The 57,520-nt window shown below is 42.9% G+C and carries 55 protein-coding genes, 2 tRNA genes and 7 pseudogenes; 32 read left to right on the top strand and 32 right to left on the bottom strand.

Annotated features, from left to right (window positions below; genetic code table 11):
• Positions 1–75: 75 nt before the first annotated feature.
• Positions 76–432, bottom strand: coding sequence for a hypothetical protein (locus REG_RS04310; protein WP_006704611.1), 357 nt, complete (start codon positions 430–432; stop codon positions 76–78).
• Between the two features lie 96 nt (positions 433–528).
• Here REG_RS04310 and REG_RS04305 point away from each other — a divergent pair, with 96 nt between their 5' ends.
• Positions 529–828, top strand: a complete 300-nt coding sequence (locus REG_RS04305) for a helix-turn-helix domain-containing protein (protein ID WP_039907279.1) — start codon at positions 529–531, stop codon at positions 826–828.
• A gap of 1,023 nt (positions 829–1,851) precedes the next feature.
• Here REG_RS04305 and REG_RS13145 read toward each other — a convergent pair.
• From REG_RS13145 to REG_RS04285, 6 genes are all read right to left on the bottom strand, one after another.
• On the bottom strand, positions 1,852–2,007 hold the full coding sequence (locus REG_RS13145; protein WP_006704612.1) for a derepression protein: 156 nt from the start codon (positions 2,005–2,007) through the stop codon (positions 1,852–1,854).
• A gap of 55 nt (positions 2,008–2,062) precedes the next feature.
• Positions 2,063–2,272, bottom strand: coding sequence for a helix-turn-helix transcriptional regulator (locus REG_RS04300; RefSeq protein WP_311317243.1), 210 nt, complete (start codon positions 2,270–2,272; stop codon positions 2,063–2,065).
• A 134-nt stretch (positions 2,273–2,406) separates the two neighbouring features.
• On the bottom strand, positions 2,407–2,778 hold the full coding sequence (locus REG_RS04295; protein WP_039907278.1) for a hypothetical protein: 372 nt from the start codon (positions 2,776–2,778) through the stop codon (positions 2,407–2,409).
• A gap of 327 nt (positions 2,779–3,105) precedes the next feature.
• A complete protein-coding gene (locus tag REG_RS14590) occupies positions 3,106–3,366 on the bottom strand; it encodes a tyrosine-type recombinase/integrase (RefSeq protein ID WP_407078944.1) in 261 nt (86 codons plus the stop codon).
• A complete protein-coding gene (locus tag REG_RS04290; RefSeq protein ID WP_050749316.1) occupies positions 3,296–4,252 on the bottom strand; it encodes an integrase arm-type DNA-binding domain-containing protein in 957 nt (318 codons plus the stop codon). The genes REG_RS14590 and REG_RS04290 overlap by 71 nt, the downstream gene beginning before the upstream one ends.
• A 197-nt stretch (positions 4,253–4,449) precedes the next feature.
• Positions 4,450–4,525 (bottom strand) — tRNA-Phe (locus REG_RS04285).
• A 91-nt stretch (positions 4,526–4,616) separates the two neighbouring features.
• On the opposite strand from REG_RS04285, the gene REG_RS13695 reads away from it, so the two are divergent.
• Genes REG_RS13695 through REG_RS04275 form a run of 3 tightly spaced genes read left to right on the top strand, consistent with a single transcriptional unit; the run spans position 4,617 to position 9,161 of the window.
• The gene (locus tag REG_RS13695) at positions 4,617–4,778 is read left to right on the top strand and encodes a hypothetical protein (RefSeq protein WP_218015662.1); all 162 of its coding nucleotides are present in this window, start codon (positions 4,617–4,619) and stop codon (positions 4,776–4,778) included.
• A 48-nt stretch (positions 4,779–4,826) separates the two neighbouring features.
• On the top strand, positions 4,827–7,082 hold the full coding sequence (gene parC, locus REG_RS04280; protein ID WP_006704605.1) for a DNA topoisomerase IV subunit A: 2,256 nt from the start codon (positions 4,827–4,829) through the stop codon (positions 7,080–7,082).
• A 24-nt stretch (positions 7,083–7,106) separates the two neighbouring features.
• Positions 7,107–9,161: a tRNA(Met) cytidine acetyltransferase TmcA gene (locus REG_RS04275; protein WP_006704604.1), complete on the top strand. Its 2,055-nt coding sequence runs from the start codon at positions 7,107–7,109 to the stop codon at positions 9,159–9,161.
• Positions 9,162–9,327: 166 nt separating this feature from the next.
• Here REG_RS04275 and REG_RS04270 read toward each other — a convergent pair whose 3' ends face one another.
• The gene (locus REG_RS04270) at positions 9,328–9,798 is read right to left on the bottom strand and encodes a hypothetical protein (RefSeq protein ID WP_006704603.1); all 471 of its coding nucleotides are present in this window, start codon (positions 9,796–9,798) and stop codon (positions 9,328–9,330) included.
• A 604-nt stretch (positions 9,799–10,402) separates the two neighbouring features.
• Here REG_RS04270 and REG_RS04265 point away from each other — a divergent pair.
• The gene (locus REG_RS04265; RefSeq protein ID WP_006704601.1) at positions 10,403–11,200 is read left to right on the top strand and encodes an antitermination protein Q; all 798 of its coding nucleotides are present in this window, start codon (positions 10,403–10,405) and stop codon (positions 11,198–11,200) included.
• A gap of 206 nt (positions 11,201–11,406) precedes the next feature.
• On the opposite strand, the gene uvrB is transcribed toward REG_RS04265, so the two are convergent.
• From uvrB to lptD, 6 genes are all read right to left on the bottom strand, one after another.
• Complete coding sequence (gene uvrB, locus REG_RS04260) at positions 11,407–13,422, bottom strand: excinuclease ABC subunit UvrB (RefSeq protein WP_039907276.1); 2,016 nt, start codon at positions 13,420–13,422, stop codon at positions 11,407–11,409.
• Between the two features lie 10 nt (positions 13,423–13,432).
• Positions 13,433–14,251, bottom strand: coding sequence for a bis(5'-nucleosyl)-tetraphosphatase (symmetrical) ApaH (apaH, locus tag REG_RS04255; protein WP_006704599.1), 819 nt, complete (start codon positions 14,249–14,251; stop codon positions 13,433–13,435).
• 148 nt (positions 14,252–14,399) lie between these two features.
• On the bottom strand, positions 14,400–15,218 hold the full coding sequence (rsmA, locus tag REG_RS04250; protein ID WP_039907274.1) for a 16S rRNA (adenine(1518)-N(6)/adenine(1519)-N(6))-dimethyltransferase RsmA: 819 nt from the start codon (positions 15,216–15,218) through the stop codon (positions 14,400–14,402).
• A 125-nt stretch (positions 15,219–15,343) separates the two neighbouring features.
• A complete protein-coding gene (gene pdxA, locus REG_RS04245; protein ID WP_039907272.1) occupies positions 15,344–16,366 on the bottom strand; it encodes a 4-hydroxythreonine-4-phosphate dehydrogenase PdxA in 1,023 nt (340 codons plus the stop codon).
• A complete protein-coding gene (surA, locus tag REG_RS04240; RefSeq protein WP_006704596.1) occupies positions 16,353–17,657 on the bottom strand; it encodes a peptidylprolyl isomerase SurA in 1,305 nt (434 codons plus the stop codon). Before surA ends, pdxA begins: the two co-directional genes overlap by 14 nt.
• 189 nt (positions 17,658–17,846) lie before the next feature.
• Complete coding sequence (lptD, locus tag REG_RS04235) at positions 17,847–20,171, bottom strand: LPS assembly protein LptD (RefSeq protein WP_006704595.1); 2,325 nt, start codon at positions 20,169–20,171, stop codon at positions 17,847–17,849.
• Between the two features lie 33 nt (positions 20,172–20,204).
• Between lptD and REG_RS14115 the strand changes: the two genes are divergently transcribed.
• The 5 genes and pseudogenes from REG_RS14115 to REG_RS11135 all read left to right on the top strand — a co-directional run.
• Positions 20,205–20,339, top strand: coding sequence for a hypothetical protein (locus REG_RS14115; RefSeq protein WP_260200195.1), 135 nt, complete (start codon positions 20,205–20,207; stop codon positions 20,337–20,339).
• A gap of 68 nt (positions 20,340–20,407) precedes the next feature.
• On the top strand, positions 20,408–21,250 hold the full coding sequence (gene djlA / locus REG_RS04230) for a co-chaperone DjlA (RefSeq protein WP_006704594.1): 843 nt from the start codon (positions 20,408–20,410) through the stop codon (positions 21,248–21,250).
• A 105-nt stretch (positions 21,251–21,355) separates the two neighbouring features.
• Entirely contained in the window at positions 21,356–22,750 is a 1,395-nt protein-coding gene (gene radA, locus REG_RS04225) for a DNA repair protein RadA (protein WP_006704593.1), read from the top strand.
• Between the two features lie 159 nt (positions 22,751–22,909).
• Positions 22,910–24,973 carry a polyphosphate kinase 1 gene (ppk1, locus tag REG_RS04220; RefSeq protein WP_006704592.1) on the top strand — a complete coding sequence of 688 codons (2,064 nt, stop codon included), beginning with the start codon at positions 22,910–22,912 and terminating at the stop codon, positions 24,971–24,973.
• A gap of 103 nt (positions 24,974–25,076) precedes the next feature.
• Positions 25,077–25,220: pseudogene (locus REG_RS11135) on the top strand (cytochrome ubiquinol oxidase subunit I); the annotation flags it as partial.
• A 9-nt stretch (positions 25,221–25,229) separates the two neighbouring features.
• Here REG_RS11135 and REG_RS11970 read toward each other — a convergent pair.
• Positions 25,230–25,993, bottom strand: a protein-coding gene (locus REG_RS11970) for an IS5 family transposase (protein WP_407078952.1) whose coding sequence is annotated in 2 segments (ribosomal slippage) — positions 25,230–25,633 and positions 25,633–25,993 — 765 coding nt in all. Because the reading frame shifts where the segments join, the coding sequence is not laid out codon by codon here.
• Positions 25,994–26,078: 85 nt separating this feature from the next.
• Between REG_RS11970 and REG_RS04205 the strand changes: the two are divergent.
• The 3 genes and pseudogenes from REG_RS04205 to REG_RS11965 all read left to right on the top strand — a co-directional run.
• A pseudogene (locus REG_RS04205) lies at positions 26,079–27,505 on the top strand (cytochrome ubiquinol oxidase subunit I); the annotation flags it as partial.
• A 34-nt stretch (positions 27,506–27,539) separates the two neighbouring features.
• A pseudogene (cydB, locus tag REG_RS04200) lies at positions 27,540–28,271 on the top strand (cytochrome d ubiquinol oxidase subunit II); the annotation flags it as partial.
• A 65-nt stretch (positions 28,272–28,336) separates the two neighbouring features.
• Positions 28,337–29,160, top strand: a protein-coding gene (locus REG_RS11965) for an IS5-like element ISRein1 family transposase (RefSeq protein WP_260200023.1) whose coding sequence is annotated in 2 segments (ribosomal slippage) — positions 28,337–28,724 and positions 28,724–29,160 — 825 coding nt in all. Because the reading frame shifts where the segments join, the coding sequence is not laid out codon by codon here.
• Here REG_RS11965 and REG_RS13140 read toward each other — a convergent pair.
• From REG_RS13140 to REG_RS04170, 5 genes and pseudogenes are all read right to left on the bottom strand, one after another.
• A complete protein-coding gene (locus REG_RS13140) occupies positions 29,153–29,305 on the bottom strand; it encodes a hypothetical protein (protein WP_176603423.1) in 153 nt (50 codons plus the stop codon). The genes REG_RS11965 and REG_RS13140 overlap by 8 nt on opposite strands.
• Positions 29,306–29,319: 14 nt before the next feature.
• Positions 29,320–30,375, bottom strand: coding sequence for a F390 synthetase-related protein (locus REG_RS04185; protein ID WP_087943376.1), 1,056 nt, complete (start codon positions 30,373–30,375; stop codon positions 29,320–29,322).
• An 8-nt stretch (positions 30,376–30,383) separates the two neighbouring features.
• Positions 30,384–31,190, bottom strand: coding sequence for an MBL fold metallo-hydrolase (locus tag REG_RS04180; RefSeq protein ID WP_006704588.1), 807 nt, complete (start codon positions 31,188–31,190; stop codon positions 30,384–30,386).
• Positions 31,168–32,190, bottom strand: a complete 1,023-nt coding sequence (locus REG_RS04175) for an NAD-dependent epimerase/dehydratase family protein (protein ID WP_006704587.1) — start codon at positions 32,188–32,190, stop codon at positions 31,168–31,170. The genes REG_RS04180 and REG_RS04175 overlap by 23 nt, the downstream gene beginning before the upstream one ends.
• A gap of 53 nt (positions 32,191–32,243) precedes the next feature.
• Positions 32,244–32,450: pseudogene (locus tag REG_RS04170) on the bottom strand (integrase core domain-containing protein); the annotation flags it as partial.
• An 84-nt stretch (positions 32,451–32,534) separates the two neighbouring features.
• Between REG_RS04170 and REG_RS04165 the strand changes: the two are divergent.
• The 5 genes and pseudogenes from REG_RS04165 to REG_RS04150 all read left to right on the top strand — a co-directional run.
• Positions 32,535–32,795: pseudogene (locus tag REG_RS04165) on the top strand (transposase family protein); the annotation flags it as partial.
• Between the two features lie 73 nt (positions 32,796–32,868).
• Positions 32,869–33,162, top strand: coding sequence for a hypothetical protein (locus tag REG_RS11960; RefSeq protein WP_006704759.1), 294 nt, complete (start codon positions 32,869–32,871; stop codon positions 33,160–33,162).
• A complete protein-coding gene (locus REG_RS04160; protein WP_039907267.1) occupies positions 33,116–34,180 on the top strand; it encodes an IS3 family transposase in 1,065 nt (354 codons plus the stop codon). The genes REG_RS11960 and REG_RS04160 overlap by 47 nt, the downstream gene beginning before the upstream one ends.
• Positions 34,181–34,407: 227 nt before the next feature.
• Positions 34,408–34,632 carry a hypothetical protein gene (locus REG_RS04155; RefSeq protein WP_039907266.1) on the top strand — a complete coding sequence of 75 codons (225 nt, stop codon included), beginning with the start codon at positions 34,408–34,410 and terminating at the stop codon, positions 34,630–34,632.
• Positions 34,633–35,076 (top strand): TA system VapC family ribonuclease toxin, encoded by a 444-nt coding sequence (locus REG_RS04150; protein ID WP_006704584.1) that lies wholly within the window; start codon positions 34,633–34,635, stop codon positions 35,074–35,076.
• Positions 35,077–35,088: 12 nt separating this feature from the next.
• Here REG_RS04150 and REG_RS04145 read toward each other — a convergent pair whose 3' ends face one another.
• Together REG_RS04145 and REG_RS11955 are read right to left on the bottom strand one after the other, a co-directional pair.
• Positions 35,089–35,544 (bottom strand): phage virion morphogenesis protein, encoded by a 456-nt coding sequence (locus REG_RS04145; RefSeq protein WP_006704583.1) that lies wholly within the window; start codon positions 35,542–35,544, stop codon positions 35,089–35,091.
• Positions 35,541–35,735 (bottom strand): annotated as a pseudogene (locus REG_RS11955) (phage tail protein); the annotation flags it as partial. The gene REG_RS04145 and the pseudogene REG_RS11955, both read right to left, overlap by 4 nt.
• 76 nt (positions 35,736–35,811) lie before the next feature.
• On the opposite strand from REG_RS11955, the gene REG_RS04140 reads away from it, so the two are divergent.
• The 5 genes from REG_RS04140 (at position 35,812) to REG_RS04120 (ending at position 38,465) form a co-directional block, all read left to right on the top strand.
• The gene (locus tag REG_RS04140; protein WP_006704355.1) at positions 35,812–36,165 is read left to right on the top strand and encodes an IS630 transposase-related protein; all 354 of its coding nucleotides are present in this window, start codon (positions 35,812–35,814) and stop codon (positions 36,163–36,165) included.
• Positions 36,166–36,179: 14 nt separating this feature from the next.
• A complete protein-coding gene (locus REG_RS14110; RefSeq protein WP_260200036.1) occupies positions 36,180–36,428 on the top strand; it encodes a transposase in 249 nt (82 codons plus the stop codon).
• Positions 36,421–36,612, top strand: a complete 192-nt coding sequence (locus REG_RS14105; protein ID WP_260200071.1) for a transposase — start codon at positions 36,421–36,423, stop codon at positions 36,610–36,612. Before REG_RS14110 ends, REG_RS14105 begins: the two co-directional genes overlap by 8 nt.
• A 132-nt stretch (positions 36,613–36,744) precedes the next feature.
• Positions 36,745–37,568 (top strand): IS5-like element ISRein1 family transposase gene (locus tag REG_RS11950; RefSeq protein WP_260200193.1). Its coding sequence is split into 2 segments (ribosomal slippage): positions 36,745–37,132 and positions 37,132–37,568, totalling 825 coding nucleotides; the frame shifts between segments, so codons are not numbered across the junction.
• 165 nt (positions 37,569–37,733) lie between these two features.
• Complete coding sequence (locus tag REG_RS04120) at positions 37,734–38,465, top strand: 4'-phosphopantetheinyl transferase family protein (RefSeq protein WP_050749314.1); 732 nt, start codon at positions 37,734–37,736, stop codon at positions 38,463–38,465.
• Here REG_RS04120 and pgl read toward each other — a convergent pair.
• From pgl to REG_RS04085, 6 genes are all read right to left on the bottom strand, one after another.
• On the bottom strand, positions 38,462–39,457 hold the full coding sequence (pgl, locus tag REG_RS04115; RefSeq protein ID WP_039907264.1) for a 6-phosphogluconolactonase: 996 nt from the start codon (positions 39,455–39,457) through the stop codon (positions 38,462–38,464). The two genes, REG_RS04120 and pgl, sit on opposite strands and share 4 nt — an antisense overlap.
• 64 nt (positions 39,458–39,521) lie before the next feature.
• On the bottom strand, positions 39,522–40,301 hold the full coding sequence (gene modA / locus REG_RS04110) for a molybdate ABC transporter substrate-binding protein (protein ID WP_039907262.1): 780 nt from the start codon (positions 40,299–40,301) through the stop codon (positions 39,522–39,524).
• A gap of 119 nt (positions 40,302–40,420) precedes the next feature.
• Positions 40,421–41,244 (bottom strand): IS5-like element ISRein1 family transposase gene (locus REG_RS11945; RefSeq protein WP_260200023.1). Its coding sequence is split into 2 segments (ribosomal slippage): positions 40,421–40,857 and positions 40,857–41,244, totalling 825 coding nucleotides; the frame shifts between segments, so codons are not numbered across the junction.
• Between the two features lie 36 nt (positions 41,245–41,280).
• Positions 41,281–41,781: a hypothetical protein gene (locus REG_RS04095; protein ID WP_006704578.1), complete on the bottom strand. Its 501-nt coding sequence runs from the start codon at positions 41,779–41,781 to the stop codon at positions 41,281–41,283.
• Between the two features lie 271 nt (positions 41,782–42,052).
• Positions 42,053–42,460: a hypothetical protein gene (locus REG_RS04090; protein WP_039907260.1), complete on the bottom strand. Its 408-nt coding sequence runs from the start codon at positions 42,458–42,460 to the stop codon at positions 42,053–42,055.
• A gap of 357 nt (positions 42,461–42,817) precedes the next feature.
• Positions 42,818–43,663 (bottom strand): hypothetical protein, encoded by an 846-nt coding sequence (locus REG_RS04085; RefSeq protein WP_006704576.1) that lies wholly within the window; start codon positions 43,661–43,663, stop codon positions 42,818–42,820.
• A gap of 716 nt (positions 43,664–44,379) precedes the next feature.
• Here REG_RS04085 and REG_RS04080 point away from each other — a divergent pair.
• A pseudogene (locus REG_RS04080) lies at positions 44,380–45,920 on the top strand (YifB family Mg chelatase-like AAA ATPase).
• A 361-nt stretch (positions 45,921–46,281) separates the two neighbouring features.
• Here the strand turns inward: REG_RS04080 and REG_RS14100 are convergent.
• From REG_RS14100 to REG_RS11935, 4 genes are all read right to left on the bottom strand, one after another.
• Positions 46,282–46,716: a phage integrase central domain-containing protein gene (locus tag REG_RS14100; RefSeq protein WP_407078943.1), complete on the bottom strand. Its 435-nt coding sequence runs from the start codon at positions 46,714–46,716 to the stop codon at positions 46,282–46,284.
• Positions 46,599–47,033: an integrase arm-type DNA-binding domain-containing protein gene (locus REG_RS14095; protein WP_039907257.1), complete on the bottom strand. Its 435-nt coding sequence runs from the start codon at positions 47,031–47,033 to the stop codon at positions 46,599–46,601. Before REG_RS14095 ends, REG_RS14100 begins: the two co-directional genes overlap by 118 nt.
• A gap of 197 nt (positions 47,034–47,230) precedes the next feature.
• Positions 47,231–47,306, bottom strand: a tRNA-Ala gene (locus REG_RS04065).
• A 116-nt stretch (positions 47,307–47,422) separates the two neighbouring features.
• Positions 47,423–48,246, bottom strand: a protein-coding gene (locus REG_RS11935; RefSeq protein ID WP_260200023.1) for an IS5-like element ISRein1 family transposase whose coding sequence is annotated in 2 segments (ribosomal slippage) — positions 47,423–47,859 and positions 47,859–48,246 — 825 coding nt in all. Because the reading frame shifts where the segments join, the coding sequence is not laid out codon by codon here.
• 239 nt (positions 48,247–48,485) lie between these two features.
• Here REG_RS11935 and miaB point away from each other — a divergent pair.
• The 8 genes from miaB to REG_RS04010 all read left to right on the top strand — a co-directional run bounded on the left by miaB (position 48,486) and on the right by REG_RS04010 (position 57,520).
• Positions 48,486–49,913: a tRNA (N6-isopentenyl adenosine(37)-C2)-methylthiotransferase MiaB gene (gene miaB / locus REG_RS04050; protein WP_006704574.1), complete on the top strand. Its 1,428-nt coding sequence runs from the start codon at positions 48,486–48,488 to the stop codon at positions 49,911–49,913.
• 236 nt (positions 49,914–50,149) lie between these two features.
• Positions 50,150–50,973 (top strand): IS5-like element ISRein1 family transposase gene (locus tag REG_RS11930; RefSeq protein WP_260200192.1). Its coding sequence is split into 2 segments (ribosomal slippage): positions 50,150–50,537 and positions 50,537–50,973, totalling 825 coding nucleotides; the frame shifts between segments, so codons are not numbered across the junction.
• 143 nt (positions 50,974–51,116) lie between these two features.
• Positions 51,117–53,111, top strand: coding sequence for a fimbria/pilus outer membrane usher protein (locus REG_RS04035; RefSeq protein ID WP_141553614.1), 1,995 nt, complete (start codon positions 51,117–51,119; stop codon positions 53,109–53,111).
• Between the two features lie 90 nt (positions 53,112–53,201).
• Positions 53,202–53,633, top strand: a complete 432-nt coding sequence (locus REG_RS04030; RefSeq protein ID WP_141553613.1) for a hypothetical protein — start codon at positions 53,202–53,204, stop codon at positions 53,631–53,633.
• A gap of 88 nt (positions 53,634–53,721) precedes the next feature.
• On the top strand, positions 53,722–55,020 hold the full coding sequence (gene tyrS / locus REG_RS04025; RefSeq protein WP_006704570.1) for a tyrosine--tRNA ligase: 1,299 nt from the start codon (positions 53,722–53,724) through the stop codon (positions 55,018–55,020).
• Positions 55,021–55,032: 12 nt separating this feature from the next.
• Positions 55,033–56,316 carry an O-antigen ligase family protein gene (locus REG_RS04020; RefSeq protein WP_006704569.1) on the top strand — a complete coding sequence of 428 codons (1,284 nt, stop codon included), beginning with the start codon at positions 55,033–55,035 and terminating at the stop codon, positions 56,314–56,316.
• A 157-nt stretch (positions 56,317–56,473) separates the two neighbouring features.
• Positions 56,474–56,890 (top strand): type III secretion system chaperone, encoded by a 417-nt coding sequence (locus REG_RS04015; RefSeq protein ID WP_006704568.1) that lies wholly within the window; start codon positions 56,474–56,476, stop codon positions 56,888–56,890.
• Positions 56,891–56,983: 93 nt separating this feature from the next.
• A complete protein-coding gene (locus REG_RS04010) occupies positions 56,984–57,520 on the top strand; it encodes a DUF2203 family protein (protein WP_006704567.1) in 537 nt (178 codons plus the stop codon).

The raw sequence follows: 57,520 nt of genomic DNA, 5'->3' as shown, positions 1-57,520 counted from the left end.
AGTAGGTAATGGTAAACCCACGGTATGCTTTGGAATGACGACTTATGGAAGTAGGGGGGTGTGTCATATATTCCCTCAAACGCGCTTTTCGATGGTATCAAAACACTCGATAACAGGGATTGCATAAAGAGCTACCATATTGATACGTTTTAATTCTCTTCGATTGTTTATCGTGCGTTTCAATAATGGGAGGTAGTTACGCTCAGCATCACTTTGAACTTGTCTTAATTCCATGCCAGTAAACTTTGCATACTCACTAAGTGTCATGCTTGGCCTGATATTATTTGCTGTTAAATAAGAAAGAGATAACTCCATAGCACTAGCGATGGAAGGATGCGGATTCCTTTGCGTCAATGAAACAATACCTTCTTTTGATTTTGGAGCGCGGATCAATTCACTTTCCAATGGTCTATTTTGTTGCACTGCTTCCATGAGTTATCCTTACTGGATTGGTTTAAAATTATTTAGATTACTTCTAAAAATCCTCTTTTGAAGATGTTTGTAGATAATAATCCTCAGGAGAAGATCATGTCAAGCCATTATGGGGAAAAATTAAAAAAAATTCGTACTGTTGAAGGTTTAACCCAGCCACAATTTGCAAGTGAAACTGGTGTGAGCCTTGGAGCAATAAGAAACTACGAAACTGGCCAAAGAGATGTTGGAATTAGTGTTATTGATAAAATAGTTAATCATGTCCGCTTTAAAAAATATGCGTTATGGTTGATAACTAATTCTATCGCTCCAGAATCAGGACAAATCGCCCCGGCTCTTGCACACTATAAGCAAGAAGAGGAAAAGTTTAGCGATCCCGACAGAAAAATGGATTAGTTTTTCATGTTCATCTTACTAAAATAAATAGATTTTTTGCCGAGCGTATTGCACAACTGGAATAGCTACAACGCAGGTAAATTATGAGAAAAATGCTCGACACCCGGTGCAATGTACTTAAAAAAAGCGGCCTTGGCTGGATGAGGCGGCACGCTTAAAAGTACAGGCGGTTGGCGCTGCGTTCACGAAATCGGAGCCTGTAAAAAAAGCTAATTAGTTTGATATTCTTTTAGCATGGAGGTTGTATTTCATCATTAAGCAGAATGATGAAAGACTGACCTTTTTTAAGGTCAGTGACGGTTGAAAAACGGCCAAAAGTTACCGTGGTATATTTCCCGAGAAGAATATTAATAGCAATCAGTAAGTATAAAAATACTAGCTTGAATCGTTGAATTAAGGATGAGGCACTACAGAAGATGAGCCGCATAAAAATGATTACCCGATTACCCTTTACGCTAAACCTAATTGTAACAATGATCTCGTATCTGAGCTGGAAAAACAAGGGATTAAAATAGATACAATAATGCGTTTTTCTGAAGGGCAGGACGATAAAAAGAGCATCACATTCAAAATTAATGAGTTAAATTTGAATGTGATGCAATAGCTGGTTTTTTAGGCAAGAATGAGAAAACTGAGATTAATATGTATTAAAATGACCAGCAAAAAATTACAGTTTCTTCGACATATAAGGTCAATGACTTACTTAAAGTACTAGATAAGACTGAAGCTATCGTGACTCGTGCATTAGGTAAACAAAAATAATGGCAGTTGGTAAATGACCTTCCGGTAAATGGATCGACGAGCGCTACTCCAATGAGGGTATCCTGTACGAAAGCAGTTTTCAACACGTGGTGAAGCCCTATCTTTTGAGATAAAGTTACAACCGAATGAGTCAGCGAATGGAACAGCCAAGCAGTTTGTGTTTCAACAGCGACCTACTCAGTCTGACCTCAATAGAAAACGGTATCAATAACCCGCTGCCATTCGGCTCAGTCTGAGCAGGTAAAAGAACCTCAATAATTTTTACTTTTTGAGAACGTGATCACAAAAACCTTGCTGTTTTAATTCACTCAGTACCCAACAGAGATCATCGGCGATATAACTTACGATAGGGGGAAGAACAAATTGCTGCATTCCATTGATGTCTTTTTGTATCAGATCCAAATGCAAAAAGTGCAATAGATTTTAGCCCGATTTAATTTGTGATAACTTTCAATGCTGATTTGTGACTGTTTCATGACGCGATCTCCCTGGATAAACGCTCTTCATCACGCCCCCTTAGCCAGCCTTCCATCTCATCGGCATACCACCCTATACGACGAATGCCAATGCGGATTGGATTAGGGAAATCATGTTTTTTCCACATTTCATCTAAAGCGCTGTCGGAGGCAATACGCAGAATGGACTTCACTTCCTTTCTCAATAAAATTTTACGATTTAACATTGACATTGCTCTTTTTTCCTTGAGTAAACGGGATGCCCCGCAGAGGAAAAGATGATTGATCTTTTTTTAACAGATAGAAAGAAATGGGGGGCTAATTTAGCCCCCTCGTCTCTTAATTAGCGGTCAGACATTTTTTATAGGTTGTCTTTGACGGCTTCGTACCAGTTTTTAAGCGTGTCTTTATTGAATTTGTGATTACAGCCCGCTTCAAGCGCATAAGCTGACAAGATGTTGGCCGCTTGCGTATAATTGGCTGAAATCTTTCCATGTGTTTTTTCGTACAGCGTAATAATGGCTATTTTGCAAGCGAGAGAGAGTCGACCGTTGTGGCTATTTTTGGTTATGAGGGCGTTAGGAACCGGCTTGCCGGTCGTTTTGAGTCGATGGATTAACGCCTGTCGCTGTAAATAGAAGAGAGTAAAGTTGTATTCGGTATTACAAACAGCAGCCTTTCGCAATGCTTGTATAACCGAGGCGGTTTCGAGGGGGCAGTGCTTGATAGTCATCAAAAGGTAGGGGATTGAGAGGCTTACGATAGATTTTTATCGGGGAGAGAGACCCGTGCTGCCGTTAAGGAGGCGGCACAGGTAGGAATGCGCTTCACAATGGTTTAAATAATCTTCAGTGATAAAAGTGTTTAACACAGCATGCAAATCCATATAAGCAAACTCGGCGTATTCGTCAAGAAATGAATCGTTCATTAATTAATGCCTCTCATGATTGACTGATATCCTTCATTTTTTGACACTTTAATGCCCCAAAAAAAAGTATATCAGTCCGTATTGATGAATATTTAACAGGAGTATTATGTACTCAAGATAATAATTACCCTATCAATAAAAGAAAGTGCTGCGGTTATAGGCACTACGTACTTTGTTTGTATCAACATGTGCCAATGCTGCTTCAATTACATCTGGAGCAAACCCTTTCTCATTGAGAGTTGTACTGGCAATAGATCTAAATCCATGTGCCACTAATATGTTCTTGTACCCCATACGGCGTAGAGCCATGTTCGCTGTTGCACTATTCATTGGTTTTAATGGATTTTTGAATGAGGGGAACACGTAAGGCTGGCGTGCACTGATCGGTTTCATCGCTTCTAATACCGCCAGTGATTGGGGAGAGAGCGGCACAACATGTTCCCGGCGCCATTTTCATCCGACCGGCTGGAATTGTCCATATTTTATCAATCAGATTGATTTCATCCCAACGAGCGGTAGCGGCTTCTGATGGTCTGGTGATTGTCAGTAATTGAAATTCTATCACCAGTCTGGTTTGTAACTCTATATTGGCAATAGACAGTGTACGCATGAGTTCTGGCAGTTTTTCCGGCCTAATTGTAGGCATGTGCGTTACTACTGGATTTTCAAAGACCTGGCTGATCTTCGTAGCAGGGTTTGCCTGTATCAACCCTGCATTAACGGCATAGTTCATTACTTCATTAATACGCATCGTAACCCGTCGTACTGTTTCTAATCGACCACTGGCACGAATAGGTTGCATGGCTTGTATAAATGTTTGTGCGGTTAGATTATTGATAGAAATCCCTTCCACGTAAGGGAAGATGTTCTTTTCCAGTGATCTCCATATATTATTAGGTGTATCTTTGGTTAACCCTTTTGATTTTTTTACTGCAAACCAATCGGCAGTGATTTTAGCAAAAGTATTGTTATTAGATGCCTTTTCTTTCTCTTGCTGCTGTCTTTGTTGCTCCTGCGGGTCGATCCCTTGTGCCAAGAGTGCTCTTATCTCCTCTCGTACACGTCTGGCTTCTGCCAGAGATAAAGCGGGGTAATGTCCTAGCGTTAAGGTTGTTCGCTTTTTCGTTGAGGGATGATAGTAGCGTAGACGCCACGTTTTAACGCCTGATAATTTAACAAACAGCAGCAATCCACCGCCATCATACAAAGATAAATCTTTGTTGACTGCCTTTGCTGCTTTCACTTCGGTATTGGTTAGAGGCTTTACTTGTATCGCCATATTAATCACCATTAATAGGACTATGGGACTACTTATTTTGGGCACTAAAAGATAGAGTCCCAAATCTAGTCCCTAAAAAACAGAGTATAACCATGCCACACCGAAAGATAACAGGCAACAAAAAACCCGCAAACTCATTTAGAAGGCGGGTTTCTTTAAAACTACAGTCAGTAAAAGATACTAACCGATATAATATTTGGTGCCCGGACTCGGAATCGAACCAAGGACACGAGGATTTTCAATCCTCTGCTCCACCGACTGAGCTATCCGGGCAACGGGGCGAATTAAACCCTATTGCAGTTGCGCCGTCAACGAATTTTTCTGCTTAAGACGCTTGGTTGTTCTCTTTTTAGGCAAATATAAAATGAAGTTGTGTTCTGTATACCCTTCGCCTTTGAAGTTGCCGCTAGGCAGCCAGGGTATGAGACCGATGAGCGTAGACATACTACGTGATTCGGCGAACACCCGCAGCCAACAACGCGGCGGCTTCAAAGGCGAAGGGTATATTGTGACAGCCATCGAGTAGATAAGTTATGATCCCTGATATGAGTCAGAAAATAAGGATAATAAAGTAATGACTGCATTAACTCATGATGTTGTAGAAAGCCAAGCGCTACACACTTTTACCGAAAACGCTTATCTGAATTATTCCATGTACGTCATTATGGATAGGGCCTTACCTTTTATCGGCGATGGATTAAAACCAGTACAGCGCCGGATTGTCTATGCCATGTCTGAACTGGGTCTGAATAATAGTGCAAAATTTAAAAAATCGGCGCGCACCGTGGGGGATGTGTTGGGCAAATATCATCCTCATGGTGATAGCGCTTGTTATGAAGCGATGGTTTTGATGGCACAATCTTTTTCTTATCGCTATCCGTTAATCGACGGTCAGGGAAACTGGGGTGCGCCAGATGATCCTAAATCCTTTGCCGCGATGCGTTATACCGAATCTCGTTTATCTAAGTATGCGCAAATATTATTGGCTGAATTAAGTCAAGGCACCGTGGATTGGATCGCCAATTTTGATGGCACCTTGCAAGAGCCAAAAATGTTACCCGCTCGATTACCTAATATTTTGCTTAATGGTACTACTGGCATCGCCGTTGGCATGGCCACCGATATTCCCCCTCACAATGTACAGGAAATTGCTCAAGCGCTTATTCAATTGATCGATAAACCTAACGCCTCTTTAGACGAGCTACTTGAATATGTGCAAGGGCCTGACTTTCCTACTGATGCTGAAATCATCACGCCCCGCCATGAAATAAAAAAAATTTATCAAACAGGGCGAGGCTCTATACGCATGCGTGCGATATGGAACAAAGAAGAGGCTAATGTAGTTATCACGGCATTACCTCATCAAGTATCAGGCGCCAAGGTGTTAGAGCAAATTGCAGGTCAAATGCGTAGCAAAAAATTACCGATGATTGAAGATTTACGTGATGAATCTAATCATGAGAATCCGACTCGTTTGGTGATCATTCCACGCTCCAATAGAATCGATTTAGATCAGGTAATGAGTCATTTGTTTGCTACCACTGATCTGGAAAAAAGTTATCGCATCAATATGAACATGATAGGGTTGGATAATCGCCCATCAGTCAAAGGATTACTAACTATTCTGAGCGAATGGTTGGTTTACCGCTGTGATACGGTTCGGCGGCGTTTAAATTATCGGTTAGACAATGTGCAGAGGCGTTTGCATATTTTGGAGGGGTTACTGACAGCTTTTTTAAACATCGATAAAGTGATTGATATTATTCGTACAGAAGATGATGCTAAATCAGTGTTGATAACCTGTTTTTCTCTTTCAGAAAGCCAAACAGAAGCGATACTTGAGCTTAAACTGCGTCAGTTAGCCAAATTAGAAGAGAAAAAGCTGCGCAGTGAGGAAGCGGAATTTCAGCAAGAGCTCGCCCAACTACAAATGCTATTGGAATCAAAAGCAGCATTTAACCAATTACTTAAAAAAGAGATCCAAGCGGATACGGCTGTTTGTCATCATCAACAAAACCATTGTCGTCGTTCACCCCTGATCCAGCGAGATGATGCGAAAGCCATGAATGAACACGATATCCAGCCTTCTGAGCCGGTTACGGTGGTGTTATCTAAAATGGGATGGGTGCGTAGCGCTAAAGGGCATGATGTTGACCCCAGTGGTTTCAACTATAAAGCGGGAGATTGCTTTCGTACCGCCGCGCAAGGTAAAAGTAATCAACCAGCGGTGTTTATTGATTCGACTGGTCGTAGTTATTCTCTTGATCCACTGACTTTACCTTCTGCTCGAGGGCAGGGTGAGCCGCTGACTGGGCGATTTATCTCATCAACAGAAGCGGTTATCGAATATGTATTGATGGCAGATAACGATCAACAGCTACTCTTATCCTCTGATGCTGGTTATGGTTTTATTTGTCACTTCAGTGATCTGATTACTAAAAATCGGGCAGGTAAAGCATTAATGGCTTTACCCAGTAATGCCAAAATATTACCGCCATTAAAACTGCACGGAGCCGATGATATGTTGTTGTCAATCACGGCAGGAAGAATATTGATGTTCCCCGCCGCTGATTTGCCCAGATTAACGAAAGGAAAAGGGAATAAAATTATATCGATTTCAAAACAGGAGCGAATGGCAGGTAGCGATAATTTAAGGTGGCTACTCAGATTATCCGTTCAGGCATCGGTTACATTCTATTCAGGTAAACGAAAATTAACCCTAAAGCCAGAAGAATTAAAAAAATTTAGCGCCAAACGAGGGAGTAAAGGTTCATTATTGCCAAGGGGATTAACACGTATTGATCGAATAGAAGTGTTAGAGCCTGTTTGAAATTTTTTTGAATCAGACTAAAACATGGAAAAAATAGGCGAAAAATCACCGCTTTCAGCGTCGCTTTGCCTCCATCAACGACAAATGATACGGCAAGGTATTCGCCGTATACTCGTTATCAGCGGTGATAGCCGCTGGTGTCAGCAACAAGCATTGATTTTGGCTCAATTACTGCCTGGCGATTGGCCATGGATAGGTGAAGCGGGATCAGCTCAAACTAAGATTATTCCTACTTACGCCGCTAAAACTTTGCTCGGACAAGAAAAAATGCACGCAATATTTGATGCCACTACCGCATTTGATGTAGAGGCGTTAGCTGTGTTAGCAGGGACGTTGCGGGCGGGTAGCTGGTTGTTATTGTTAGTGCCGAAGTGGAGCCATTGGCCGATGCTTATCGATCAAGACAGTCGACGGTGGTGTGGGCAGGAGCAGGCGATTGCTACACCCCATTTCATTTATCATTTTCAACGTCAGCTGCTGGCCGATAACGAGGTGGCGTTTTGGCATCAGGGGCATTGTCCGATCCTTCCGCTAACAGAGTCTCGGCCGCCTCGCCGCGGCATTGATGGAATGCCGACTTCAAAGCAACAGGCTATTTTAGATCGATTAATGCGAGCCGAAAGCGGAGTCTGGGTGCTAATGGCGGCGCGAGGGCGTGGCAAATCGACGTTGGCAAGCATGTTGGTGACACAATGGCCAGGCACCTGTTGGGTCACCGCCCGTAGTAAATCGGCAACGCAGATACTGTATCAACAGGTCACTAAAAAAGCGGTGTTTTGGGCACCAGATGCGCTGCTGGTTTTTTGTCGTCAGCATGATGTTAAGCAGGTTGATTGGTTGCTAATCGATGAAGCTGCTGCGCTTCCTGTGCCATTGTTATCTGCTCTGCTGGCGTATTTTCCGCGCATTCTATTAATTACTACGGTTCAAGGCTATGAAGGTACCGGGCAGGGTTTTTTGCTTAAATTTTGCGCTAGGCTGAAGCACTGCCAGTATTTAACTCTCACTGATCCTATTCGTTGGGCAGCCAATGATCCGCTTGAGCGTGTATTGGATCAAGCACTGTTATTAAATAATCCTTCTAAATCCAAAACAGGGGATGAAAAGCGTGAGCAGGGCTCACTGAAAATTATCAGGATCGCGCAAAATGAAGCCTGGCAGAAGTCACATTTATTACCCGATTTTTATGGTTTATTGTCCAACGCGCATTATCGGACGACCCCGCTTGATTTACGTCGTTTGATGGATGCCCCAGGAATGCATTTTGCCGCGATGCTGGCCGATGAAACGCTGGTAGCTGCCATATGGCTGGTGGATGAAGGGGGGCTAGCAGATACCCTGGCGCGCGACATTTGGGCTGGCCGCCGAAGGCCTCGAGGCAATTTGGTCGCTCAATCATTGTCGGCGCATAGTGGGCAATGGTTAGCACCGATTTTACGTTCTCGCCGCATTAGTCGAATAGCGGTAATGGATAAATGGCGGCGACGGGGGATTGCATTGCGCATGGTCTTGGCTGAAAAACAGACTGCTCAGCGGCTAGATTTTTTGTCTGTTAGTTTTGGTTATACCGATGAGTTGAGTGCTTTTTGGCACGCTTGTGGTTTTAAATTGGTTCGTATAGGGAGTCATAAAGAAGCCAGTAGTGGATGTTATACGGCGATGGCGATATTGCCGTTGAATACCGCGGCAAAAACATTATGTCAATCGTTACAACAACAATGGGTCAGGGATCGGATCTGGTTGCCGCAGTGGCAATGCTATCCTTTGCCCATAAATAAAATAGAAGATAGATCACTTAATGATGAAGATTGGCGTGAGTTAACCGGTTTTGCTTATGCTTTTCGTCCTCTAGAAGCCAGTCGAGCCGCTTTGCAGCGGCTACTTATAAATAGTTTGTTGCCACTACCTGCTTTACGTCAATATTTACAACAGCAATTACCAATAGCAGAAATTATAATCCATTGTCATTTGAATGGCCGTAAAGCCTTGACCTCTTGCTGGCGGCAGGAGGTGCAGCAGGCGTTGCTGAATTTGGATAAAAGCCGCCATGATATTTGGCAAAAATGGGTAATGGAGTGAAAGGGTATTCAAAATCCCTTGTGCTCGCTGATACTTCGTCAAAAACGAGCTCAAAATGCTTATTTACGCTCTTCATTAAGTACAAAAAGAAACTGTGCCTTTTCGCTCATTTTTTCCTCGTTTGAGCGTTGCTCAAGAAGATTTCGAATAGTCTCCAAAGATGTAATCAATTAGATGATAGCGTTACCGGAAAAATATCTATTTTCTCTTTATGTTGAGTGTCTAAAACTCTAATCACTAATTTATAATCACCAGGTGAAACTTCTTCAACAGGTAAGTTGATGCTGGTATTGCGCAAGATCCTTGCGTTATGATCGCCCTTAACCCATGATAAATTGAAATTAGTGGTGAGAGCCCTTGCCAATGCTTGATCATTACTATTACATAGATAGGTACCAATCAGCAAAAATGGACGAGGTCGCGTTTTTTTTACTTCGACAGAATATTGAATCTGGGTTTTATTATCTTCAACATGATAATTATTATTACTTTCATTAATGCCAATTAAACTATAAAGAGGCGCCTCCGTTGTCGGTGTAGGAAAACGACAGGGATTAACGAACTGTGTTTCTTCAGTCGCCATAGCAGCAGTACTGACTAACATGATACATGAGATTATTTTATGGAATAGTTTCATTTTTTTATCCTTAAATATTTAAATAATAAATATACCCAATGAATTTCGAGTTACGGCAAGGCGGCAATCAATCGAATCCTAGGAGTGTACAAGTAGTACATGACTAGGATGAGTGCGGGCAGCCAATGCCGCCGTAACTTGAAAGGTGAAGGGTATATGGCCATTTTGCCTTCTCACTGAGACTGTGATTGATTTAGCCTTCGAAAACCGGCCTGTTATGATGTCTCTTATCTGGCATTGCTGAAACCTCATTATTTGCAATATGAATTTCAATGATTGATACATTTATATTTAAAATAAAATTAATTTTATTACCGCTGAATAATAGAAAAGAAAAAATAGCAATTAAAACAAAATGCGCAGGATTAAATTAAGGCGCCTCAGGTAACATATACCCTTCACCTTTGAAGTTGCCTCTAGGCGGCCAGGGCGACCACTACGTGATTCGGCGAGCACCGCAGTCAACAACTCGGTGGTTGCAAAGGCGAAGGGGATAGAATCAAGTTAGAATGATTCAGCTATAGCTAGTCGATTTTGCAAGAAGTCTGGTGTTATGATAGCTAAACGGTAGAAAAACCGGTTATGAAATCAAGGAGACGATGGTATGAAACTGGAAGCAGCCATCAGATATTTTAACCCCACAAGCCAAGTCATTAACGATTCACCCCGCGATACTTCACCTAATACTTTTACCCGCGCCGATATTGCAACCGCACTAGGGATGGCCGAAGCTAAAGCTAGCTTTGGAATATCGGCATATTTAGGTAAACATGATGTGAGTCATCAAGATAGGATCCGCGCGATAAAACAGTTAGCACAGTATGCAAAGCAACAAGCGCCTAAACATGTTGGTAAGGCGGCAGGTAAACGTATGGCTCAATGTATGGCTATTTTGGCAAAATTCGCTTATGCCGAATACGGCGGCTCAGCAGCAAGTACTTACCTCTGTTCCTGCTGTGCTGGTAGTGGATTTATCGACGATCAAACTGATAATAAAAATCGCGCAAAAACATCCCTCAATTCACCGTGCAATAACCCGCCACGCAATCCGCTCGCCTGTTACATTGATAATAGGGAAAAAGAAAAACGGCTGTGTAAATCATGTGATGGCAAAGGTACGGTTTCTAATCGCTGTCGTTGTAATGGAACAGGCAAGGTATTGGATCGAAAAGAAACAAAAATTCATGGCTATTTGGTTATTAAAATTTGTAAACGCTGTGCGGGTCGAGGGTATAAACGTGTTCCCGCATCGATGGCTTATGCGGCTATTTCGATATTATTGCCTAAACTGACTCAATCAACATGGTCGCGGAACTGGAAACCATTTTATGAATCTTTAATTCTGCAATGCAAAATAGAAGAAAATAAAGCAAAGGCCGTATTTAAGCAGATTACGGGTTAATAAATTTAGCAATATTCGCTGTAAACCCTCGCTCAATTTGGGCGAGGTCTATCCCCACAGCCTTTGAAGTTGCCATTAGGCTGCCAGAGCGTAAGACCCGATGAGCGTAAATTACTACCTGATGAGGGCTAACGCACGCAGCCAACAACACGGCGGCTTCAAAAGCGAAGGGTATAGCCAAATCAGTTTAATTTGATTCGGCTATATCATGACATGGCAATAAATTGCTCCCTCATACGATGCACTTGATCTCGGAGCGATGCCGCCTGTTCGAATTCAAGATTTTGCGCACAAATATACATTTTCGCTTCTAATTCATGGATTTTCTGCTCGAGCGCTTGGGGTGTTAGCGCCTGATAATGGTTTGCCGCTTCCATTGCTTTCAATCCGGATTTTTTTTCTTTGCCGCTTGAATAGGGCTGGCCTAATTGTAATATGTCTTCTATTTTTTTATTTAGCCCTTGAGGAATAATCCCTTTCTCTTCGTTATACGCTTTCTGCTTGGCACGTCGTCGTTCGGTTTCCTGAATCGCTTTTTCCATTGATGAGGTTATTTTGTCGCCATATAATATAGCTTTGCCATTCAGATTACGCGCCGCTCGCCCCATGGTTTGAATTAAAGAGCGTTCGGAGCGTAAAAACCCTTCTTTATCCGCATCCAAAATGGCGACCAATGAAACCTCAGGAATATCTAATCCTTCACGCAGTAAATTGATGCCGACCAGTATGTCAAAATGACCCAGGCGTAAATCGCGAATGATTTCAATTCTCTCGACAGTATCAATATCTGAATGTAAATAACGAACCCGTTCACCCTGTTCTTGCAGGTATTGCGTCAAATCCTCTGCCATACGTTTAGTGAGTGTGGTGACTAATATTCGTTCGTTAATTAACACCCGTTGACGAATTTCCGATAATAAGTCATCAACTTGTATTGTCGCTGGTCGCACTTCAATAACGGGATCAAGTAACCCCGTCGGGCGTACCAGTTGCTCAATAACTTTACCGGAAGATTTATCCAACTCGTATTGATTCGGGGTGGCAGATACATAGATAGTTTGCGGTGCGAGTGCTTCAAATTCTTCAAAACGGAGAGGGCGGTTGTCTAGCGCTGACGGCAACCTGAAACCGTATTCCACTAAATTTTCTTTACGAGAGCTATCGCCTTTATACATGGCGCCAATTTGTGGAATAGTGACATGAGATTCATCAACAATTAATAGGCCGTTCGCAGGCAAGTAGTCGAATAGTGTTGGTGGGGGATCACCGGCAGCACGGCCTGAAAGATAACGGGAGTAGTTCTCAATCCCAGAGCAGTAACCCAGCTCGTTGATCATTTCAATATCAAACTGTGTTCGCTGTGTGAGGCGTTGCTCTTCTAGCAGTTTATTATTCGCTAATAGCAGGGTACGTCTTTGCTGCAATTCCACTTTTATTTCTTCTATCATTTGCAAAATACATTCACGCGGCGTGGCGTAATGTGTTTTCGGGTAGATGGTGCAGCGGGTAATTTGTTGTAAAAATTGACCCGTCAGTGGATCAAACAATGATAAACGCTCAACTTCGTTATCAAATAGTTCCACTCGTACGGCTTGTTTACTCGATTCGGCAGGAAAGATATCGATCACCTCACCACGCACTCGAAAAGTACCACGCTGGAATACTTGATCGTTACGTTTATATTGTAGTTCTGCTAGACAGCGTAAAATCTCACGTTGATCAATGATCATACCGTTGGTTAAATGCAATATCATTTTTAGATAACGATCAGGATCACCCAAGCCATAAATTGCCGATACGGATGCCACTACGATAACATCTTGACGCTCAAGTAATGCCTTGGTGGCAGATAAACGCATTTGTTCAATATGTTCATTGATGGCGGAATCTTTTTCAATAAAGGTATCAGAGCTCGGGACGTAAGCTTCAGGCTGATAATAATCATAATAGGAAACAAAATATTCCACGGCATTGTTAGGAAAAAAGACTTTCATTTCACCGTAGAGTTGTGCCGCCAATGTTTTGTTGGGCGCTAAAATTAGCGTGGGTTTTTGCATATCAGCGATGACATTTGCCACGGTAAAGGTTTTACCGGAGCCGGTCACGCCGAGCAATGTTTGATGTGCCAGGCCATTTTCTAATCCTTCTTTCAGCTGGAAAATGGCGCTGGGTTGATCCCCCGATGGCTCAAAACTAGCATGTAATTGGAATGATTTTTTCATGAACAATGACTCATAAATCAATTTTACTTGATTGAGTAAAATAGCGTTTATCTTCCCAACGGAGTAGGGTTAAGTCCCCCCCCCAACAGCACCCGGTATCCATAGCGTAAATCCCAGCAGGTGTTCCTTTGCCGCGTAATGCAGCCCAGTGACCAAAAGCGATAGCGTAGTCTTCATCGATTGAAACTGGGAGATCAAACCAAGGTTTGAGAGGAGCAGGGGCATGTTCAGGTTTACTTTTACAGTTCATGTCGAGCTGCCCGTGCGGAAAACAGTAACGCATACGTGTCAGTACATTAGTGCTAAATCGCAGACGCGCTAATCCTTTTAGTTCAGGATCCCAACTGTTAGGCATATCACCATACATGGCATCGAGAAACAGAGGATAACTGTCACTACTGAGAACGGCTTCAACTTCTCGGGCGCAATTTTGTGCCGTTGCGAGATCCCATTGTGGACTGATACCGGCATGCGCCATGACCAGTTTCAAGTGAGTATCAATCTGTAACACCGGCTGACGACGTAACCAATTGATCAGTTGATCAACATCTGGCGCTTCAAGCAATTCATTGAGTCGGTCTTTGGGTTTGTTACGAGTGATCCCTGCATATACCGCTAATAAATGCAGATCATGATTACCCAAGACGATACGTACAGCTTCTCCGAGGGATCGAACGTACCGCAACACGGCTAATGAAGAGGTTCCACGGGCGACTAAATCCCCCGTCAGCCACAATTTATCCTGTTGTGGATTAAAATTAACTTGGGTTAATAAAGCACGTAATTCAGCAAAACAACCGTGAATATCACCGATAATATAGGTAGACATAGTTAATCAGTTATAGTGGGTATACCCTTTGCCTTTCAAGTTACGGCGGCGCTGGCAGCGATCACTCATCCTAGTCATGTACCGATTCGATTGATTGCCGTCTTGCCGTAACGCGAAATTCATTGGGTATAGGTTTTTATAATGTTAGTCACTTCGGTTGATCTGAAAGCCAATTAGCCAGTCGACAATATTGCGCAACAGAAAGATTTTCAGCCCTAACGTTTGGATCGATATCAAGCTCAGTCAATTGTTCCGCAGTGAATAATTTCCCTAGACTATTACGAATAATTTTTCGGCGTTGGTTAAATGCTTGAGTCGTAATCTGTCTAAGAATACGGGTATCACTAACTGGATTTGGCAGCTGTTGGTGTGGAACCAAACGTACCACGGCAGAATCTACCTTAGGAGCTGGCGTAAATGCCTCAGGGGGGACTTCTACTATGGGAATGATTTGACAATAATACTGAGCCATTACCGTTAAACGCCCATACGCCTTATTATGAGGACCCGCCACCAACCGATTCACCACTTCTTTTTGCAACATAAAATGCATATCACGTATTATTTTAGTGTAGTTGAAAAGATGAAACATTAACGGTGTAGAAATATTGTACGGTAGATTACCGAAAACACGTAGTGGTTGCCCCGCCCCTTCTGCCAATAGTGAAAAGTCGAAATTCATCGCATCTTGTTGGTATATCGTCAATTTTTCTTTGAGTGTAGGGTGTTCCGCAAGGCGAGCGGCGAGATCGCGATCTAATTCAATGACTGTCATATGATCTATGCGATCAGCAACAGGTTTTGTGAGTACGCCTAAACCAGAGCCGATTTCAACCATGGCTTCCCCAGGTATTGGGTGAATAGCCGAGACGATGCTATCAATAATATGGGGATCTTTTAAAAAATTTTGCCCAAAACGTTGGCGAGCAATATGCCCTTGGTGTGATTTATGTGATTTATTTTTCATCTTTTTTATTAGACCTCTTTCCAAACCGTAGTTCGTTATGCTAAGTCAAGGCGCCCGGCGCACAGCAACCTTCGTTGCCATGCAGTACATGAGGATTGCGAGCGCCGGGCAACGCAGGATTCGCGTCACGTAGTAGGTTTGGAAAGAGGTTTATGCTTAGTGTTGCAATTATTTATCATTTTAATAGCCAAATTTAATGCTGCCTCGAGACTACCTGTTTCCGCACGACCCGTCGCCGCAAGTTCTAAAGCGGTGCCATGGTCAACGGAGGTGCGAATAAAGGGAAGACCCAGCGTGATATTAACCGCTTGGCCAAACCCGTGATATTTAAGCACCGGTAAACCTTGATCATGGTACATAGCAAGCACTACGTCAGCCTGCTCAAGATATTTTGGTTGAAATAAGGTATCTGCCGGTAGAGGGCCTATCAGATCGATATCTTCCTTACGCAAGGATTGTAATGTGGGAGCAATGATATCCAGCTCTTCTCTCCCGAGATGACCCCCTTCACCTGCATGTGGGTTCAACCCACAGACATAAATCCGAGGCTTAAGAATACCCCATTTCTGTTTTAATTCGTCATTAAGGATTCTGATCACCTGAGATAAGTTAGCTTTAGTAATCGCTTTTGGCACCTGTGATAATGGCAAATGCGTTGTCACTAGCGCCACACGCAGCGAAGGTGTTGCTAACATCATCACTACCTGTTTTACGTTGCTATGTTCGGCAAGAAATTCAGTATGCCCAACAAAAGGAATGCCCGCATCATTGATAATACTTTTTTGCACTGGAGCGGTGACAAGCGCAGAAAATTCACTCCGTAGACAACCTTCACAGGCGCGTGTGAGGGTCTCTAGCACATAGCGGCTATTTTTTCTTTCAAGCTGGCCGGCAACCACGGGTGCGCCGGTTTTTATTGGCAGAATGGTTAATGTGCCTTTTGACGATAATGCGTTAGTCCTGTCGCATTGATATTCTCTCAGGATCAAAGGTAATTTGAGCTGTTCGGCTCGCTGATTCAATAGCTGCTCATCGGCGCAAACGACCAGTTCGATGGGCCAATCTTGCTGTGCCAGTGCTATGACCAAATCTGACCCCACCCCGGCAGGCTCTCCTGGGGTGATAACGATAGGTTTATTGTTTTTCATCAGTATTATCAAGTATTTTCACATAGGCTGCTGCGCGTATTTCTTGCATCCAAGGTTGCAGTTCTTCTGAAAACTTGCGTTTAATGAGCATGCGGTAAGCTTGTTCTTTCAGCATTTCATCGGTTCGGTCTACGGTACGGCTATCGATTAATTGAATTAAATGCCAACCCAATGAAGAACGCACAGGTGGACTAATGGCGCCTTTTTTTAAGCTTGCTAGTTCATTAAGGAAGGTAGGATCATATCTATCATCAGGTGAAATCCAACCGAGATCGCCCCCTTGTTGTGCAGAGCCTGGATCTTCAGAAATTTCTCGTGCGACGGCAGCAAAATCGGTTTTTCCGCTTTTGATTTTTTGTCTGACGGATTGTAATTTCGCCTGAGCTTGCTTATCGGTCATCATCACCGAGGGTTTCAGTAAAATATGACGTACGCGCATTTCAGTAATTGATATTTTTTTATCCGCCTTCCGGATGTCGTTGACTTTTAAAATATGAAAACCTACGCCTGAACGGATGGGGCCAATGATATCGCGTTTATTAGCCGTCTTGAGTTGTTCAGCAAATAGCCTCGGCAATTCTGCCAGTTTACTCCACCCCATTTGACCGCCTTTTAGTGCTTGGGAATCGGATGAATGGGCAATCGCCAATTTGGCGAAACTCTTGTCTGATTTAATTTCAGCGACAATTTTTTCGGCTTTTTTTTCGGCTTGATCTTTTTGTTGCACTGAGGCGTTTTCAGGCAATGAGATCAGGATATGGCTGATATTAAGCTCTGTGTTTCCACCGGTTTGCGCCGCGAGTTGTTGGGCTAATGATTCAACTTCTTGCGGTAAAATTTTGATACGGCGTCGAACTTCGTTATTACGCACTTCTGATATCTGCATTTCGTTGCGGATATGTGTGCGGTAAGTCTGATAATTGATGCCTTCCTTAGCCAAGCGGCTACGCAGTTGATCAATGGTCATATGATTTTGAGCGGCAATATTCGCAATGGCGTTATCCAGATGGCTTTCAGAGATAGTCATACCCATTTTCTGCGCCATCTGTAATTGAATATCATTCATAATTAAACTTTCAATGATCTGATGACGTAACTGCTTTTCGTCAGGTATCGGTTGATCAGCCTGTTCTGCACTAAACTTAACTGATTGCAAAAGCGTATCTATATCACTTTGTAGTATTACCTTGCTATTGACGATAGCAGCGGATTTATCGGTTTGTTGTGACGCTGCAAACCCGGCATGGGTAAAAATCACCATACTGAGGATCAGCATTCCCCAATTTTTCATATTATGAGTTCCATCATGATGTCATCTGAAAATTTCGAATATACCCTTCGCCTTTGAAGTGACAGCGGCGTTGGCTGTCGCACTCATCCTCTGTCATGTACTACCTGTACACTCCTGGGATTCGATTAATTGCCGCCTTGCCGTAACTCGGAATTCATTGGATATATAGGCTCTGAGAAGTCTACTGTATTAAAAAGCATGTTGATACGGTAAAATTCCGGCGCTCAACATCTTATGAGTACCTAGGCTATAGTCATTATTGAAGCCACGTAAGCTAATATTAAAGGATATACGCTCGTCATACTTACTATTATTATTATTTTTTCCATCCCAACCCATAATTTTTCGCTCATATCCTATGTTAGCCGCCCAACAACAGGTAGTGTATTGCAAACCTACTAACTCGCTGGCCGATTGCTTGGCTTTGGTATCATAGTAATAGGCGCCGACGATAGCCCAACGATCAGCTAACGGCCAGCCGGCGACAATCCCTGCTTGTGAAATACCTTGCTGATAGCCTGGATTTTTCACATTGGGTACAGAAGCCTGAATATATTCAGGGCTAGCATAGCGATAATTGAACTGCAGTACTCGCTCAGCGTCAGGGCGATATTCCATGATTCCATTGCTTTGCGTTAAATGTCCCAAGCGCGTGTCATACTGTGTTCCTCCTCTTAAACCCCAGTTATCAGTTATACGCCAATAACTCTCACCTACCCATACTGAACTTCCGGTATCACTATCTTTATTGATCGGAGTGGCACTCTCTATACGAGAGGGGCTTAAATGATAAATTTGACCAATGGAAACGTTGAAACGTTCCACTAAATTATCGTCAAAAATGCGGGAAGTTAAACCACTGGTAATTTTATTGGCTGAAGCGATGCGATCTAAGCCGCTATAGCCTCGATTATGGAACAATCCGGCATAATCATTTTGCAATAAAGTGGTGTCATAAAAGTAAATATTATCCTGATTATGATAGGGAACATAAAGATATTGTATGCGTGGCTCTAACGTTTGTGTAAAACGACTTTTCCAGTCCATCGGTCGATCAAAAACCAGTTTTCCGTCGACCTGAAATTGGGGCATTACCCGGCTAACAGACTGTTCTAATTTTGGTGTATTTACCGGGATATCCTGTTGGTAATGAGTCAGCATCAGTTTAGTTTCAGTGCTGACACTGCCCCAGCTATTGGCCAGTGGCAGATGGAGGGTTGGTTCAATATGGAAGCGTTTGGTTTTAGGATTTTTAGCATTAACACTGGTAAATTTTGCTATTTGACCATAGGTATGAAAATCGAAAGACCCTAGATTATTCTTATAATAATTTATGTCTATTTGAGGCTGAGCACGATAAGCGTTTTGATTGCCTCCGGTAGTGAATATTTGGAATTGTTTAGAAGACAGTGTCATATTCCAGTTTTTCTGCATATAGCCGGCGCTGAATATTTGTGTTGCATAACCATCGGTGGTAGAGCCGTAGGGCGAGCTAAGATCGCTAAAATATTTTGTATCACTGGTCTTGGTATAATTGACATTAAAACGCCATACTTTATCCATAACACCTGAGTGTTTCCAATTATATAACCAGCGCGTGTTGCTATCGTTAACACCGGTAGCAAGATAAGCGTTATCATTTGGCAACCATTCCAGTGCCATAGTCCCGCTTCCTGGAGCTAATAAGTAACGAAATTCATTTTGCCATTGCACCCCGCGTTTGTGTAGATAGCGAGTGGTGATGGTGGCATCAAAATTAGGCGCAATATTCCAATAATAAGGCTGTGTGAATTCAAAATAATTATTGCTAGTATAAGCGGCATTAGGGATCAAAAAACCGGAACGTCGCTTATCTCCTGTCGGTAATTGTAAATAGGGGCTATAGAACACAGGTACTGAGCCAATTTTAAAACGAGCATGCCATATTTTAGCAAGCTGTTCTTTTTTATCATGAATGATATGAGCGCCTTGAATGCTCCAACTGTTATCGGTAGGAAGACAGGAAGTGAAGGTGCCATTTTCTAAAATGGTATAGCGTTCTTCACCACGTAATTTCATCAGATCTGCGTCACCACGGCCTTGTTTGTCCATCATTTGATACTGGCCTTTAGTGATATTGGTATCTTTGGTATTTAAGTTAGACCAACCTTTTGGTCCTTTTAACGTGATCGCTGGATCTTCATAGTTGACATTACCTGTGGCTGTTACTGTACGTTCGGGAAGGCTGTGCTGGTTTTCTTGTGTCTGATAGAGATCAACGTGATTAGCGGTCAGCCTACTGTTGCCTTGCTCAACAGTCACATTGCCGATAAATCGAGCGTTATTAGGATAGTGAGCCACCGTTTTATCCGCTTGAACATTCACAGGGAGCTGATTGATATCGCCGCTCACCAACGGTTTATTGTATCTAGGGACGCCGAGCATACATTGTTCAGCAAGGTCGGCCAATGCATGCCTACTAGTGAATGCTGACCAGATCAAAGTAGCGAGCAGTATTGAAGACTTTTTTTTCATATTTTACTCATCATCCTTGCACTAGGGTTAAATTTGGCCATTTTTTGTCGCTTTTGTCGTTATACCCTTCGTCTTTTAAGCTGCGGCCAGGGCGTGAGACCCGATGAGCGTAGACTACTACGTGATTCGGCGAACACTCGCAGCCAACATCAAAGGCGAAGGGTATAGGTTATCAACGAGATGCCGAGTATGATAATGGAAATTTTGGCTTAGAGCATAATGAATATGAGGAGCCTATGCCGCATTGGGGAAAACTGCTCGGTCTGATATTAGGATTAATGTCTGGTATTGGTTTCTGGGGGATATTATTGGGATTACTTGTTGGCCATACGGTGGATAAAGCCAGAAATGCTGGGCGTAGTGGCTTTTTCACCAGTCAACAAGTACGACAATCACTCTTTTTTCGTTGCACTTTTCAAGTGATGGGGCATGTAAGTAAAGCTAAAGGGCGGGTGACTGAGCTTGATATTCAGCTAGCCAATCAGTTGATGGAACGGATGCAACTGCACGGTGAAGCACGTATAGCCGCACAACGTGCTTTCCGTGAAGGTAAAGAAAGTCAATTTCTGTTACGAGAAAAGTTGCAAGAATTACGTCGTATTTGTTTTGGGCGTTTTGATTTAATCAGAATATTTTTAGAAATTCAGTTTCAGGCTGCTTTTTCAGATGGTTTTCTTCATCCTAGTGAACGGAAGGTATTAAAGACTATTGCTGAAGAGCTGGGAATTTCTTCTGCTCAGTTTGAGCAATTGATTAATACAATGGAAGGAGGACGCCAATTTTATCATGAAGGGGGATGGCAATATCAAGGAGAAGGTAATCAAGGGGATCGACAAGGCAATTTCAGGCAAACGGCTCGAGAGCCTACATTAGCCGATGCTTGTAAAGTGCTAGGGGTAAAAAATAGCGATAACTATGTTGCTGTTAAACGGGCTTATAGAAAATTGATGAGCGAACATCATCCTGACAAACTCATCGCAAAAGGTTTACCTCCTGAAATGATGAGAATGGCAAAAGAAAAAACACAAGAAATTCAAGCTGCTTATAATTTAATCAAACGTGAAAAGGGATTTAAATAGGTGCTAAGCGTCTATACCCAATGAATTTCGAGTTACGGCAAGATGGCTTCAAAGGCGAGGGTATATTCGAAATCTTTTTTAGCGAAGCTCAATTGAGGTAACACTGTGGCTAAAGTCGCAAAACGGGTATTTGTCTGCAATGGATGTGGTACCGATTATCCACGTTGGCAAGGGCAGTGTAGCGCTTGTCATGCTTGGAATAATATCAGTGAAGTGCGGTTGGCAGAGGTTTCCTCTCCTGGCCGTCAACGTTTTGTCGGTTACGCTGGAAAATCAGGGATAAACCATAATCAGGTACAAAAACTCTCAGACATCGATCTTGCTGAACTTCCTCGTTTTTCTACTGGATTTCAAGAATTTGATCGAGTATTGGGCGGCGGAGTAGTACCAGGCAGTACTATTCTGATTGGAGGAAACCCTGGTGCGGGGAAAAGCACTCTGTTGTTACAAACACTGTGCCAGCTTGCCATCAATATGAAAACCCTTTATGTCACCGGCGAAGAATCGTTACAACAAATAGCCATGCGCGCTCACCGTCTTAATTTACCTACGGCAAATCTGAATTTGCTATCTGAAACCAGCATTGAACAAATTTGCTTAATTGCCGAGCACGAACAGCCAAAACTCATTGTTATCGATTCGATTCAAGTCATGCACATTTCAGATATTCAATCTTCACCGGGCAGTGTGGCACAAGTGCGTGAGACCGCGGCTTATCTAACCCGTTTTGCCAAGACACAGGGTATCGCTATTGTAATGGTAGGCCACGTTACTAAAGACGGCGCACTGGCTGGGCCTAAAGTACTAGAGCATTGTATTGATTGTTCAGTGATGCTCGATGGTGATAGTGATGCTCGCTTTCGTACGCTTCGCAGTCATAAAAATCGCTTTGGCGCGGTTAATGAATTAGGCGTTTTTGCCATGACAGAGCAGGGATTGCGTGAGGTGAATAATCCTTCTGCTATTTTCCTCCGTCGAGGAGATGAAATTACCGCCGGCAGCTCAATCATGGTCGTTTGGGAAGGCACTCGCCCGTTATTAGTTGAGATCCAGGCACTGGTCGATCAGTCCATGCTGGCTAATCCCCGCCGTGTCGCCGTAGGGTTAGAGCAAAATCGCCTAGCGATATTATTGGCAGTGTTGCATCGCCATGGTGGTTTACAAATGTCGAATCAAGATGTATTCGTCAATGTTGTCGGTGGGGTGAAAGTCACGGAAACCAGTGCCGATCTGGCTCTCTTGCTGGCCTTAATTTCTAGTTTAAAAGATCGTCCATTGCCAAAAGATTTGGTGGTATTTGGCGAGGTAGGTTTGGCAGGAGAAATTCGCCCAGTACCCAATGGACAAGAACGGATCTCGGAAGCTGCCAAACACGGTTTTAAGCGCGCCATCGTGCCTTACGCTAATATTCCCAAAAAAGAAGTAGCCAATATGAAGGTATTTGGCATGAAAAAATTGGCAGATACACTGTCCTTATTAGAGGATTTATATACCCAATGAATTTCGAGTTACGGCAAGGCAGCAATCAATCGAATCGGTACATGACGGAGGATGAGTGATCGCTGCCAACGCCGCCGTAACTTGAAAGGCACCGATCATTAGACCTCTTTCGAAACCCTAGTTCGTATACGCAGTAGGTTTCTATTATATGGAGTCGCTATGAATCAGGAAAAGCTCTACACCGAGAAAGAACTGAGCTGGTTATCTTTTAATGAACGAGTGCTTCAGGAAGCGGCTGATCACAGCAACCCTTTGATTGAACGAATGCGTTATCTTGGCATTTATTCCAACAATCTGGACGAGTTTTATAAAGTGCGTTTTGCTGAGTTAAAAAAGCGCATTTTAATCAGCAAAGAACAGGGTTCGCGTATAGCCTCTCGCCATTTATTGAAAAAAATTCAGGCCAAAGTCGTTCAAGCTGAGCAGGCATTTGATAATTTGTATAACGATCTATTGTTAGAAATGGCGCGTAAGCACATATTTTTGGTTAATGAACGACAAATTTCAGAAAATCAACAAACCTGGTTGCGGCAATATTTTAAGCACGCTTTACGTCAACATGTCACGCCGATTCTGATTAATCAAGACACAAAATTAGTCCGATTTTTAAAGGATGACTCTACTTATTTGGCGATTGAAATAATTAAAGGGCAACAGACGGAATACGCACTGCTAGAAATCCCAGCAGACAAGGTGCCCCGTTTTGTGAAGTTACCACCAGAGGCCCCGCGGCGACGCAAGCCGATTATTTTACTCGATAACATCTTGCGTTATTGTCTTGACGAAATTTTTAAAGGATTTTTCGATTACGATAAATTAAACGCCTATTCGATGAAAATGACGCGCGATGCGGAATATGATTTGGTTACTGAAATGGAATCCAGCCTATTAGAACTGATGTCATCGAGTCTAAAAAAGCGCCTAACGGCAGAGCCGGTACGCTTTGTTTATCAAAAAGATATGCCGAATGAGATGATGAAATCACTGTGTGAAAATTTAGCGATTTCCAATTATGACTCGGTGATTGCAGGGGGACGTTACCACAACTTGAAAGATTTTATGTGTTTTCCCAATATCGGCAAAAGTAACCTGCTTTATCCCCCGATGCCTTGTTTACGGCATAATCGATTTAATCAATTTCGCAATACTTTTGATGCTATTCGTGAAAAAGACGTGTTGTTGTATTACCCCTATCATACTTTTGAACATGTATTAGAACTACTGCATGAAGCTTCATTTGACCCTAATGTCATTGCGATTAAAATCAATATTTATCGCGTGGCTAAAGATTCACGCATTATTGACTCGATGATCTATGCCGCCCATAACGGTAAAAAAGTGACGGTCGTGGTTGAACTACAAGCGCGTTTTGATGAAGAAGCCAATATCTATTGGGCGAAAAGCCTAACGGCAGCGGGGGTACACGTTATATTCTCTGCTCCTGGCTTAAAAATTCATGCCAAACTATTTTTGATATCTCGCCGTGAAGATAAAAAAATTATCAGATATGCCCATATTGGTACCGGTAACTTCAACGAAAAAACCGCCCGGCTTTATACCGATTATTCTTTACTAACGGCGGATGCGCGTATTACTAATGAAGTGCGTCGTGTCTTTAGTTTTATAGAAAATCCTTATCGGCCGGTGATATTTGATCATCTAATTGTTTCACCACAAAATTCGCGGTCAAAATTATATCAATTGATCGATCAAGAAATTTCTCATGCTAAAAAGGGTCAAAATGCTGCCATTAAATTAAAAATCAATAATTTAGTTGATAATGGCCTGATCGATAAATTATACGAGGCATCGCAGGCGGGTGTGAAAGTTTGCTTACTGATACGTGGAATATGTTCATTGGTACCTAATGTACCGGGTGTCAGTGAAAATATTCAAGCGATCAGTATTGTGGATCGTTTTTTAGAACATGACCGTGTCTACGTATTTGAAAATAAAGGTAACACCTTGGTTTATTTATCATCAGCGGACTGGATGACCCGAAATATTGATTATCGTATTGAGGTGGCGGTGCCTTTGTTCGATTTATGGCTAAAGCAAAGAGTATTGGCTATTTTAGACCTACTTTTTAGCGACACCGTGAGAGCACGTTATCTTGATAAAGAAATGAGCAATCGTTATGTACCTCGTGGCAATAAACGAAAAATACGTGCCCAAATGGCGATTTATGATTATTTAAAAGCGTTGGAGCAAAGAGAGTTGTAAGAGTCTGTTCGAAATTATATTTAAACTAATACATATTATTATAATACTGAATTGATGCTTTACCGGTTTATGATGAAGCCTTCACCAGGAGAGAGGAGTAAAAATGTTAGATATTGAGGAGCTTTCACGATTACAGTTTGCCTTAACCGCCATGTACCATTTCCTTTTTATTCCTTTAACGCTGGGGTTGGCGTTTTTACTGGCCATCATGGAAACCGTTTATGTGTTATCCGGCAAGCAAATCTATATAGTGTCGTCATGAAATTTTGAGCCATAGAGCAAGGCATCGTATTTGTACAGCAGCGAGAAAAGAGGAGGTATTTTTTGCATAACGAGTAGCAATACCTCGCCAGCGCTTTAGGTGCAGAAAAGCATTTTCCACGAGATGTCGATGCTTGTAGAGCGCTTTATCGTACTCACGTTGAATTTTACGATTCTTTTTAGGTGGTATTACGATTTGCATGCCGGCTTCTTCTGCTTTTTTAATGATGTTATCACTGTCATAGCCCTTGTCAGCCAACAGATATTCTGCTGCAATACCTTTGGTTAAATTCGTTGCTTGCTGACAATCTGCTGTGGTACCTGATGTAATAAAAATTCTGACCGGCATACCATGCGCATCCACGGCCAGATGTATCTTACTGTTGAGCCCCCTTTTGTGCGCTCCATATCCTGATTACCGCCTTTTGCGCCTGCTGCATGAGGGTGAACTTTGCTATGAGTGGCATCAATCATCAGCCATTCAAAATCTGGCTCCACAATCAGCGCTTCGAGCAGAGACTCCCATAGCCCCTTGTCACGCCAGCGGCAAAACCGGCGATGAGTATTTTTCCAACCGCCATAATCAGGCGGTAAATCACGCCAGGGAGCGCCGGTTCTCAATATCCAGAAAACAGCATTAATAAACTGCCTGTTATCTCTGGCTATGCCACCCCAAGTGCCTTTTCTCCCCGGGATATGAGCTTCCAATAGGCTCCAAACATGATCGGATATATCGTGGCGGCGATGGGCTAAATTCATTCCCGAATCATCTTTCATTATTGAATCATCTCAACAGTTGTCGTTATTTGTTACATGATAATATATTTTTTATTACGTGACGACACTATATAAGGATATGACGAAATTTTGGGGTAAATTATTCGCGATTAATTTTGCTTTAGGCGTCGCGACAGGGTTAACCATGGAGTTCCAATTTGGCACCAATTGGTCTTATTTCTCACATTACGTCGGCGATATTTTTGGTGTGCCTTTAGCGATTGAAGGCTTAATGGCGTTTTTTCTTGAATCGACTTTTGTGGGACTATTTTTGTTTGGTTGGGATCGTTTAAACAAATATCAGCATTTGGCGGCGACCTGGCTGGTCGCTTTAGGCTCTAACTTTTCGGCATTATGGATCCTCATTGCCAATGGTTGGATGCAAAATCCAATCGCCTCTGATTTCAACTTTGAAACCATGCGGATGGAAATGCTCAGTTTTTCTGAACTGGTGTTTAATCCGGTTGCTCAAGTGAAATTTGTCCACACCGTTGCGGCAGGTTATGTGACTGGTGCCATGTTTGTATTGGCGATCAGTTCTTATTATTTATTAAAAGGCCGTGATATCCCCTTTGCCAAACGTTCCTTTGCCATCGCTGCTAGCTTTGGTATAGCAGCTACGCTATCAGTTATTGTTTTAGGCGATGAATCGGGTTATGAGATGGGGGATGTACAAAAAACAAAACTAGCCGCCATTGAAGCCGAATGGGAAACCCAGCCCCCTTCACGCTATTTGCCATCCCAAATCAAGAAAAAATGGAAAATGCTTTTAGCCTGCAAATTCCTTATCTCCTTGGTTTAATTGCGACCCGCTCAGTGGATAAGCCGGTGCTGGGTTTGCGTGAATTGATGTTGCAACATGAAAAACGTATTCGTAACGGTATGCAAGCTTATCATTTGCTTGAGACATTACGCGCCGGAGAGACTGATCCGGCAATACGTCAAGCATTTAATGAAACGAAAAAAGATTTGGGGTACGGTCTATTGTTGAAACAATATGCGCCAAATGTCATCGATGCCAGTGAAGAACAGATTCAACTGGCCACTAAAAATTCGATTCCACCTGTTTTGCCACTCTATTTTGGTTTTCGCATTATGGTCGCTTGTGGGTTACTCATTTTATTGGTTATGGGTGCTTCTTTTTATTGTGTGGTGCGAGACAAAATTGGAGAGAAAAAATGGGTGCATTGGGCGGCACTGTACGCGCTGCCGCTACCTTGGATTGCCGTGGAAGCCGGTTGGTTTGTTTCTGAATATGGTCGTCAACCTTGGGCGATTGGTGAAGTTTTGCCGACCGCAATGGCGCATTCTTCGTTGAATGCCAGCGATATTTGGTTTTCTATGGCGCTCATTTGCGGTCTATATACTTTGTTTTTAATAGTGGAAATGTATCTGATGTTTAAATTTGCTCGCTTAGGGCCGAGTAGCTTGAAAACGGGGCGTTATCATTTTGAATACCCGCCTGAAAAAAGCAGTTCGGTTTCGGTAATATAAAGCACAGTAAGAGCCGCTAGGAGTCTATTTTATGTTGTTTGATTATGAAGTATTGCGTTTTGCTTGGTGGCTGCTGATTGGGGTGCTACTCATCGGTTTTGCTGTTACCGATGGATTCGATATCGGCGTGGGAATTTTACTGCGCATTATCGGTAAAACTGATGTTGAGCGCCGTATTATGATCAATTCGATTGCTCCTCACTGGGAAGGCAATCAAGTTTGGTTGGTTACTGCCGGTGGTGCTTTATTTGCTGCTTGGCCGATGGTCTATGCGGCGGCGTTTTCGGGTTTTTACATTACAATGATGTTGGTATTAGCTGCGCTGTTCTTTCGTCCCGTGGGTTTTGATTACCGCGCAAAACTTGATCATCCTAGATGGCGTAATCTATGGGATTGGGGGATTGTCGTGGGTAGCTTAGTTCCAGCGGTGGTGTTTGGCGTGATTTTTGGCAACTTATTGCAAGGGGTTCCCTTTTATATCGATAGTTATCTTCGTTTATTTTATACCGGTGATTTTTTTCAATTGCTCAATCCTTTTGGTTTATTAGCTGGCGTGGTGAGTTTAGCTATGTTAGTGACTCAAGGGGCGACTTACTTGCAGATGCGGACTCGAGGTGAATTGTATTTGCGTTCCTGTCAGGCGGCGCAGATTTCGGCTTTAATAATGTCTATCGCCTTTTTATTGGCCGGGATATGGCTGATAGTGGGCATTGATGGTTTTGTTATTACTTCGGTAGTGAATACCAGCGCTGCCTCTAATCCATTAGACCTCTTCGGAAACTAGCATTCATATAAGAATTTTGGTAAAACACTCCTGAACAAGGAGCCGCCATGAAATATGAAGTAATAAAAGTACTGGAAGAGGAAAAATTTCGTCGCTTAACGGGTGTTAAACGCAGTACATTTGAAAAGATGATAAAGATATTGAATGAAGCAGATAAGAGTAAGCAAGGGAAGGGAGGTCGGAAACCCAAGCGGGGTTTAGAAGAGCGCTTATTAATGGCACTGGAGTATATACGAGAATATCGCACTTATTTTCATGTCAGCCAAAGCTATGGCGTGAGTGAGAGCACATGCTATGAAACGATTAAATGGATAGAGAATACGCTAATAAAGCATCCTGATTTTGCCCTACCTGGACGCAAAGCTGTATTAAAAAGGGATAGGGAGTATGAGCTGGTTCTTATTGATGCCACAGAAACGCCGATTGAACGTCCCCAAAAAAACAAAAGCCGTTTTACTCAGGAAAAAAGAAACGACACACCTTAAAAACACAAGTGCTCGTTGATAAAAAAAGTAAAGCAGTCATCTGTACAAGCTTTACGAATGGGAGGCGCCATGATTTTAGGTTGTTTAAGGAGTCTGGTGTGCGAATACATCCTGACATCAAAACAGTTACCGATACAGGTTACCAAGGGCTTGGCAAGATTCATTCAAACTCGGCGTTGCCTAAGAAAAAGACAAAGAAAAATCCCTTAACAAAAGAAGATAAACGCAACAATCGTGCGTTATCAAGCCAGCGTGTATTAAACGAACATGTCATTGGTATGATTAAAAGATTTAAAATTGTATCAGACCGTTATCGAAACAGGCGAAAACGTTTTGGATTAAGATTTAATCTGATTGCTGCAATTTATAACATGGAAATTAGATAAATGATAGTTTCCGAAGAGGTCTAATGTGATCTGCCACGCCTAACCTAAAAAATAATTGTTTCAATGCTTGCTCAATCTTTTGATGATGACGATCACTTTCTATCCGTGTCTGGCAATCATCCAGTTGGCTTATCCGATAGTCCAATGCAACCGATGAACTTAAGGTGTGATCGCTCGATAAATCAAATCAGACAGTACACAGAGCCTCTCCGATGTGTTTTTTGCAGGTAAATGAAGTTGGTCACCACTACGACCGGTAATACTGCGAATTGGCTTAAACACGCCAGTGTCATCACCGGCTTCAATAACATCATCCAGCAAATAGCGAATGATCGGTTGAGTACGTCGACGAAAGTCAGTGATGATGGGGGAATAATGTGTTTTCTCTGGTGTTAACCAATAGGGTTCAACATGAACCATATCTTCATTCCAACGCAAGATCCCATCTGCGTGTGTACAAGCGAGAAAGCCTTCAGTACACTGATAAACTTCATGGATCGGACAGGAAAAATGGATTGCTAGCGTTTTTCTGTCTGAAGGGGTTAACACCTCAGCACTGGATATCACCAATTGGGGCCGTAAAGACAAGTGTTGACTGGCACATAACTGCAGAGCTTGAGCACTTCCAACTAGCACGGTAGGGCGGAAATTTTCCAGGCTTGATAACCACTGAGAAGGCGGTTGTGTCACGTCAACATAGTAAAATTGCACCGATCCTTGATTTATGGTTTGGTACAGCGGACTATTGGCTCGCAATAGTAATGCAATACGATGCTTGCCACGCAGTTGAGGCAGCATGCGCCCGAGCATCCGTCCGGCCCATTCCAGTGATTCTGCTTTGGAGACCCCAAAAAACCCCCGCTGACCCGAAGTCCCCGAAGACAGGCCAACGGTGATCCCATTAATCTGGGATTGACTAAAATTACGGGTCTGCTCCGCTTGACAAGCCACCGCAAAAAGCTTTTCACGATCAAGGCCGCACGTATTGAGTTGATTAAAATTTTCCATCATTTTAGCTTTCGACATCAATGGAAAATCTGCCAGCGCCCATCCCTGATAATCATAATAAAAGGGGGAATGGCGACAAACCCACGTCAAATGGCTTTTGATTTGTTTTTCCTGCCATTGACGCAATTGTTCAGGTGAATGAAAACGTCGAAAACGAGACTGCAACAGATGTTGCAATATTTTTAATTTATGCAGAGGATTATTCATACTTTGCGTTATAACGCCCCCTCATGGCACAACCGGATATCCACGTTACCATTAAGGTAAAGCTGATTAAGCCGTTTTAGTGTCTGGTAATAGTCACCTGGGTTATCCATCAATAGATTAGTCATGCGCGAAGGCCCCCGCATTTCCTGATAGTTTAATGGCGTCCACGCGGCATCACTCGCTAATAACGTCCAACCTTGTTCCGTCAAAATAAAAGCACCAATATGACCTGCAGCATGGCCTGGCAGAGGAACCAGAATAATTTCTCTCGCGCTATCAGGGAGCAGATACCCCTGCTCAAAAGGTGCCAGTACCGCAGGTAACCTTGTTTTAGGAAACGCCTCAATAAACTGTAATCTGGATTCAAAATTTTCAGGGATTAATCCGGGGATAAAAGCGCGTCTTAGTGCTGCCATCCCACGTAAATGCCGGGTCTGCTGCCACCCTTCACCAGAGCAGATGACAGGCAATTGATTGAAATCACGCAATCCAGCAATATGGTCACCGTGAAAATGAGAAATAATCAACCCGTTAAACTCTTTTTCAGCTATACCTAATACTGTCAGCTGATTGATCAAACTTTCTTGTCGATTAAAATGAACCGGCGTCATTTTTCTATAAATTTGAAATATTCCGTATTTTGTTTGCTCAATAAAGTGGTCTGCATAACCGGTATCCCATAGCCAATAGCGATTTCCTACCGCGAGAAAATAGGCGCGCGCCAGAAATTTTCTGATACCAAAACCAGCCCCACGCAATACCATACAGCCAGGGTGTGAGCAATAACCGACTTCAAAGGTAGTGATCTGAGCCATTCATCTCATCCTTTAGCGCTTTTCCTGTCAATTCAATCGCCTGATTCATTGAATAGCCGGGGTGATATCCCAACTCTCCGATGGCTTTGGTTTGGCTCAGGGTCATATCAAAATGAGTCGTCCCGGCAATATAACGGGTTAATTTTGGCGCTTTACCGGTAAAATAAGCCAATAGCTCCATACCACTGGCTAGCGCATACAATAATGGGTAGGAAATAGATCGGATCTGAAAATGTATCCCCATTTGTTGACTGAATAATTGCTGTAACATGTCGGCAAGATAAAGCGGCTGATGGTTGGTGATGTTGAATGCCGCTCCAGAAGTGAGCTGTTTATTTTGGCTGGCAATATTCATGGCATGAACCACATTCAATACAAAAGTAACATCGACATAAACATGACCTGCCCGCGGCAAATACAATACGCCATTATTACTTTTTAGCTGTGAAAGGATACGAGGTAAAAGGACTCGGTCATGTGCCCCAAATATCCCACGTGGTCGCAAGATAATGTAGGTCGTTCCTGGATAATCTGGCAGTATTTGTCTAATACGCTGCTCCGCAATAAATTTGCTTTCCGCGTAGTGGTTAACAAATTTTTTTGGGCGATAATTTTCTTCTATGTCGTGATGGCGCTGAAAATCGAAATAAATTGAGGGGGTCGATATATGTATGAATCGTTTTACTCGCTCTTTACCGGCGGCTTTCGCCAGTTTTTCTGTTGCCACCACATTAGCTGCATAAAATGAGACGCGGCTTCCCCAAGGGGAAGATTTTGCTGCACAATGCCAAACGATGTCGCATCCTTTGACTAAATGACGACATTGTTCAGCGGTTGCTGTCGCCAAATCCAACGAGGTAAACTTAGCGCCTAACTTACTGAGCTGTTGTCCAGCGAAAGTATCTCTCCCACTGGCATGAACTTGGTGCCCTTCTTGTAATAACCACTCCACTGCATTTCTTCCTAATCCACTGGTGGCGCCCGTAACCAGTATTTTCATGGTAGCAACACCATGCCCCCCAGAGAAAGACCCGCCGCAGTACCAAATAGCACTACTAGGGCTTTATCAAGGCCTGCATGTCTTTGTGCAGGTGTGACAAATTCAATGGCACTGTGGCGATGTTCTTGATTATACCAGTGCACCACGTGTTCGACCCATGCGCGGGCGTCTTGCAGGTTGTCAAAAGGGTTAACCGGGTACTCAGGGCGATATTTTAGCGTCTTGAAGGCCGATTCAGAATAGGGATTGTCGTTGCTCACGGAGCAGGGCGGGATCCCACTTTAATTTGAACTCTATGTAGGCAGAATGATCATAAGAGTATTTGTCCTAATGAATATCTAACCATGAGCATTTTAAAGCAATTAGCCCTGATTCCTGACCCGCGTAAAGATATCAATATTAAGCACCAATTGATCGATGTGATTTTCTTAGTTTTTGCCGCGGTGTTAAGTGGAGCCTCGGGATGGAAATCAATCCAGGATTTTGGCGAAGCTCAGCTCGATTGGCTAAAAAAGTATGGCACTTATCAAAACGGCATCCCCCGCCGCCATTGCATTGCTAACATTATCAATGCATTAGATACGGATTTACTGATTCAAACCTTGCTATCCCCCAGTGTCAGTCTAGTTGTCGCCTCTAATTTTCGTTAATGGGAACTAATAAAGAGGCGATATAATCATGGAAAAACCGACGTATTCGGAAGAGTTTAAAGAGCAGGCGCTGTGTAAGGTTTATCATCGGAATGGGCGTACAATGAAAGCCATTGCGGATGAACTTAACGTGCCGCCGAGGAAGCTAAGAAGTTGTTTAGCAGAAAGTGAACTCGCCTCTTGGTGCAGGGGGCAGGGTATTTTTGTTCATCACCTGAAGCAATGGCGCGCGGATTTTTGTGACCCGAAGCGAACACAACGCAGTAAGAGGAAAAATGATTATTCCCGAACAGCGCCAGTCTATTATGATGTGGATTACTGAATCAACGCAGGCCGGAGCGCGGCAACAACAGGCTTGTCTCCTGATTGGGCTAAGCACGCGAACCCTACAGCGCTGGCAGAAAGCTATCGAGCAAGTGGATGGCCGAACGCGCCGAACAGCGCCGCCGCCCCACAAACTCTCACCCTGTGAGCGGGCTAAGCTACTGGAAATAACCTCTTCGGCCAAATTTGCTCATTTACCCCCGAGTCAAATTGTGCCGATGTTGGCTGATGAAGGGCTCTATTTCGCCTCCGAATCCACTTTTTATCGCGTATTGCGGGACGCCAGGCAACTGAAGCATCGACGAGCAGAACGCCCGGCAAAACCACGTTTTAAGCCTCGGGCACTCTGTGCCACCGCGCCCAACCAGCTCTACAGTTGGGATATCACTTATCTCCCCAGCCGTATTAAAGGCCAGTATTTTTACCTCTACCTTTTCCTCGATATTTTTAGCCGTAAGATTGTCGGTTGGCAGGTATATGCTGAAGAAAGTGCCCAGCATGCCAGTGATATGATCAAAGATATTTGTCAGCGTGAGGGGATTTTGCCCGGTCAAGTCACCCTACACTCCGACAACGGCAGCCCGATGAAAGGCGCTATCCTGTTGTTTACGCTCGAAACATTGGGAATAGCGACTTCGTTGAGTCGACCCTCCCTGAGCAACGACAATCCCTATTCTGAATCGGCCTTCAAGACGCTAAAATATCGCCCTGAGTACCCGGTTAACCCTTTTGACAACCTGCAAGACGCCCGCGCATGGGTCGAACACGTGGTGCACTGGTATAATCAAGAACATCGCCACAGTGCCATTGAATTTGTCACACCTGCACAAAGACATGCAGGCCTTGATAAAGCCCTATTAGCTCAGCGTAACACAGTGTATGAAAAGGCACGCGCTGCAAACCCTACACGCTGGGCAGGTCAAATCCGTCAGTGGCCGTATGTGAAAGAAGTCCATTTAAATCCACAAAAATCCAGAGAAAAAAAGGTGAAACCAGACGCCAGAAAAGCAGCCTAGGATTTTACATCCTGGGCGACAACTACATTGACAATTACCGATAGTCTGCATTATCGAAAGTTTTCATGCCCTCAGTGTGCCGCCTATCGGGCGCGGGAGCATGTGAACAGCGTTGTGTGGGGAGTGGGACAGAGAAAGGAACTACATGTTGAACTGTGAACATCGATGACAAAAAAGATCATTTGATGTAAGATGTCTGATGATTGATGCTATCTACGGGAGAAAATATGCGAACTACACTTGCTATTGATGATGATATCCTTGCGGCAGCTAAGGGGCTAGCAGCTAGACAAAATAAGAGTTTGGGGGCAGTGATTTCATCACTGGCTAGACAAGCATTACATGTACCGAGTCATCCTAAACGTAATGGTATTCCGCTGTTGTTAGTACGTAGTGATGGAATGTTAGTGACACCAGAGTTAGTAAACCAATTACGTGATGAGTTGCCATAAATGATATTTTTACTCGATGTTAATGTGTTAATAGCACTGGTTGATCCCGCCCATATTCAACATGATGCTGCACATACTTGGTTTGAAAAACAAGGACAAGATTGGGCTACCTGCCCATTAACCCAAAATGGTGTGCTACGTATTGTGGGGCATGGACGGTATCCAAATTCACCCGGCACACCTGCTGCGGTGGCAGAATTGATGACAACGTTGTGCTCATTGCCCGGTCATTGTTTTTGGCCAGACGACATTAGTTTATTGGATACTGAAAAACTGGATGCAACACGCTTACTCACTTCGGCTCAACTGACTGATAGTTATCTTTTAGCACTAGCTTGTGCTCACAACGGACAACTTGCTACTTTTGATCGACGTTTGGAGACAGATGCTGTACATAATGGTGCACGGAGTTTGCATCTCATTCCAGCAACTACCTGCTATTGAGATACAACATTCCTAATTCACCAAATGCATCAACGCCATATCAGTGATCCTTTCAATATCCTTATCAGTCAACCCCAGTAGCGGACGGCGTTCATAGCGTACGGTGACACCGTTGCGCGCGACTTTATCCCGTAGGCCATAATGATGCACCCGTGCTACGGGTGTGACAGGGCGCGCAAAACTCACTGTGGCTTCCTCTGCGCTATTGTTATGCTTTAAAAAGCGGGCGGTGCGTAATTGGCTAAACATCTTGCGTTTAATGCGTCCGTGTTTATCACGGCGTTTTTGCTTGCGCGGCGCAAACGGGGTGCCATCGGGCGCCTGTTGTGCTTGGATACGCTGCTTTTGCCTCTGCCGTAATTGTTTGGCTATCTGGCGGGTGAAGGCTTTTCGGAGTGCCGGAGATAATTGTTTCAGCAGGTGGGCGAGCGCTTGGCTCAGTGGATCACCGGGCTTTAGCGTTGTCATGGTGCCACTTTTTCTTTTTTGATAAAGCGTTCATAGTGAAGGTCAGTGGTATCCGGATCCGGCGGTTCATCCTTGTGGGTGACCTGTAACATCCCCTGTTGTTCTTTGACGATCACCCGTTCAGTCAGTTTGAGATTGATACTGATATCACGCAGGCTGTGATTGATATGATCGGCTTCAAAAGTGAAGCTCTCTGCACGTTTATGGCTTAGGTGTTATAAATTGACGTACAATATCGAAATGATTTATTGACCTATAAATACCAAAATGACTTATCCCTTAAAATTTCGTCAACATGTATTGGCTTTCAAAAAGAAAGAAGCCCTCACTTATGCTGAAACCGCCGACCGTTTTGGTGTAGGAAGTGCCAGTTTGATGCGATGGGCGAAACGCCTGGAGCCTTGTTTGACGCGTAATAAACCCGCTACCAAAATAAACAGAGCGGCGTTGATTCTGGATGTGGAAACCTACCCTGACGCGTCTCAGCACGAGCGGGCGCCACGGATGGGTGTGAGTGCCAGGGGTATCTGTGATGCCTTAAAGCGGGCGGGTTTTAGCTATAAAAAAAACATTTTATCCCCCCAAAGCCGACGTCCAAGCTCGAAAAGATTTTCAGACTAAGCTCCAGGGCTAACGTGGATGAAAGCGGTTTTGCTCATGATATGCCGCGTCTTTATGGTTATTCAGTGAAAGGGAAGCGCTGTTACGGCCAACACGATTGCCATGCCAAAGCACGTACTAATGTCATTGGTGCACAGCTTAACGGAAAATTAACTACGGTTTGTACCTTCGACTGCCATATCAACAGCGATATTTTTTATGCCTGGGTCACCCAAAGATTTACTGCCAAAATCCCCTCCAGGGGCAGTCCTTGTGATGGATAATGTGCGCTTCCATAAACGCCAAGACATCCAGGCTGCTATACAGAAAGCTGGCTTTATTCTCGAATATCTCCCCACGTATTCTCCTGACATGAATCCCATTGAGCACAAATGGGCTCAAGCTAAAGCCCTTCGCAGAAAGCGACTATGTGATATCGATACCTTGTTTTCTGACCCTTTATTTTAAATCAATTCATACCGCATAAGCCATAGTGATTGGCCATACTGTCCGGCTGATGGCGGCGTAACCAGTAGACCTCTTCGGAAACTAGCATTCATATAAGAATTTTGGTAAAACACTCCTGAACAAGGAGCCGCCATGAAATATGAAGTAATAAAAGTACTGGAAGAGGAAAAATTTCGTCGCTTAACGGGTGTTAAACGCAGTACATTTGAAAAGATGATAAAGATATTGAATGAAGCAGATAAGAGTAAGCAAGGGAAAGGAGGTCGGAAACCCAAGCGGGGTTTAGAAGAGCGCTTATTAATGGCACTGGAGTATATACGAGAATATCGCACTTATTTTCATGTCAGCCAAAGCTATGGCGTGAGTGAGAGCACATGCTATGAAACGATTAAATGGATAGAGAATACGCTAATAAAGCATCCTGATTTTGCCCTACCTGGACGCAAAGCTGTATTAAAAAGGGATAGGGAGTATGAGCTGGTTCTTATTGATGCCATAGAAACGCCGATTGAACGTCCCCAAAAAAACAAAAGCCGTTTTACTCAGGAAAAAAGAAACGACACACCTTAAAAACACAAGTGCTCGTTGATAAAAAAAGTAAAGCAGTCATCTGTACAAGCTTTACGAATGGGAGGCGCCATGATTTTAGGTTGTTTAAGGAGTCTGGTGTGCGAATACATCCTGACATCAAAACAGTTACCGATACAGGTTACCAAGGGCTTGGCAAGATTCATTCAAACTCGGCGTTGCCTAAGAAAAAGACAAAGAAAAATCCCTTAACAAAAGAAGATAAACGCAACAATCGTGCGTTATCAAGCCAGCGTGTATTAAACGAACATGTCATTGGTATGATTAAAAGATTTAAAATTGTATCAGACCGTTATCGAAACAGGCGAAAACGTTTTGGATTAAGATTTAATCTGATTGCTGCAATTTATAACATGGAAATTAGATAAATGATAGTTTCCGAAGAGGTCTAATGTAGCGGCTTGTATATCCCCTTCGCCTTTGAAGTTGCCGCTAGGCGCCCAGGGGGTGAGACCGATGAGTGTAGAGATACTACCTGATGAGGCGAATACCCGCCGCCAATAATGCGGCGGCTTCAAAGGCGAAGGGGATATATGCAGGCGACGGAACATGCCGGTGGGGTGGTATCAGCCAACCCCTTTATATCAGAAGAATACTTCTTTGAGCTTCATGATCGCGCAGACATCAGGGTGCATATGTGCCGTTTTTCGCCGGAGCAATATGAAGATGATCTGTTTCATCGATTCGGCATCCACTGTCCTGATCAGATATCCAGAGCGGTACCCAAGCGCCGAATGGAATATCTTGCAGGCCGATATTCAGCCAAGGCCACGCTCCAAGCGTTCCCGGTGGAAACATCCCAAGTGATCATTGGGGCGAACAGGTGTCCCGTCTTTCCGTCCCCGTTGATGGGGTCTATCTACCACAGCCGCAATGTTGCCTGCTGTTCGGTCAGTCAGTCTGACGGCATTACCGCTCTGGGTGTTGATATCGAGCATTTTATCGCCGGGGAGCAGGTGATCGACATCGGTGACAGCGTCATCAACGATGATGAGTCTCGCCTTCTTATCTCCTTCACATACCCTTATAATCAGCTTTTTACCGCGGTATTTTCTGCCAAGGAAAGCCTTTTCAAGGCGCTCTATCCCCAGGCGGGCTTCTATTTTGGCTTCGATTATGCGGCATTGAGACATCTAGAGCCGGATAACCATATTATGGTTTTCGAGCTGACCAAGCCGATCTCAAAAGCGTTTCCGAAAGGAAAAATGATTTTTACCAGATATTATTTTATGGCGGATAAGGTTTTCACTTTGGTAGCAGTCTAAATCTCTACTATGCTTACCCACATGGCGCCTTTACCTGCTGCATGACGCGCCAATTGGATTAATTTCCCACAGCTTTTATCAATACGATAAACGACGATGTGATCGGACTGTTGCCCTGCGGCAATCAAAAAATCACCATTAGAATCAATATTGAATCCACGCGGCTGAGCTTCTGTTCGCTGATGCCCGATTAATGTAATAACAGTTCCATCGTTGGAAACAGTAAAAATCGCCAATAAGCTGGTGGTGCGATCACTAATATAGAGATAACGCCCATCCGGTGTGATATGAATATCCGCTGCCCAACAGGTATCAGAGAAATTAGCAGGCAAGGCATTAATTGTTTGGATCAAAGTATATTGTTTAGCATCATCGCTGTATTGATATACATCCACCGTACTATTAAGTTCATTCACACAATAACTCACAGGATGTTTAGGATGGAATGCCATATGACGCGGCCCCGCTCCTTTTGCCGTAATGAGTTCTTTCTGCAAATGCGGTGTCAATTCACCATCAGGCGTTAAATTAAACAGTTTTATCTTATCTTCTGTTAAACAAGGCACTAATAGTAGTTGGTTAGTGGGAACTTGATTCACTGAATGAGGTGTCTTTAAGTTATTCAGTTGTTGAGTCCAGTCTTTGACCATCCCGTTGTTATCTATTGGGCTAACGCTGACGCAATTGCCGCTGTAAGAGGCCGAAAACAAAAACTTCCCCGCTAGATCAGTTGAAATATGTGTTGGACTAGCAGGCAGTGCAGCTCTAGCCAACGGTTGTAACTTACCATCGGCAGCAATACGATAAGTGATTATGGCAAAATCGGGTCGTACACCAATATACAGGTGAGTTTTATTCGGATTGATAACCATCGGTTGTACTTGACCGTTTACTTTTTCAGTTTGTAGCCAAGTTAATTTTCCACAGCTATCTAATTGCCACACATCAATTTGTTGGCTATTTGGGCTTGCTACGTATACGACTTGTTTCATCAATCACTCCTTGGGGTTTATTCGAAATCTCTTATGCTCCTGATACATTTGTCAAAATATTGACTTATTTTTTGACGACAGAAAATCCATTATTTTTGAAAATCGTACTGGCTGTTGGGCTTTTCAGATAAGCGTAGAAAGCATTGACGTTAGGATTATCATGACCATTGATAATGGCCATGGGGTATTCAATTGGCTTATGGCTTTGATCGGGAAAGACGCCAACTACTCTGACTCTATCGGTGGTGATTGCATCGGAACCATAAACAATACCCAATGGTACTTTTGCTAATTCTACTAACGCCAATGTGGCGCGTACGTTATTGGTGCGCACTATTTTTTGCTCAAGCATTGGCCAGGCTTCCCAGTATTCCAATGCTTGTTTTGCATAAATTCCAGCAGGAACATGATCAAAATCACCTAACGCCAATAACCCTCCATCCAATAAATTTTTCCAATTGGTCTGTTTATCAATAGCTACGTTATAAATATTATTGTCTATTGGTGCTACCAATACTAATTCATTACTTAATAATGTATAACGGCTAGCAGCGATAATTGATTCTTTTTCAGCAAGATAATCCATAGACTGTTGATCAGCCGAAATAAATAAATCTGCTAAGGTTTCCTCCTCTGCTATTTTTTTAGCCAGCTTGAAAGAGGAATCATACAATACGACAACCTCTATCTGTGTTTCCATTTGGTATTGTTTGCTAATATCCTTTAATGCGTTAGTCAATGAAACAGCAGCAAACACTGTAATTTTTCCCTCTGCTATAGCAGGAACGCCCCATGCGTAGGCAAGAGCAATGCCTAGGATCCATTTAGCCCACGGATATTTCATCCCTTTCCCCTTCATAGAAAACATCGTTATTTCAACAAAAGACTTCCCGCATAACTCACCTTGTGGTGCGAATGTTAGCTTACGCGGTGCTCACATTAGACCTCTTCGGAAACTATCATTTATCTAATTTCCATATTATAAATTGCAGCAATCAGATTAAATCTTAATCCAAAACGTTTTCGCCTGTTTCGATAACGGTCTGATACAATTTTAAATCTTTTAATCATACCAATGACATGTTCGTTTAATACACGCTGGCTTGATAACGCACGATTGTTGCGTTTATCTTCTTTTGTTAAGGGATTTTTCTTTGTCTTTTTCTTAGGCAACGCCGAGTTTGAATGAATCTTGCCAAGCCCTTGGTAACCTGTATCGGTAACTGTTTTGATGTCAGGATGTATTCGCACACCAGACTCCTTAAACAACCTAAAATCATGGCGCCTCCCATTCGTAAAGCTTGTACAGATGACTGCTTTACTTTTTTTATCAACGAGCACTTGTGTTTTTAAGGTGTGTCGTTTCTTTTTTCCTGAGTAAAACGGCTTTTGTTTTTTTGGGGACGTTCAATCGGCGTTTCTGTGGCATCAATAAGAACCAGCTCATACTCCCTATCCCTTTTTAATACAGCTTTGCGTCCAGGTAGGGCAAAATCAGGATGCTTTATTAGCGTATTCTCTATCCATTTAATCGTTTCATAGCATGTGCTCTCACTCACGCCATAGCTTTGGCTGACATGAAAATAAGTGCGATATTCTCGTATATACTCCAGTGCCATTAATAAGCGCTCTTCTAAACCCCGCTTGGGTTTCCGACCTCCTTTCCCTTGCTTACTCTTATCTGCTTCATTCAATATCTTTATCATCTTTTCAAATGTACTGCGTTTAACACCCGTTAAGCGACGAAATTTTTCCTCTTCCAGTACTTTTATTACTTCATATTTCATGGCGGCTCCTTGTTCAGGAGTGTTTTACCAAAATTCTTATATGAATGCTAGTTTCCGAAGAGGTCTATTATTTAAAGGGTTTACTTTAAGTGAGAAAGTTCCGTTCTTTGTCTTAGTTTTCTGGTCAATTACGGCAAACCTGGCGGCAAAAGTATTAGACTCTTCTACATCAAAATTTGGACCACTGAATGGTATAGTTTCGTTCTTTGCCTTAGTTTTCGGGTCAATTAAGGTAAACTTGGCGGCATAAGTATTAGACTTTTCTACATCAAAATTTGGATCACTGAATGATATTTTAGCTGACATGTTCTTATCGCAGACTATGTTTAAATTCGTTGCCAGTTTTTTAATCTCTCCGGGATTAACAGATCCAAAATCTAATTCACTGTTATCGAATGTTATTTTACAACCTGCAGGCGTTACTTTAGCCTGTACACTCAGAGCTCCACTCGCTGGATTATCCGCCAACACAGCACCCGCCCAACTATTTAATACCAATATTGAGGCCAATAAAGCCCCTTTTTTCTTTAACAACATATTATTTCCCTTTTGACGATAAAATAAAAAAGATAAACTATCATGCGAATGTATAGTTAACCTGGATCAATTGTAATGAATTGTCAGTTTAGCTTCTTGCAAAAAACGCTTATTTTGTCAAAACGTTATTTATATTGATTGATTTTCTTTACATACAAATTGAAACCATTAACCTTATTTAATAACAACTCCCGCTGTGTGATGGCAATATTTGAATCCTTAAAAATTCAAGTGAGAAATGGATTAACTCATTAGCAGAAAATAAATTAACTTAGGGATAGGTAATAGTAAAATTAGCTCTATCTTTAGCATAACTATCCGTAGAAATATTATTGTCATCTGCCGGTATATTCGAGCTTTTAAAGGCAGATTGAATAATAGGAACCTTCTTTTCAGCCCCAACAGTACTTTTACCTAAATGGTTATCATCACTGACTGACACTGTAGCTAACGTTTTAGCAGGACAATCTACTTTTAAATGCACTGTTTTAGATTCTAAATCTCCCGAAACTGAGACAGCATTGCTTTCATTATTCAATAGCAGTTTACAATTTGTAGCTATCCTCTTAACCCTTATAGTCAGAGATGCAGAAGTCTGATCATCAGCCAACACAGAACCTACCCAACCATTTAGCATCACCATCAAGGCCAATAAGGCTGATCTTTTCTTTAAAAACATATTTTATTTTCCTTTAAAGATAATGAAGTAAAGGCGCCCTGCGCACAGCAATCGAGTACATAAGTATGGCAAACACCGTATATAGCCGAATCAGTTTAATTTGATTCTGCGTTGTCGTCGCTTGCCGTACTATTTGTACTGTCTGTGCTCCTCCGCCTTGAATCAAATTAAACTGATTCGGCTATAACATCGAATTCACAATAAAATATCATAGGATGGTATCGTTAACCTGAAGCAATTGTAATGAATTGTCAATTTAGCTTATTGCAAAAAATACTTATTTTTTCAAAACGTTATTTATATTGATTGATTTTGTTTACATACAAATTGAAACGATTCAATTTATTTAACAACAAATTATTTAAAAATAAGTAGGGGTTTAGTATCAAATAAATTCGAGGAGGGAGGATTAACCTCATTATTCTCTAGCGGCCAGATAAAAATTTCTGGCACAATGATCTGTTGCCAATATTGAAGGTACAGTTCATGGGCTATCAGCAGGGCAAGCAATGACAGTATCCATAACGCTATTTTTTTCGATTGAGGGCGATACTTCAACCATGGCTCGATTAACCTTCGTGTCCTACTCAGGATAAAATCAAGTGTTGAACATAATCGTTCAGCGATAGCCGCCTCTTTTTTTCGTATCAACATATGAGCTCGATTTATCAGACTAGCTAGCTGATTATTCGGTGCAATAATATCGGTTTCGTCGTCACAGTTGACATCATGATGACAAACAACTTGCTCTCTGCCGTGATGAGCCGCCAAAGGGGTGAGCTTCTTTTTATTAGCATTAGCTACCATAGCAACATCCTCGGCATTTTCTGGCTGAAAATCGATCATAGCCTGCAGATACGATGCGATGGAGGCTGCTGGCGCGACCTTCTGTAGCTTTAAACGGGGATTAGTCTTGATTAATGCTTGAATGCCAGAATGTTCTTTCCAAATAACCAAATGAGCACTTGCCTGTAAATAGTCACTAGGAACGGGATCATCTACTAACAAGTTTCCTCCTGGTAATTTAATTGCTTGCTTGACAAAATCATCTAACGGATTTAATGGATTTTCATAATGACTGAAATTTTTAAAATATAAGTTCGGCTTATTAACAACGATAACATTCAATGCGACGGGGTTTAGAGAATCTGAGCTTGGCGAATGCTGATGGGATAGTGATGTAATTGAGAGCGGTGCCGACATTTTAATCTTCTCTGTCCTGTTTTCAAATAGTTAACCTAACTAATAAAATCATTACGTATCTTTACGTACAAAAAAAGAGGTTATACAGCCTATTGCACCGTACTGCTTGCAAAAAACGCTCATATAGCCAAATCAGTTTAATTTTATTCTGCTACACCAGGGCGCGACCCGTGGAAATTTTTGTGTTAACCGCTATTTGTGGACTCGTGCGTATTTTTTCTGCCCTTTTTTCTTATTACCGTATTCTTCTTGCAACCCATCGCACAAACTCAGTATTTCTTTACCGCAAAAAAACATATAAACCAGGCAAAATATACCCACAGTCCTTCACGTTGCTGCTAGGCAGCCAGGGGTGAGACCGATGAGCATATACCCAATAAATTTCGAGTTACGGCAAGGCGGCAATCAATTGAATCGGTACATAACAGAGGATGAATGATCGCTGCCAACGCCGCCGTAACTTAAAAAGATGAAGGATATAGACATATGGCCGAATCAGTTTTTAATTTGATTCAAGGCGGAGGAGCGCAGACAGTACAAGATAGTACGGCAAGCAACGACAACACTTAAATCAAATTAAACTGATTTGGCTATAGGCGGCCAGGGGGTGAGACCGATGAGCGTAAACAACTACGTGATTCGGCGAACACTCGCAGCCAACAACGCGGCGGCTTCAAAGGCGAAGGGTATAGGACATACGAGCAAGGGAGAGCATCATGTCATTGGCAATTATTTATACCCGTGCCATGCTCGGGATACAGGCCCCCTCGGTTTCTGTTGAAGTACATATTAGTAATGGCTTACCGGGTTTCACTCTGGTTGGTCTGGCTGAAACCACAGTAAAAGAGGCACGCGATCGGGTACGCAGTGCGCTTATTAATAGCGGGTTTTCTTTTCCGACCAAACGTATCACGGTAAATCTAGCGCCTGCCGATCTCCCTAAAGAAGGGGGGCGTTATGATCTGCCCATTGCTATAGCGATACTGGCGGCTTCAGAACAAATCCCAAATAATAAATTACGCCATTATGAGTTTATTGGAGAACTCGCCCTGTCTGGAACGCTACGCTATATTCATGGCGCTATCCCGGCGGCTCTTATTTGTGTCAAAGCGCAACGACAACTCATCTTACCAGTAGCTAATAGTGCAGAAATGGCGCTAATTCCTCAGGGACAGGTATTAATCTCGAAACATTTATTAGAAGTCTGTGCTTTTTTACAAGGGAAAAAAGAACTACCGTCAATCATTAGCAACAATGATCACAATGCCCATAAAAATCAGCATCAACAAAATAACCACGCTGATCTGCAAGACATTATTGGCCAGCAGCAAGCCAAACGGGTGCTGGAAATTGCAGCGGCAGGGGGGCATAACCTGTTATTGTTAGGTCCACCAGGAACAGGCAAAACCATGCTAGCTAACCGACTGATCAGTCTATTGCCCCTATTAACGAATGAAGAAGCGCTGGAAACCGCCGCCATACCAGTTTGTTACATAATAATGATTATTTGACACAATGGCGCAACCGCCCTTTTCGAGCCCCACACCACAGCGCATCAATGGCGGCGCTCGTCGGAGGAGGCTCGATACCTCGTCCAGGAGAGATTTCGCTGGCTCACAACGGGGTATTATTTCTTGATGAATTGCCTGAATTTGAGCGTCGAGTATTAGATGCGTTACGTGAACCCCTCGAAGCAGGTGAAATTATTATCTCGCGTGCCACAGCTAAAATTTGCTTTCCTGCGCAGGTACAACTGATTGCTGCCATGAATCCTAGCCCCAATGGGCATTATCGTGGCCGCCATAATCGTACCTCACCACAACAAATTTTACGTTATTTATCAAAATTATCAGGCCCTTTTTTGGACAGATTCGATCTCTCAATAGAAGTGCCCTTATTACCTCCCGGTCTATTACAAATGCAAAAAAACCAGGGAGAAAATAGCGTGACGGTTAGACAACGAGTATTACAAGCAAGACAACGACAGCTAGATCGCGGCGGGAAAATCAATGCTCAGCTGAACAATAAAGACATGGAGCAATTTTGTTGCATCACAGCAGAAGATGCCAAGTTCTTAGAACAAATACTACTGACGCTTGGTCTTTCAGTGCGTGCTTGGCATCGTATTTTAAAAGTGGCACGAACCATTGCTGATTTAGCACAACAAGATCACATTCAAAAAAACCATCTGGCAGAAGCATTAAGCTATCGCTGTATGGATCGTTTACTTTTGCAACTACATAAAAATTTAATATAAAACCCTATGGCCGAATCAGTTTAATTTGATTCAAGGCGGAAGAGCACAGACAGTACAAATAGTACGGCAAGCGACGACAACGCAGAATCAAATTAAACTGGTTTGGCTATGGCACAGGTGAGGTAACTATAGAAACGCTTAAAACGTATGTTGCCAATCAAAATAGCCCGGAGTAGCCATCCTTAAAGCCTTGCGGGCTTTTCGCCTTATATCCCCGCCCACATTGGATGAGGGTTTAGGCGAATTTTGCTAAACCAAAGTGATTACATTGCGCTATCCCTCTCCTTCTATACCCAATGAATTTCGAGTTACGGCAAGTGCATATTATCATCAAGAAGATCACTCAATAACATGAAGGAGATCACTTATTCACGGTGTTTGTCAGCAATTGCCAATCGATAAGTAATCGAGTCTGTAATTCTATACTGGCAACCGACAGGGCTTGCATCAATTCCGGCAATTCCCTTGGTGTCAATGTGGGCATGTTTTTCTTTTTTGGTTTTTCAAAAGCTTTACCGATACCGCCCGCAGGGTTGGCATCAATTAATCCACAGTTAACGGCAAAAATCATGATTTCATTTAACCGTTGCGTTAATCTTTTTACCGTTTCCAGCGCGCCTTTGGCCTTGACGGGCTCCAAAGCAGTAATAAGCGTGCGTGCTTTAATCTCCTGTATCCCTACCTGTCCAACCACAGGAAAAATATCACGTTCAAGCGATCGCCATACATCACGGGCATGGTTTGCCGTGATACTGGATTGCTTAATTTTAAACCACTCAGTGGCAACCTTTTCCAAGTATTAATCCTAGCCGCTTGCTCACTGGCTAATATCGTTCGTTGGTACTCTTGTGGATCAATCTTTTTTGCCAACAGGGCTTTTGCAGCCTCTCGCTTCTGCCTGGCTTCAGCCAGTGAGAGGGCGGGATAATGGCCAAAAGTGACCGTCGTTCTTTTTTTACTCAGGGGGTGATAGTAGCGAAAGCGCCATGTTTTAACACCCGATGTTTTGACAAATAATAATAAGCTGCCACCATCATGTAATGATAAATCTTTGCCGATGGTTTTTGCTGCTTTTACTTCGGTATTCGTTAGGGGTTTCGCCTGTATTGCCATGTTCATCACCCTTTAAGGACTATGGGATTACCTATTTTGGAATCTAAAAAAACAGAGTCCCTTATGTAGTCCTAAAAAAACAGGGTATAACCATGCCACACCCAAATAAAACAGGCAATAAAAAACCCGCAAACCTAATTGGAGTGCGGGTTTTTCTTGGTTTACCGGTACTTTCTGGTGACTACCGATAGTTTATTTGGTGGAGCTAGACGGGATCGAACCGTCGACCTCTTGCATGCCATGCAAGCGCTCTCCCAGCTGAGCTATAGCCCCAAGGCATCAATGTATTTGCTTTGAACCGGCCGGCATCATATGAAACCACTGAAATGCTGTCAATGATTAAATCCAAATCCTAGGTTTAAACGTTAGACCTCTTCGGAAACTATCATTTATCTAATTTCCATATTATAAATTGCAGCAATCAGATTAAATCTTAATCCAAAACGTTTTCGCCTGTTTCGATAACGGTCTGATACAATTTTAAATCTTTTAATCATACCAATGACATGTTCGTTTAATACACGCTGGCTTGATAACGCACGATTGTTGCGTTTATCTTCTTTTGTTAAGGGATTTTTCTTTGTCTTTTTCTTAGGCAACGCCGAGTTTGAATGAATCTTGCCAAGCCCTTGGTAACCTGTATCGGTAACTGTTTTGATGTCAGGATGTATTCGCACACCAGACTCCTTAAACAACCTAAAATCATGGCGCCTCCCATTCGTAAAGCTTGTACAGATGACTGCTTTACTTTTTTTATCAACGAGCACTTGTGTTTTTAAGGTGTGTCGTTTCTTTTTTCCTGAGTAAAACGGCTTTTGTTTTTTTGGGGACGTTCAATCGGCGTTTCTGTGGCATCAATAAGAACCAGCTCATACTCCCTATCCCTTTTTAATACAGCTTTGCGTCCAGGTAGGGCAAAATCAGGATGCTTTATTAGCGTATTCTCTATCCATTTAATCGTTTCATAGCATGTGCTCTCACTCACGCCATAGCTTTGGCTGACATGAAAATAAGTGCGATATTCTCGTATATACTCCAGTGCCATTAATAAGCGCTCTTCTAAACCCCGCTTGGGTTTCCGACCTCCCTTCCCTTGCTTACTCTTATCTGCTTCATTCAATATCTTTATCATCTTTTCAAATGTACTGCGTTTAACACCCGTTAAGCGACGAAATTTTTCCTCTTCCAGTACTTTTATTACTTCATATTTCATGGCGGCTCCTTGTTCAGGAGTGTTTTACCAAAATTCCTCATGAATGCTAGTTTCCGAAGAGGTCTAATGTTATTCAGTGATCGCCTTTGAAGCCGCCGCGTTGTTGGCTGCGGGTGCTCGCCGAATCACGTAGTCTATCTACGCTCATCGGTCTCACACCCTGGCAGCCGAAGGCAACTTCAAAGGCGAACGGTATAAGCCGCTAACCTTTCCAACCGCACGAAGCAGATAGGCTCTCAATGATTAAAAAACTACACATTAAAACCTGGGGTTGCCAGATGAACGAATATGATTCATCGAAAATGGCAGACTTACTGGCGAAAACTCACGGCTATCAACTGACTGAAGTACCGGAAGAAGCCGATCTTCTGCTACTTAATACCTGTTCAATACGTGAGAAAGCACAGGAAAAAGTTTTTCATTTATTGGGGCGTTGGAAACTGTTGAAAGACAGTAACCCGAACCTACTGATTGGTGTCGGCGGTTGTGTTGCATCACAAGAAGGAGAAAACATCCGTCAGAGAGCACCCTGTGTTGATATTATATTTGGGCCACAAACTCTACATCGCTTACCTGAAATGATCAACCAAGTGCAGGGGAGTCGTAGCGCTGTCGTTGATATTAGTTTTCCTGAAATTGAAAAGTTTGACTGTTTACCAGAGCCGCGGGCTAACGGGCCATCTGCGTTCGTCTCCATTATGGAAGGGTGCAATAAATACTGTACTTTTTGTGTGGTGCCCTATACGCGCGGAGAAGAGGTGAGTCGCCCCTGTGATGATATTTTATTCGAAATTGCTCAATTGGCAGAACAAAACGTTCGTGAAGTCAATTTACTGGGGCAGAATGTAAATGCTTATCGTGGGGCGACCTATGACGGTAATATTTGCAGCTTTGCTGAATTATTGCGTTTGGTAGCAGCGATTGATGGCATTGATCGCGTGCGTTTTACCACCAGTCATCCCATCGAATTTACTGATGATATTATTAAAGTATACGAAGATACCCCTGAATTAGTGAGTTTTTTGCATTTACCGGTACAAAGTGGTTCTGACCGTATATTAACGATGATGAAACGTGCTCACACCGCATTGGAGTATAAGGCAATCATTCGAAAATTACGTAAAGCCCGCCCGGATATTCAGATTAGTTCCGATTTTATCGTTGGTTTTCCTGGTGAAACACAAGACGATTTCGAACACACCATGAAATTAATCGCCGAGGTTAATTTTGATACCAGCTATAGTTTTATTTATTCATCGCGTCCTGGCACGCCAGCTGCGGATCTGCCAGATAACGTCTCTGAAGAAGAAAAGAAACAGCGTTTACATATTTTACAGCAACGCATTAGTCAACAGGCCATGCATTTTAGCCGCGCGATGGTTGGCACGATACAGCGTGTTTTAGTTGAAGGCCCCTCACGGAAAAACCTGATGGAGCTGGCCGGCCGCACTGAAAATAACCGCGTGGTTAATTTCGAAGGGTCACCTGACATGATAGGTAAATTTGTTGATGTAGAAATCGTCAGTGTTTACGCTAGCTCATTGCGCGGCGTTCCAGTACGTACTGAAGCACAGATGGCATTGCGGGTGAATGAATCACCGGGATCTGTCATCACTCGGACACGTAAAGAAAACCCGCTTGGTGTCAATTTTTATCAGCCTAGTTAGTCATTCAGTTCAGGCTGGAAAAACAGCCTATAAAAAATTAAGCTCGATTTTTAAAATCAAATTTTTGCCGAAATGCTGAATCACATAGACCATCTGTGACGGGGTTCGATTGATTGCCGCCTTGCCGTAACTTGATTTGGCTATACACCGCAAATTGATGTTTTTTACAACAGACCTCTTCGGAAACTAGCATTCATGAGGAATTTTGGTAAAACACTCCTGAACAAGGAGCCGCCATGAAATATGAAGTAATAAAAGTACTGGAAGAGGAAAAATTTCGTCGCTTAACGGGTGTTAAACGCAGTACATTTGAAAAGATGATAAAGATATTGAATGAAGCAGATAAGAGTAAGCAAGGGAAGGGAGGTCGGAAACCCAAGCGGGGTTTAGAAGAGCGCTTATTAATGGCACTGGAGTATATACGAGAATATCGCACTTATTTTCATGTCAGCCAAAGCTATGGCGTGAGTGAGAGCACATGCTATGAAACGATTAAATGGATAGAGAATACGCTAATAAAGCATCCTGATTTTGCCCTACCTGGACGCAAAGCTGTATTAAAAAGTGATAGGGAGTATGAGCTGGTTCTTATTGATGCCACAGAAACGCCGATTGAACGTCCCCAAAAAAACAAAAGCCGTTTTACTCAGGAAAAAAGAAACGACACACCTTAAAAACACAAGTGCTCGTTGATAAAAAAAGTAAAGCAGTCATCTGTACAAGCTTTACGAATGGGAGGCGCCATGATTTTAGGTTGTTTAAGGAGTCTGGTGTGCGAATACATCCTGACATCAAAACAGTTACCGATACAGGTTACCAAGGGCTTGGCAAGATTCATTCAAACTCGGCGTTGCCTAAGAAAAAGACAAAGAAAAATCCCTTAACAAAAGAAGATAAACGCAACAATCGTGCGTTATCAAGCCAGCGTGTATTAAACGAACATGTCATTGGTATGATTAAAAGATTTAAAATTGTATCAGACCGTTATCGAAACAGGCGAAAACGTTTTGGATTAAGATTTAATCTGATTGCTGCAATTTATAACATGGAAATTAGATAAATGATAGTTTCCGAAGAGGTCTAATGATCTAAGTGAGTTCATCGTTTCCAGGAATGGAGAAAGTGGTAACTGGAGGATGATCAATTCAAAATCAAATTTACATCCTAAAAATAGTGGTGGTTCCAAGTGATGCTCTCGCGCCAGTGTCTACGGCGTCGCCGTCTGGCTATTTACGCGGCGGTATGGCAGGTTTGTTGAACTACGATATGTTTAGTAGTTTGTCGAAAAGCCCGTGGGACACTTCTCGTCATAGCTACGTGTCATTGGAAAATGGGTTTAATGCCGGCGATTGGCAGGTACGCAGTCGGCAAATTATTAATCAATCTAAAAGTGGTACGCAATTCACCGCACTACAGACTTACGCGCAGCGCACCTTTACCAATGTTGGTTTGCAATTACAAGCGGGTCAAATTAATGTCAGGAGCTCACTGTTTGCTATCCCCTCCTTATCCGGTATGCAAATAGAGCCAGATCGCGCGCTAAATCCGGTATCAGGCTCCGGCATTACCGTGACCGGTATCGCCCAGACGCCTCAAGCACGTGTTGAAATTAAACAGAACAACCAGCTGATTTATTCTACCTTGGTTCCCGCGGGACGTTTTACCCTTCCTGATGTACCGACGATCAGTGCGAATACTGACCTCCAGGTCACAGTGAATGAAACTAACGGTGAAAAGCATCATTTTGTGGTGAGCGCGAGTGAACAGAATGCGGCTCAGCTTAGCCAACCCGAAGGGTTATCTTTTGCATTGGGGAAAGTTCGTCAGGAGAGTGGTGGACAGGTGTTACCCTGGGTGGGGAGTTTTTCTCAGGGCTGGCGGATCAATTCACAGCTAAATTTGAGTGGTGGTGCGCTACTCGCTCAAGGCTATCAGTCTTTGGCGGCGCGAGGGGAGTTCATGCCGCTGAAAAATTGGTTATTAAGAAGCAGCTGGTGGTTAAGTCATGATCAACAGCATTCAGTGCAAGGGCAAAACTTAGAGCTATCAAGTACCTATCGTCCGTTAAAGAATGTGGGGATCACAGTGCGCGCGGGTCATAGCAGTGCCGGCTATCGTCACTTGACTGATTCCATGTATCAAAATCATCAACAAGGATTGAGTACCCATACTTTTGGTGCTTCTGCTCATTGGTCACTTTCTTATCTAGGGGGATTTTCGCTCGGTTATACCCGTTTTGTCAGCCAGCAGACGACGCAAAGTATCAATATCGGCTGGGGAAAAACGATTGGTAAAGTGAATATTCGTGCTGATTGGCAGCAAGGTCTTGGGCGCTCTAGCACAAAAAATAATGCTGATCAGCTTTTTGTTAATGTTAGCCTGCCATGGGGTGAGCAACATATCGACAACTATTACCGTCGTAGCGGCAGGAGATCCACCATGGGTAGCAGCATCAATACTCACGGAAAAATTACGCCGGCATTGAATTATTCACTGGCCGCCAATCATGAATTTACTGAAAAACACACCGGGATCAGGGGTAGCCTTAACAGCAATCTGCATTATACAAAAGTCAATGTCAGTGCCAGTATTGATACTAATCGGCGCCAAAATTATAACGTTAGCACGCAGGGAGGGGTGGTCGCACATGCCGCAGGGATCACCTTTTCACCGGAGCCGATACAGGAAAGCTTTGCGATTGTGAAATTGGATCAAAAGGTAGCAGGAATAGCTATTGATACCGGGCAAGGGCGTGTGTGGACCGATTTCTGGGGACAAGCGGTGGTGCCTTCATTGCCTGCCTATCAATCATCAAACGTTGAATTAAACACGGAAACTTTGCCGAAAAACGCGGATGTGCGCAATGGCTTACAATCGGTTAAAGTTGGGCGCGGTGCGGTGACTCAGCTTAATTATCAACTGCTGAGGGAGCGTCGAGCGTTGCTGAATGTCACCTTGCCTGATGGCCGTCCTTTGCCTAAAGATAGTTTAATTGTCGACAGTAATCAGCAATACATCACTTCTTCTGTAGATAACGGCGTGGTTTTTATCAATAACATCCCCGCCAGTGGCACCTTATTGGTCGCGGCTGAAAACGGCAATGAAGCCTGCCGTCTGATGTATCCACTCAATGAACAACCCGATTTGGAGAACTATTATGAAACCCTTGCCGCAACTTGTGTTTTTGAAAAAGCGTAGTAAAGCATTAATTCGTCGTTGGTGGGTAGGGGGATCCTGTTATTGCTTGCATTCTCACAGGGGTCACAAGCACAACAATGTCAAGTGAGAATGAGTCCAGAGTCATTTCATTACGGTAATAAGACGTACGCTCAAGCACAGGATTTTCCTGAACGTGACGTATCGTTAATAGTGACTTGTGGCGGCAAACCTCCTACTAGTCTCGAAGTAAAATTTAGTGGAGCCTCTTCAGATCCTCATTATTTTTCTTTTGGTGATAATGGGCAAATAGCAATAAAATTAGTCGCTCCACCTCAAACCGATTTTAAAATACGGCCTCAGCGATCAGATACGCCTTGGCTTGGAGGAAATCTCTTCGAGATATTACCAGGAGATTCTTTCCGTATAACAAATATGAAAGAGGATACGCCTTTGAATTTAACACTGAAGATAAAACCGCAGATAAACAAAGATATCTGGTCAGTACCTGATAAAATGAAATTAAAGGCCGCCATTACAGCGACCATTGAAGAGGTCTATTGAAAAAAATCGATGTTTGTTAATTGTCAGGGAGACGTTATAAAATGGCGCGAAAGTGACACCCCGGTGATGATGACAAACGGAATGATTAATGAATAAAATCGACCTGATAAAAGAACTAGAAGAACGTGGCTTGATTGCTCAGATTACGGATAAAGAGGCGCTAACACAGAGACTGGCGCAAGGTTCTCTCTCGCTGTACTGTGGATTTGATCCTACCGCTGATAGTTTACATTTAGGGCATTTAGTGCCGTTGCTGTGTTTAAAACGTTTTCAACTCGCAGGCCATACCCCCATCGCTTTGGTGGGTGGTGCCACGGGACTTATCGGCGACCCCAGTTTTAAAGCCGAAGAACGTAAATTAAATACGCTAGAGACAGTGGATCAATGGGTAGCAAAAATTCGCCAACAAGTATCTCCCTTTCTTGATTTTAAAAATGATAAAAATCGCGCGATCACCGTCAATAATTATGATTGGTTTGCCCAGATGAATGTGCTGACTTTTTTGCGCGATATCGGCAAACATTTCTCTATTAATCAGATGATCAGTAAAGAAGCGGTTAAACAACGTTTAGATCGTCATGAGAGCGGTCTTTCTTTTACCGAATTTTCTTATAATTTATTACAAGGCTATGATTTTGCCAGCTTAAATAAAAAACACAACGTAGAGCTACAAATTGGTGGATCCGATCAATGGGGCAATATCACCTCGGGGATTGATCTCACCCGTCGTTTACATCAACAGCAGGTATATGGTTTAACAGTACCGCTAATAACGAAAGCCGATGGCACTAAATTTGGTAAAACAGAAGCAGGAGCCGTTTGGTTGGATGCCAAAAAAACCAGCCCGTATAAATTTTATCAATTTTGGATCAATACTTCTGATGCCGATGTTTATCGCTTTTTAAAATTATTCACCTTTATGGCGTTGGAAGATATCAAGGCGTTGCAAGAAGAAGATCAACTCAGTGGCAAGCCGCCAAGAGCACAGGCGGTGCTAGCAGAAGAAATGACCAAGATGGTGCATGGCGAGACAGCATTGGCAGCAGCGCAGCGTATTACTCAGAGTCTTTTTTCGAGCCATTTTTCTGACATGACGCAAGCCGATTTTTCTCAGTTAGCGCAAGACGGCATGCCCACTATTGATTTATTCTCTGATACTGATTTACAACAAGCTTTAGTCAACGCAGGGTTGGCTCCTTCACGTGGGCAAGCACGTAAGTTGATCAGTGAGAACGCGGTGAAAGTGAATGGTGAAAAGCAAGGTAATGCGCAATATTCCTTCACTGATGCCGATCGTTTGTTTGGCAAATATACGTTACTGTGTCGAGGGAAAAAACATTATTCCTTAGTGAGCTGGTTACCAAAATTAAGTTCATCATCATCATAAAATGGATAATTCATGACTGCCTCTGTTTGTTGTTCCGCGCGTGAAGGCTCTGCTATTCGCCAATGTAAAGAAATGTTGCCCAGTATAACGGCCTTTTTGTTGGGTATTGCGTTACCCAGTTCCACTTTTTTAATCCAGCTTTCCTTGGTGCTGGTTTTACTCTGTGTACTGCTCAGATGGGATGGTAATGCGGTAAAAGTATTGATACTAAATCCGCTGGTTTGGCTACCTATGGCTATATTCTCTCTGCTGGCGCTCTCTTTACTGTGGCAGCAAAATCTGTACGGGCTTGAGATGGTCGCTAAATACAGAAAATTGTTATATGTTCTGCCATTAGCCCTTTTTTTCTTACTCTCTCCTCGGTTAATTAATGATTTTATTAAAGGTTTTTTGCTAGCGAATGCGGTCATATTGGTGATGAGCTTATTGATAGCGGTTTTTCATCTTCCTTTTGGCTCTTACGATCCCCTCAATCCCACTGTTTTTAAACTGCACATCACCCAAAATTTCTTTATGGCGCTGGCTGCGCTTTTTTGGTTTAAAAATATTTTTCTGTATCAGGGCATAAAACGTTGGGCTTATGCGTTTTTATTCGTGGTAGCCCTCTATAACGTGTTGTTTATGCTGCTGGGTAGAACCGGTTATGTTGCACTCATTGTTGCAATTGCGGTATGGGCAAAACTTTCACTGTCTTTCAGACAGCAATTAATGGTCGCTACTTGTGCTGCTTTTTTAGCGTGCATTTTCGTTATGGTGCCTAATCGTGGCCATGATCGCCTACAACTGGGTATGCAAGAAATAGAGGAGTGCTCAGCCGCCGATGTCGAAGAGATGAAACTGTCTTGCCATAGTTCAATGGGATTACGTAAAGCATTTTTACTACAGTCTTGGCAATTCATTAAGCAAGCCCCCTTATTTGGCCATGGTGCGGGGGGGGGGGTCTATACCATTCCTAAAATGGGCTATAAAGTTAATAATCCACATAATGAATATCTGTTGCAAACCGTTCAATTGGGTTTGATAGGGCTGATGCTTTTTCTTGGCTGGATGTTAAGTATTTTCCGCGCCGCCTGGCAACAATCTTCAGCAATAAAAAACCTATTTATAGCGCTATTCAGTAGCTATATGATTTGTAACTTATTTAATTCATTTTTGCTTGATTCTTCTGAAGGCAATTTTTTTATCATCGTTACCGCTATACTGGCCAGTTATTCGATGTACAGTAAAACCGCCGTCTTTGAGAAGATGTCGAACGAAAAATGCGATCTTATACCCACACCCCCTGGCCGCGCTTAGCGGAAAACTTCAAAGACGAAGGGGATACACTTCTGGGATTGCTTGATTGCCGCCTTGCTGTAGCTCGAAATTCATTGGGTATAATCGATAGAATTGAAATCATTTGTAATAAAATAAATGTATATGATATTTTTTATAATAATTAAAATGGTTAATAATGAATTCGGAACAAAGACTAGGCTATCTTGCTGAAATTTTAGACATGCCGAGCTTAGGGTTTGACGAAAAAGGCTGTTGTGTCCTGACCTTCGATGATATGCCGATTACTTTTCAAGCGTTAAACGATCATTTGATGATGACGATTTATATCACCAAATTGCCAGAGGATCTGTCGGCTAATTTTTACCTTAATCTATTAGCCGCCAATTTTTATTGGGAAGCCTCAAAAGGCTGCACCTTAGCGGTTGATCCCGCCAGTCGATCATTGGTTGCCCATATTATCGATAATGAAGAAGAGCGAGATATTAAACAGGCGATAGAATCTTTGCTCAATATTACTGAGCAGCTTCATGCTGTGTTGAAGAATCCTCCCTTACCGAAACAACGACAAGATGTTAGCGCCATGAGATTATGAAATAAAAAGACGATGTAGTTTTATAAAGAGTCTTTAGGTAAATAAATTAGATAGTTTATTTTATAAAAATATTAAAAAGAAAAGGATCCAGTTATGGAGGTACTAGCACTGCCAAATACTCCGCCGTCTACCTATGAAGAATGGGAGAAAATACATAAAGAGATAGCTGAGCAATGGCTTATTTGTACTGACTCAAAATCTATAAAGGTTATTTATGATAAATCCTCGGAAACTTTCTTAATAAAAAGTGGCCTTGGAAAAACACGAGTGAAGTTAATGAGGGTTGGGGAGGGAGACGTTCAAACTGTGACTGATCTGTTTAGTAAGGGTATTTTATCTACTAAGGAAGAGAGGGAAGAGCTATGCAATTTCTTACGGGCGGCGAAGAAGGAATTCTCTGATTATGCAGTTAAATACGGTAAAAGGACCCCTGGCGGCGTGGATTTCCTATGGCGCGCGTTTAATAACCCTATAGCCCTTAGCTGGTCATCTGGATCACCCTCTGCCTCACTATTTCATCATGTAGAAGAGTTTGATAACACTGCCGAATCGCCATTTCAAGCAAGAGGTGCTGGCCAGGCAGAAGCGGTTGGTGGACCCGCTGACCCGTCATCTTCGCAACAGTCTTAA

It is taken from the genome of Candidatus Regiella insecticola LSR1 (genome assembly GCF_000143625.1).
Taxonomy (GTDB): domain Bacteria; phylum Pseudomonadota; class Gammaproteobacteria; order Enterobacterales; family Enterobacteriaceae; genus Regiella; species Regiella insecticola.
This window is presented reverse-complemented; position numbering and strand designations above follow the sequence as displayed.

Coding starts and splice junctions, on each gene's coding strand:
- REG_RS04310 (WP_006704611.1), bottom strand. CDS start 432: ATGGAAGCAGTGCAACAAAATAGACCATTGGAAAGTGAATTGATCCGC.
- REG_RS04305 (WP_039907279.1), top strand. CDS start 529: ATGTCAAGCCATTATGGGGAAAAATTAAAAAAAATTCGTACTGTTGAA.
- REG_RS04300 (WP_311317243.1), bottom strand. CDS start 2,272: ATGTTAAATCGTAAAATTTTATTGAGAAAGGAAGTGAAGTCCATTCTG.
- REG_RS04295 (WP_039907278.1), bottom strand. CDS start 2,778: ATGACTATCAAGCACTGCCCCCTCGAAACCGCCTCGGTTATACAAGCA.
- REG_RS14590 (WP_407078944.1), bottom strand. CDS start 3,366: ATGAAACCGATCAGTGCACGCCAGCCTTACGTGTTCCCCTCATTCAAA.
- REG_RS04290 (WP_050749316.1), bottom strand. CDS start 4,252: ATGGCGATACAAGTAAAGCCTCTAACCAATACCGAAGTGAAAGCAGCA.
- REG_RS13695 (WP_218015662.1), top strand. CDS start 4,617: ATGAAGTTGTGTTCTGTATACCCTTCGCCTTTGAAGTTGCCGCTAGGC.
- parC (WP_006704605.1), top strand. CDS start 4,827: ATGACTGCATTAACTCATGATGTTGTAGAAAGCCAAGCGCTACACACT.
- REG_RS04275 (WP_006704604.1), top strand. CDS start 7,107: ATGGAAAAAATAGGCGAAAAATCACCGCTTTCAGCGTCGCTTTGCCTC.
- REG_RS04270 (WP_006704603.1), bottom strand. CDS start 9,798: ATGAAACTATTCCATAAAATAATCTCATGTATCATGTTAGTCAGTACT.
- REG_RS04265 (WP_006704601.1), top strand. CDS start 10,403: ATGAAACTGGAAGCAGCCATCAGATATTTTAACCCCACAAGCCAAGTC.
- uvrB (WP_039907276.1), bottom strand. CDS start 13,422: ATGAAAAAATCATTCCAATTACATGCTAGTTTTGAGCCATCGGGGGAT.
- apaH (WP_006704599.1), bottom strand. CDS start 14,251: ATGTCTACCTATATTATCGGTGATATTCACGGTTGTTTTGCTGAATTA.
- rsmA (WP_039907274.1), bottom strand. CDS start 15,218: ATGAAAAATAAATCACATAAATCACACCAAGGGCATATTGCTCGCCAA.
- pdxA (WP_039907272.1), bottom strand. CDS start 16,366: ATGAAAAACAATAAACCTATCGTTATCACCCCAGGAGAGCCTGCCGGG.
- surA (WP_006704596.1), bottom strand. CDS start 17,657: ATGAAAAATTGGGGAATGCTGATCCTCAGTATGGTGATTTTTACCCAT.
- lptD (WP_006704595.1), bottom strand. CDS start 20,171: ATGAAAAAAAAGTCTTCAATACTGCTCGCTACTTTGATCTGGTCAGCA.
- djlA (WP_006704594.1), top strand. CDS start 20,408: ATGCCGCATTGGGGAAAACTGCTCGGTCTGATATTAGGATTAATGTCT.
- ppk1 (WP_006704592.1), top strand. CDS start 22,910: ATGAATCAGGAAAAGCTCTACACCGAGAAAGAACTGAGCTGGTTATCT.
- REG_RS04185 (WP_087943376.1), bottom strand. CDS start 30,375: ATGAATAATCCTCTGCATAAATTAAAAATATTGCAACATCTGTTGCAG.
- REG_RS04180 (WP_006704588.1), bottom strand. CDS start 31,190: ATGGCTCAGATCACTACCTTTGAAGTCGGTTATTGCTCACACCCTGGC.
- REG_RS04175 (WP_006704587.1), bottom strand. CDS start 32,190: ATGAAAATACTGGTTACGGGCGCCACCAGTGGATTAGGAAGAAATGCA.
- REG_RS11960 (WP_006704759.1), top strand. CDS start 32,869: ATGGAAAAACCGACGTATTCGGAAGAGTTTAAAGAGCAGGCGCTGTGT.
- REG_RS04160 (WP_039907267.1), top strand. CDS start 33,116: ATGATTATTCCCGAACAGCGCCAGTCTATTATGATGTGGATTACTGAA.
- REG_RS04155 (WP_039907266.1), top strand. CDS start 34,408: ATGCGAACTACACTTGCTATTGATGATGATATCCTTGCGGCAGCTAAG.
- REG_RS04150 (WP_006704584.1), top strand. CDS start 34,633: ATGATATTTTTACTCGATGTTAATGTGTTAATAGCACTGGTTGATCCC.
- REG_RS04145 (WP_006704583.1), bottom strand. CDS start 35,544: ATGACAACGCTAAAGCCCGGTGATCCACTGAGCCAAGCGCTCGCCCAC.
- REG_RS04140 (WP_006704355.1), top strand. CDS start 35,812: ATGACTTATCCCTTAAAATTTCGTCAACATGTATTGGCTTTCAAAAAG.
- REG_RS14105 (WP_260200071.1), top strand. CDS start 36,421: ATGGATAATGTGCGCTTCCATAAACGCCAAGACATCCAGGCTGCTATA.
- REG_RS04120 (WP_050749314.1), top strand. CDS start 37,734: ATGCAGGCGACGGAACATGCCGGTGGGGTGGTATCAGCCAACCCCTTT.
- pgl (WP_039907264.1), bottom strand. CDS start 39,457: ATGAAACAAGTCGTATACGTAGCAAGCCCAAATAGCCAACAAATTGAT.
- modA (WP_039907262.1), bottom strand. CDS start 40,301: ATGAAATATCCGTGGGCTAAATGGATCCTAGGCATTGCTCTTGCCTAC.
- REG_RS04095 (WP_006704578.1), bottom strand. CDS start 41,781: ATGTTGTTAAAGAAAAAAGGGGCTTTATTGGCCTCAATATTGGTATTA.
- REG_RS04090 (WP_039907260.1), bottom strand. CDS start 42,460: ATGTTTTTAAAGAAAAGATCAGCCTTATTGGCCTTGATGGTGATGCTA.
- REG_RS04085 (WP_006704576.1), bottom strand. CDS start 43,663: ATGTCGGCACCGCTCTCAATTACATCACTATCCCATCAGCATTCGCCA.
- REG_RS14095 (WP_039907257.1), bottom strand. CDS start 47,033: ATGGCAATACAGGCGAAACCCCTAACGAATACCGAAGTAAAAGCAGCA.
- miaB (WP_006704574.1), top strand. CDS start 48,486: ATGATTAAAAAACTACACATTAAAACCTGGGGTTGCCAGATGAACGAA.
- REG_RS04030 (WP_141553613.1), top strand. CDS start 53,202: ATGAGTCCAGAGTCATTTCATTACGGTAATAAGACGTACGCTCAAGCA.
- tyrS (WP_006704570.1), top strand. CDS start 53,722: ATGAATAAAATCGACCTGATAAAAGAACTAGAAGAACGTGGCTTGATT.
- REG_RS04020 (WP_006704569.1), top strand. CDS start 55,033: ATGACTGCCTCTGTTTGTTGTTCCGCGCGTGAAGGCTCTGCTATTCGC.
- REG_RS04015 (WP_006704568.1), top strand. CDS start 56,474: ATGAATTCGGAACAAAGACTAGGCTATCTTGCTGAAATTTTAGACATG.
- REG_RS04010 (WP_006704567.1), top strand. CDS start 56,984: ATGGAGGTACTAGCACTGCCAAATACTCCGCCGTCTACCTATGAAGAA.